This window comes from Pelagihabitans pacificus, from assembly GCF_009371985.2.
GTDB lineage: Bacteria > Bacteroidota > Bacteroidia > Flavobacteriales > Flavobacteriaceae > Pelagihabitans > Pelagihabitans pacificus.
Genome location: NZ_VIKU02000004.1, coordinates 346,029 through 403,699, shown reverse-complemented (window position 1 = coordinate 403,699; position 57,671 = coordinate 346,029). Strand labels below are relative to the sequence as shown.

The window sequence follows — 57,671 nt, the reverse complement described above, 5'->3', positions numbered from 1 at the left end:
CATCATCGAAGGTAACGTCGATATCCTGTAAATCACCACAGGAATTGGAGATCAATGCCACCGAGGTGCCCGACGGGGATATAAGGGTAATCACCAAGTCTTCGAGATAGGAATGGTCGAGTTCCAAGTTGATATCGAGGTCAGCCAAAGGCAGGTCTTCAAAAAAGGTTATTTTCGAGGTAACGGTCGGGGTGCCGGAAGACGAAATCTCCAAAGGAAGCCCTACTGCCTGCACCGTAGTACAGTTAAACTGAATCGTCGTAAAGCTAAAAGGAGTGCCGAAACTACCTTCACCACAGATGTTCTTAGGTCGTACCCTCCAAAAATAGGTAGTTTGATTCTCCAATGAAATCGGCACATAGCTATTCTCCAAAGTGGAGGCCGTTTCAACAATATTCGTAAAGGCAAGGTCGGTAGCGATTTCGATATCGTAGGAGGTAGCTTCGATACCAACTTCCCATTGTAACGATTCTGAAGTGTTGACATCGGCCGACCCGTCTTCAGGAGCTACCAGCACCACCTCCGAAAAAATACCATCGAACACGTTCAACGTTAAAGGCACCTGCTTGGTTTCACTGGCGGTGGTCGCAATTACTTGCAAAGTATATGAACCTACCGCAACATTTTCAGTATCTGAAACGGTCATCACCACCGCTGTATCATTATCCGTAGCAGTGGCCGGTGAAAAAGCAACGGCCAATCCCGGGGGAGCCGAGACACTGAATGTGGCTTCCTCGGTAAAACCGTCGAATGTTTGATAGTCAAAAGCAATCGAAAGTTCGTCCGGTTGACAAACATCATAATCCAATTCGGAAAAATTCAATACCACCGGAGCCGATTCTATGATAAAATTCGAGGCGTTCACGGCGAAAAAGATGTTTTCCTGTGCCTTGACCATAAGCCTGGCTTGCGTGGTCGGGGCTCCCGGCACTATGATGGAATGGGTGCCGTCATTCATTACACCCTCCGCCACCGGGGTATAGGTAAGTCCACCGTCGGTCGAAAGCAAGATATCAACACTTTGGGCATTTACCGGCGGCAAATTGGTATTGGCCACATCCCAGGTGACTTCCAGCACTTCGCCCGCCACAACGTTTGTGCTTGTTTCTTGTGAAGTGACCATAAAAGGACCTGCGGCGTTGACTACCTGAACTTTGGTGAGCTCCGAAACCACTTGTCCTCCACCGGACGCATTGTCCCGAACGGTCAGCGCGAAGTTCAGTTCCCGTTCTATCTCGGAAACGGTTTCCCATGCCGAGTTGACAGCAGGCTCGGTCTGGGTTAATTGCCCCGCCAGCACCCGTGCCAATCGAGGAAAGTAGCGACTTGGATCAGGACCTGGTTTTACCGACCTAAAATTAGCACCACTGGGGTTCGTGGGACCAAAAGAGACCTGGGTCACTACCCCCGCATCGATCTGCTCCCAGGTGTAACTCAACACATCATCCACATCCGAATCAGTAGCGCTTCCGGTAAGTACGAATGCAGTCGATTTTGGAATAATATAGTCGGGAACCGCTTCGACCACGGGGGGGTTATTGGCAAGCGCAATGAGCTCGCCACAACTTTTACTTTCCAAGTTCTCCGTAATCTGAACTATACTGTAATAATGGAAATAATCGTCACTATTCAGTGCAACGTCGTTAGGACCGGTAATTCCCGCATAGCCCATAATCGTAGTACCGCTCCCTGGCTCGGCCTGAACTTGCGTGCCCTCGGATTCAAAAGACCAAGTGTGGTTGGCGCCCAATTGATGACCCACCTCATGTGCTACGAAGTCGAGGTCGAAAGTATCGCCTTCAGGCATCTGGGCCGCCGAATAGGCACTTCCTTTGGAGCCATCGACACATATTCGACCAATAAATCCGGCATTACCGCCGTTTTGATCTCGATGGAACAGATGCCCGATATCATAATTGGCCTCACCGATTTCATTGGTCAACGCATTTTGTACCTCGGCATTTAGATTATCCTCATAGGGATCGGTATCACTATCTGTATAAATAACCTTATCGTTATCGGCAACCAACTCCAATCGAACTGCTAGGTCGGTCTCAAAAACCAAATTAATCCTCGTTAGGGTGGCATTGATGGCGGCCAACGCATCCGCTACGGTCCCCCCATGATAGTCGGTGTACTCGCCTGAGGCCGAGACAGCAAAACGATATTTTCGAAGCACCTGACCGTCGACCGGTCGTAAAACCGATACCCCCAAATCCTTTTCCATATCGGAGCGCGTCTTGCAGATGAAATCTACTTCCCGCTTTGTGTAGGTGTCCCTAGCATACACAATGTAACCGTTCGACCTGTTCTTTTGCATGAAGGTAGACTTCCTCTTATCGGAATGTACGATCATACTTTGTATACCCTTATGGGAAACACTGAAACGAATCTTCTTCTCTCCATCTTGAACCCCATACCCCTGGTAAGATTTTATCTCGGGATACCTAGCAGCTAATTCAGGGGCCAATACAGGAGATTCCGAGACGGCAAAAGCCAAAAATTTCCCTTTCTCGTCAGGGAAATAGACCACCTTGGAATTACCCTTGGCAACCGAAATACCTTTCAACGTATTTCGAAAGGCATTTTCGTCCAATAGAAACTCTTTTCCATCGGTATCTTCCAACTGCTTTGACAACTGTTTTGAAACCTCATCCTTGGAAGTATGCCGACGCCAATGATTCTGTTGTGTGAAGCCGTAAAAGGAAAGAAATAATATGGAAAATGAAAAAACTAAGCGTAATTTAGCGACCATCAAGGGGATTTTACCAAAATCGAATATACGTATTTTTCTCATTACCATCTAAGTGGAAACAGTCCAAAGCATTTCAAAATACGACGAACAGCATTCCACGGCGGTCACCATAGGCACCTTTGACGGGGTACACATTGGCCACAGGACAATCTTGGAAAGATTGATAGCCGAGGCAAGGAATCTTGGAATCAAATCAACGGTGCTCACCTTTTTTCCACATCCGAGAATGGTGTTACAAAAAGACAGCGATATCAAGCTTTTGAATACCATCGAGGAGAAATCAAGGATTTTGGACGAATTGGGCTTGGACTATTTGGTCGTGCATCCGTTTACAAAGGAATTTTCCCGCCTTACGGCGACGGAATTTGTACGGGACATTTTGGTAAATAAACTGAAAACAAAGAAGATTATCATCGGGTACGATCACCGGTTCGGCAGAAACCGAACAGCCAATATCGTAGACCTCAAAGCCTTTGGAAACGCCTTGGATTTTGAGGTGGAAGAAATTCCCGCACAAGAAGTGGATGCGGTATCGGTCAGCTCTACGAAAATACGCAAGGCCCTTGAAATAGGTGATATGGTAACTGCAAATAAGTTTTTGGGATATGCCTACATGCTCACAGGGGTTGTAAGAAAGGGCAGAGGCCTCGGCAGACAACTAAATTTCCCGACCGCTAATTTACAAATCGAAGCTTCCTATAAATTAATTCCAAAAAATGGCGTGTACGTAGTAAGCAGCGTTATAGAGGGGAAGACCATATTTGGCATGATGAACATTGGCCACAACCCTACTGTTTCCAATATAGGAAATGACACTATGGAGGGGCAACAGCGTATCGAGGTTCATTTTTTTGATTTCGACAAAGACCTTTATGGATTCCATATCCAAATCGATATTCTAGAGCGCATTCGGGACGAACACAAATTCGACTCCATCGAGGCGCTAAAAAAACAACTGGAAAAGGATAGGAACACCTCGCTGGCGATAATTTCAAAATGATGCTCGATCGACTGCTTTTTAGAAGAATCGACAATGCACCTCTCATCATTTTCAGGGTTCTCTTTGGTGTCCTTTGCGCCTTGGAAAGCTATGGCGCCATCATCACGGGGTGGGTACGTAGAACGTTGGTAGAGCCCCGGTTTACGTTTAGTTTTATCGGTTTTGAATGGCTGCAGCCACTCCCCGGAAATGGTATGTATGTTTACTTTTTTGTGATGGGTACCTTCGGAGTCCTCATTGCCCTAGGCTACAAATATCGATTCAGTATTATTGCCTTTACCTTGATGTGGACGGCGGTATACCTCATGCAAAAAACATCCTATAACAACCATTATTACTTATTGATTTTGGTTTCGGGCTTTATGGTATTCTTTCCGGCGAATAGGTATTTTTCCCTGGATGCGAAAAGGAATCCATCCATAAAAAAAATTAGTATGCCCAGCTGGGTCAAATGGGCAGTGGTATTGCAGCTGTTCATCGTGTATACATATGCTTCCATCGCCAAGATGTATGGGGATTGGTTGGATTTTGGAATCATCAAAATATTGATGCAGGATAAGGCGAATTATCCGATAATCGGTGATTTGTTGCAACAGCCTTGGGTTCATAAAGCTGTGGGTGTTTTTGGGATTCTCTTCGATTTATTGGTGGTTCCGGCGCTTTTATGGAAACCCACCAGAAAAATAGCCCTTATCGCTTCAATTTTCTTTCACCTTTTTAACTCCATTGTTTTCCAGATAGGTATTTTCCCGTACCTCTCCTTGGCGTTTATCGTTTTCTTTTTTGAACCCGAAACCATTAGGAATATCTTTTTCAAAAAGAAATCTTTTTACAATGAGGGTAACATCGAAGTACCCTCCTATAAAAATAGTCTTTTGGCAGCCCTGGGCTTGTACTTTTTGATACAACTGATGCTTCCTGTTAGACATCATTTTATTGCCGACGATGTTTTATGGACAGAGGAAGGTCATCGCCTAAGCTGGAGAATGATGCTTCGCAGTCGGTCGGGAAAAATACAGTTCAAGGTCAGAAATAACGAGACCGGCAAAACCGAATGGATCAACACCAAAGACTATCTCACCCCCAAACAAAACCGAAGAATCGGGGCCTATCCGGATTTTATCTGGCAGTTTGCCCAGTATTTAAAGAAGGAATATGCAAAAAAAGGCATCCCCGTATCCGTGTATGCGCTAAACGCAAAGGTGAGCGTCAACGGAAAACCGTATAGGGCTTTTATAGATCCCCAAATAGATCTTGCCAATACCGCTTGGGACCATCTTCGGCACAATGCATTTATACTACCTTCATCAGTCGACGACCCGGTTCAAAATTGATTTCCCACCTCATTGGGACATTACCCAATTAACCCTAAATTTGCAGCTTAAACAATGCATCATGTTACAGCTTCAAGCCATAAGGGAACAAAAAGAAGAGATTATAAATGCCTTGCAAAAGCGTTCGATAGATGCTGCCCCATTGGTAGAAAAGGTAGTAGCATTGGATGAGAGGCGACGTGCCCTTCAGACCCGACTCGATGCCACGTTGGCCGAATCGAACAAACTTTCGAAAGAAATCGGGACCCTTTACAAAAGTGGGAAAGCCCAGGAAGCGAACGTTATCAAAGAGAGAACAAGTGCTTTAAAAGAAGATTCCAAAACCATGGGTGAGGCCTTGAACCAAACTGCCGAAGAGCTACAGGAGGTGCTCTATCAAATTCCCAATGTACCCCACCCCTCGGTGCCGCTTGGAACTTCGGAAGAAGATAACGAAGAGGTTTTTAGGGAAGGCGAGATACCAACCTTGGAAACCGATGCCCTTCCCCATTGGGAGCTGGCCAAAAAGTACGATATCATTGATTTTGAGCTTGGTGTAAAAATTACCGGTGCTGGCTTTCCGGTCTACAAAGGAAAGGGCGCCCGACTGCAACGCGCCTTGATTTCCTATTTCCTGGATAAAAATACGGAAGCAGGCTATACCGAGATGCAGGTACCCCATTTAGTGAACGAAGCCTCAGGTTTTGGTACCGGTCAATTACCCGACAAAGAAGGGCAGATGTACCATGTTGTTGAGGAAGATCTCTACCTAATTCCGACGGCGGAAGTACCGGTAACCAATATATTTCGCAACGAATTACTCAACCCGAATGATTTTCCGATTTGCTATACCGCCTATACCCCTTGCTTTCGAAGGGAGGCCGGGAGTTATGGGGCCCACGTGCGCGGGTTGAACCGTTTGCACCAGTTCGACAAGGTCGAAATTGTACGTGTTGAGCATCCCGAGGAGTCATACAAGGCCCTGGATGGGATGGTCGAACATGTGAAGGCTATCTTGAGGGAATTGCAACTGCCGTTTCGTATCCTGCGTCTTTGTGGCGGCGATTTGGGCTTTACCTCGGCCCTCACCTATGATTTCGAAGTGTTTTCGACCGCCCAGGAACGTTGGTTGGAAATTAGTTCGGTCTCTAATTTTGAGACCTATCAAGCCAATCGATTAAAACTACGCTACAAGGACGAGAACGGTAAAAGCCGTTTGGCCCACACCCTCAATGGCAGCTCCTTGGCGTTGCCAAGAGTGCTGGCGGGAATCTTGGAAAACTTTCAGACCCCGGATGGGATTAAAATCCCGGAAGTCTTGGTCCCCTATTGTGGATTCACCCATATCGACTGATTCCTGTGGGCAGGCCTGACTTTGAAAACATCGATTCAGGTACCGCGTTCAATAGATGGTATTGGCTTAGGGAAGAATTGGTTGCTATTTGCAAACGGATGGACCTACCTACAGGTGGGCGTAAATTTGAACTTAGGGACCGTATCACATTCACTTTGGAACATCCCGGAGAACCCTTGCCAGAAAAGGAAAGGCCGGCACAACAATCCAAATTTGACTGGGCCAGATCTAAACGGGCCCTTCAAACCAAAAGACCGACAACATCCGTTTTGGACCCAATTTTGGAAATTTTATGAGATTACAAATCGGAACTAAATTTACCTGCCACAGTGATTTTATGGATTGGGCAAAATTGAATCCCGGAAGAACGCTCGAAGAAGCGATTCTTATGTGGCATGGGTTGGAGAATCGTAAAAAAAATCCCGATTCTAAACGTGTCATCGCAAAAAACAATATGTTGGCGCAATACGTACGGGACTTTCTGGAAGACAAACCAAAAAAGAGTTTGAAAGATGCACTTTACCATTGGAAATCAAACGAACGCCAACAGAATCGGGTTTTATCACGTATGAAGCCAATGATTTGACCCTTTTATAGGCCTAGAAAGGTAGTTTAAGGTTTTCTTGACACCTATTGTATTTCAACTTGACTAATTTTGCTATATTCAGGTATGCGCACTACTTTCTCTTTTCTATTGTTTCTCCTATTGACTGCGGTATCATCGCAGGAAGATTTTCTGGCCAAACAATATTTTAATGACGGCGCTTTTGAAAAAGCAGTGGTTTTCTACGAAAAATTGGTGCTAAAAAATCCCCGTCGCACCGATTATGGTGAAGGACTCATCGCTTGCTATCAGCAATTGGAACGGTATGGGGATGCGGAGAAGTACTTGCTGAAACAGTTGGAAAATCCCAGGGCCTACCCCACTTTCTATGTAGAACTGGGCTATAATCATACGCTACAGAATGAAGATGATAAGGCAAGGGAGTACTATGAAAAAGCACTGGCCCGTATCGAGGAGAATCCCAATTATGGGTATGGTATCGGCTTCCGTTTCCAGAAATATGCTTTGTTAGATTGGGCGCTCTCGGCATATTCGAAGGCCATGGAACTAAATCCCGAACTGGATTATAACTATCAAATGGCCAAGATTTACGGGGAGCAAGGAGATGTCGAAAAAATGTATCGCTCGTACCTAACCCTTATTAGTGAGGGTAAAACTTCGAAATCGAATGTTTTACGAAGTATCGATGATTTCATTTCTTCCGATCCCGAGAATGGGAACAACCTAACCCTTAAAAAAGTGTTGCTTGAAAATGCACAGCGAAATCCCGATATCCTTTGGAACGAGCTATTAAGTTGGCTCTTTGTGCAACAAAAACAGTTTCGTAGCGCCTTTCGACAGGAAAAAGCCATTTATAAAAGAATGGATGGTAGCTCGATGCAGCGTTTGGAAGGTCTCGGCGAGTTGACCCTTGAAGAGAACGATTACGAAATTGCCCAAGAAATTTTCGAATATATTGTAGAAAATACGGCCGATAAAAATACCAGGCTCAATGCCCAGCTGAATCTTATAGACCTTCAATTGTTGGATGCCAACGCAAAGACCATCAACGCGGTGCAGCAACAATATGAAGAATTAATGGAAATTTATGGGTACGATTCCCAGACCTTGCAACTTCAAGTGGCATTTGCCAATTTTCTCACCTTTAAAAAAGATACGCCGGCAGAAGCCATCGACATTCTGAAAAAGAGCTTGGAACTCCCTTTAAACCAACGGGGAAAAGCCTTTATCAAACTGGCCTTGGGCGATATATTGGTCTACGATCAGAAGTTCAACGAAGCCCTGATATATTTTTCACAGATTCAAAAAGGCTTGAAAAACGATGTACTTGGCCAGGATGCCCGTTTCAAGGTAGCTCAGACCAGTTTCTATAAGGGCGATTTCGACTGGGCCTTAACACAGCTGAAGGTTTTGCGGGGTTCTACTTCACAGTTGATCGCCAATGATGCCATGCAACTAAGTTTGTTGATTTCGGATAATTCATTGGAAGATTCTACCCAAACGGCCCTCAAGAAGTACGCCCGCGCCGATTTGTTAGGGTATCAAAACAAGACCCGGGAGGCAATCGACACCCTGGATGATATTTTACAAAACCATAAGGGTGAAAAAATTGAAGATGATGCCCTATTGAAACAGGGTGAATTGCTGGAGAACCTTAAGGAGTACGAAGCAGCCGAATTCAACTATCTAAAGATTACGGAGTTCTATGCCGATGGGATACTGGCCGATGATGCCCATTTTGCGCTGGGGGAATTATATCGAAAAATCCTGAAACAGCCCGAAAAAGCCAAGAGCCAGTACGAAAAAATAATTTACAACCATCAAGATAGCTACTATTTTCCGCAAGCAAGAAAAAACTTCAGGATGCTCCGAGGGGATAGTATCAACTGATAAGATGTACCATCCAATTGCAAACCGGTCAATCGATAGCAAATAAACCGAAACAGAGGAACAATAAGCTAGCTTCTACTGCATGATTCTTAAACACGACCTATAAAAATGTTCATTTACAACGTCACTACCAACATCGAGGAAAGCGTGCATGACGAATGGCTGCGATGGATGAAGGAAAGCCATATTCCCGATGTCTTGGCAACCGGCAAATTCCTCGATGCCAAAATGACCAAGGTATTGGTGGAGGAAGAGTTGGGGGGACAAACGTATTCGGTTCAGTTTACGGTCGCCGATCGGGAAACCCTCCAAAAGTATTACGACCAGGATGCCGCACGCCTGAGAGAAGATGCAAATCGCCTTTTCGCCGGCAAATTCGTATCGTTTAGAACAGAGTTGCAAGTCGTAAGTGAGCATAGCACAAAACATTTGGCCGCCACCCATTTTGTATTCGCCTATGGTACGTTGCTACAAAGGGAAGTGCAACAGGCTGTTTTTTCAAGAGTATTGCAAGGCGTACCGGATACTCTTACCCAGTATAGGATGAGCGACAAAAAAGTTGCCGATAGATATCCCAACATCGTTGCCTCCGCCCTCCAAACCGATTCGATTACCGGGGAGGTGTTTTTATTGTCACAGGAGGAATTACTAAAGGCAGATGCTTATGAGGGCCATGCGTACGAGCGTACCGAAGTGTCGCTGGTATCGGGTAAAAAAGCCTGGATCTATTTGAGCAGGTCCCATTAACTACAAGAAACTTACGATAGGCGATGTCCAGAAGAAATAAACAGAGAAAAACACCCTATTCCGAAAGAAGTCAAAAGTCTATCGGGACCGATAGTCCCGTGAAGGCTAAAAAATATCTTGGGCAGCACTTTTTGAAAGATGAGTCGATTGCCAAAAAAATTGCTGAAACACTTTCTTTAAATGGATACCGTAATGTCATCGAAATTGGTCCTGGAACCGGGGTATTGACCAAATACCTGTTGCTAAGGGAAGTGAACTTGGTAGCCATGGACCTTGACGCGGAATCGATTGTATATCTCAAGCACAGTTTTCCCTTGGAACATCCTAAGGTTATGGAAAGGAACAGCTCGTTAAAAGTGGTGGAGGCAGATTTTCTCAATTACGATTTGCAAACACTTTTTGGCGATGAACCCTTCGCCATAACGGGGAACTTTCCCTATAACATCTCTACGCAAATCGTTTTCAAACTATTGGAGCATCGAGAGCAGGTACCTGAATTTTCCGGGATGTTCCAAAAAGAGGTGGCGAAACGTATCTGTGAAAAGGAAGGAAACAAAACCTATGGAATCCTATCGGTATTGGTACAGGCTTTTTATGAGGCAGAATATCTGTTTACGGTACACCCGCAGGTTTTTGATCCACCTCCGAAGGTACAGTCCGGTGTGATTCGGCTTGTACGAAAGAAAGATGCAACGCTACAGTGTGATGGGAAGTTGTTCTTTAGGGTCGTTAAGGCTGCATTTAACCAACGGAGAAAAACAATCCGCAATAGTTTAAAAGTCCTCGGGCTTTCCGATAAGCTCAGGGCAGAAACTGTTTTTGATAAGCGTCCGGAACAACTGAGCGTTCAGGATTTTATCGAACTCACCGAAAAAATTGAAGTTGATTTAAAATACGGTAGCAAATAATTCTAGCCGAATCACCGGCGTGCGAACCAAATCAAAAAACAACTTTGACCCAAACCCAAAAAGCCGCCCTACCCTTACACCTTTTTTCTTTAGCTTTGCGCTGATTGCCATAAGGCGATAGCAGCATCATGACACCCTTTAAACTCACAGACGAGCTCTTAGCCGAAATAAAACAACTCATCGAGAACCAAAGTGACGCCAGTCTTCAGTCACTGTTGGAAGAAGTGCACTTTGCCGATGTGGCCGAAATCATCAATGAGCTTAATAAAGAGGAAGCCACCTATCTTATTAAGCTGTTGGATAGTGATAAGACTTCCGATATTCTTACGGAGCTCGATGAGGATGTACGGGAGGGAATCCTCGGAAATCTATCATCCAAAGAAATCGCCGAAGAACTCGAAGAACTCGATACCGATGATGCCGCCGATATCGTAGCCGAGCTTCCACAGGAAATTGTTCAGGAGGTTATTTCGGAAATAGAGGATAGGGAGCATGCCAAAGACATCGTAGACCTCCTACGGTATGACGAGAACTCAGCGGGAGGCCTTATGGCCAAGGAGCTTGTAAAGGTGCGCGAAGACTGGGATGTGCTCACCTGTGTTAAAGAAATGCGGGCCCAGGCCGAAAATGTAACCCGCGTGCACTCCATTTACGTGGTGGATAACGAGGACAAGCTAAAGGGAAGGCTTTCGTTGAAAGATCTTTTGACCACCTCGACGAAAACGCATATCAGTGAAGTGTATATCCCAAAGGTCGATTCGGTGAATGTTAACGAAAAACCTGAGGAAGTCGCCAAAATTATGAGCAAGTACGATTTGGAGGCAATCCCGGTTATAGACGAAATAGGTCGCTTGGTGGGTCGCATTACCATCGATGACATCGTAGACGTCATCAAGGAAGAGGCCGACAAGGATTACCAGTTGGCGGCAGGTATCTCACAAGATGTGGAGGCCGATGACAGTATCTGGGATTTAACCCGCGCCCGACTACCCTGGTTGATACTAGGTCTTTTTGGAGGGGCCGCAGCGGCGGTAATAATGGGGGGGTTCGAAGAAATGTTTCGCCGATACACCGTGCTTTTTCTGTTCACCCCATTAATTGCGGCCATGGCCGGAAATGTCGGGGTACAATCAAGCGCAATCATCGTCCAAGGTTTGGCAAACGATGATATCAAAGGTAGTATCGGTGACCGATTGATAAAGGAAATGCTATTGGCACTATTGAATGGCGTGATCCTGGCGGCCCTCTTATTATTGTTTACGTGGATTTGGAAAGGAGATTTCTTGACCGCCCTGGCCATTTCGATTTCCCTGATAGCGGTCATTATCGTAGCGGGCTTTATCGGTACTTTCGTACCCCTGTTCCTTGATAAGCGGGGAATAGATCCGGCTATCGCCACGGGGCCGTTTATCACCACCAGTAATGATATTTTTGGAATCCTTATCTACTTCCTGATCGCCAAGTTGGTTCTGGGGATATAAGGATACCGCCTTGCAATAAAAAGCTCTGGTTCAAAAACGTTTACACATGAAACCTATTAATCTCAAAGAAAAACACAACGCTTTCAGCAAGCAGTGGCATCCCCATCAAATTGCTATAGTGGACGATATGCAAGTGATCTTGGCCAAAATACGAGGGGAGTTTGTCTGGCATTCCCACGAGCACGAAGATGAACTTTTCCAAGTACTAAAAGGAACTTTGTACATGCAGTTTCGCGACCGGACGGAGGAAGTGAAGGAAGGCGAGATCATCGTAGTGCCCAAGGGGGTCGAGCACAATCCCATGACCAAAAACGGGGAGGAAGTACACCTTCTCCTGTTTGAAAAACAAAGTACTGCCCATACCGGCGATGTAAAACACGAATTGACGCAAAGCCATTATCCCAAAATATAATTTCCCCATGAAGGTGCTTCATCTAGATACCAACCACCCACTATTGTTGGAACAGCTTTCCAAACTGGGATTCGAGAACCACGAGGATTATACCAGTCCGAAGCCAGAAATAGAAAATAAAATTGGGCAGTATGACGGCCTCATCATCAGAAGTCGGTTCCGTATTGACGCCCCTTTTTTGGAAAAGGCCACCAACCTCAAGTTTATTGGTCGGGTGGGTGCAGGTTTGGAAAATATAGATACCGAATATGCCAAATCAAGAGGGATTTTCCTGGCTGCCGCTCCGGAAGGAAATCGCAACGCGGTGGGCGAGCATACGCTGGCAATGCTACTTTCGCTATTTAACAAACTCAACAAGGCCGATCGGGAAGTACGGTCGGGAAAATGGAACCGGGAAGGCAATCGGGGAGTCGAATTGGATGGTAAGACCGTAGGCATCGTCGGCTACGGGAATATGGGCAGGGCGTTTGCCAAAAAACTTCGTGGTTTTGAAGTGGAAGTGATTTGCTACGACATCAAAGGTGGGGTCGGCGACGATAATGCACGACAGGTCGGGATTATGGAACTACAACAAAAGACCGATGTGTTAAGCCTGCACGTACCTGAAACAGCTTTGACCATTGGGATGGTGAATGCCGAATTCATAAATAATTTTCAGAAACCTATTTGGTTGCTGAACACCGCACGGGGGAAATGTGTGGTTACTTCAGATTTGGTGGGTGCCCTAAAATCTGGAAAGATACTGGGTGCCGGATTGGATGTGCTGGAATATGAAAAAAGCTCGTTCGAAAACCTGTTTGCAGACCATGAACTGCCAGCCGCATTCCAGAAGCTCATAAAGGCTCAAAACGTACTCCTTTCACCTCATGTAGCAGGCTGGACCCTAGAAAGCAAAGAAAAATTGGCGCAGACGATTGTCGATAAGGTAAAAGCCAAATTTTGCTAAATTTAAGGGTGAAGAAAACTATTTTTGTCTTTTCGGCCTTGATACTTGCCTTACTGGCACTATTTCAAGTAAGCAAATATTCCTATGCCAGGGGCAATGCTTCCATTGAAGCAATTATCGCAGTGGTAGCGGTTGTTTTCTTATTCATCGGTCTCTATATCAATAAAAGCCGGTCGAAAAAAGTGGTTACCCCGACCAACAGGGCCGTAAATCATGGAAAAATCGAAGAACTTGGCCTTAGTAAAAGGGAATACGAGGTGCTACTAGAGATTTCAAAAGGACTATCCAATAAGGAAATCGGGGAAAAATTGTTCGTTACCGAAAGCACCATCAAGACCCATGTTTCCAATATATTGGTCAAATTGGATGTCAAAAGAAGAACGCAAGCCCTACAAAAGGCAAAAGAACTGCAAATTATCCCCGTATAATACCAAATGAATATGAAGGCTTGTTGTACTATTTATTTTGTGTAAATGTCTTTTCCGTCGAAAGTACCATTGGAATGGTACTTTCGTATGAGTGCCGTTCCGGGCTCAAAACATACTTTTGGGCCATAACATAAAAACTTGAGAAATCATGAAAAAAACAGTAGTACGTTACGGTCTATACGGTGCTATTACCATCTGTGTTTTATTTCTTTTGGGATGGTTTGCCGGTAAAAACCTCGATTATTCTACCCAAGAAATTATTGGTTATGCTTCAATGATCGTTTCACTGGGGTTCGTATATGTAGGAATAAAACATTTTCGGGACAAAGAGAACAATGGCTCTATAAGTTTCAAAAAGGCACTAACTATCGGAGTGCTTATAAGTCTCATCACCGCTATCGCATTCGGGATACTGGACGTATTCTATATCGCTATCAACCCTGAATTTACAACGGAATATTACGCCCATGTCACGGAAGACATGAAGGCCACCCTGCCTGCAGAGGAGTTCAAAATAAAACTTGCGGAATTGGAATCCCAAAAGGAATTATTCTCAAATCCGATATTTTCCTTTTTATTGATGGCGTTGACCGTTTTAATAATCGGCTTCATAATTTCCTTAATTTCCGCACTGCTATTACAACGTAAAAATTAAGGCCATGCAATACAAAGCAGCAACACCGGAAGAATACATTGAACAGCTACCACCGGAAAGGCAAAAAGTAATCAGGGAGTTACGCCATACGATTTTGGACAATATCCCGGAGGGTTTCCATGAGCGGATAAGTTATGGCATGCTAGGCTACGTGGTACCCCATTCCAAGTATCCCGACGGCTATCATTGCGACCCCAAACTGCCTCTGCCCTTTATGAATTTGGCATCACAGAAGAATTTTGTCGCAGTATACCATTCAGGCATCTATGCCGATCCCGAACTGTACGATTGGTTTGTGGCGGAATACCCCAAACACTGTAAACGCAAACTGGATATGGGAAAAAGCTGTATCCGTTTTAAGTATATGGAGGATATACCCTTCGAACTGATCGGGGAACTGGCGACCAAGATGACCGTAGAGCAATGGATAACGTTATATGAAAAAAATGTAAAGCGATAATTTAAAAACGAATACCCGCACCAATGAAAAATAGAGTAACAGGATTAGGCGGATTTTTCTTTAAGACCAAAAATCCAGACAAGATAAAAGAGTGGTACAAAAACCACCTGGGACTGAACACCGATGCCTATGGATGCACTTTCTGGTGGAAAGACAAGGAAGGGAACGATTGTTCCACCCAATGGAGCCCCATGAAAGACGATACCACCTATTTTGCCCCCAGCAAATCGTCTTTTATGATGAACTTTAGGGTCGAAAACCTAGTAGCACTTTTAGCTGAACTGCAGAAGGAAGGGGTAACTGTGGTGGGCGATATCGAGGAGTACGACTATGGCAAATTTGGATGGATTCTTGACCCCGATGGTAACAAACTCGAGCTTTGGGAACCCATAGACAAGGCGTTTCTATGATTTAAAAATAATCGTTACATTTAAACTTGTCTAACCACCAAAAAAACAATCATGTCAGAAGATAACAAAGATTTGGGCGACAAGGCAGAGGATGCCTTTGACAAAGCCAAAGGAAAGGCCAGCGAACTAGGCGAAAAGGCAAGTAAAAAGTTTGAGGATGCCAAGGAGGCTACCAAGGAATTTACCGAGGAGGCCAAGGAAAAAGCGAGTGACTTTGCCGACGAGGCCAAAAAAACGGCCGATGAATTCACCTCAAGTGCCAAAGAAACTTTCAGCGGCGCCGGAGGGGATAATAAGAAAATGCTCGCGGGACTACTGGCCATATTTTTGGGGTCGCTAGGAGTGCATAAATTTATCCTTGGCTATCAAAAAGAAGGATTTATTTTGTTGGGAGCATCGATAATAGGTTATATCACGCTTTGTTTCGTAGTCGGAAGCTTTATCTTGATGGCAACAGGAGTCATAGGGCTGATAGAAGGTATCATTTATTTGACCAAATCGGATGAAGAATTCTACAATACCTATCAGGTGGGTAGAAAACCTTGGTTCTAAGAAAAATAAAAGTCAGATTTTTTGCATCTGACTTTTCCATTACATTTTATTATCGTAATATTGCAATATTAAAATATGTAATGGGACTCACCAAAACACAAATATTCGATGAACGCCAAAACGAGTTGGCCATCATCTTCAAAGTGCTCGCCCATCCGGCAAGGATAGCGATATTACAGTATATCAGCAGCCAAAAAGCGTGTATTTGCAATGATATCGTGGAAGAAATCGGTTTGGCGCAACCTACCATTTCCCAACATTTGAAAGAATTGAAAAGCATCGATTTGATTATTGGGGAAATCGAAGGAAAAAAAGTATGCTATTGCATCAATCTCAATAAATGGAAGGAAATTCAAACACTTTTGAATTCCTTCTTCGATAAAACCAAGTTCAACTGTTGTTAATCCTACAAGCGATACTATGAAAACAAATGAATTCCTAGCCCTTTTAAAAGAGCATCCCAACAAGGACCTTATCTTTGAATATGCCCATGGAAAACAGGTGGGCGCCAATTATCATATCACCGAGGTCAAGAACGTTACCATCGACTCGGTTGATTGCGGTACAAAAACCGATTTTTGGAAAGAGACCATCATTCAACTCTGGGAAAGTCCGGACGAACATGAAAGCGATGAGTATATGAGCGCTTTCAAGGCCTTGGGAATCCTCAACAAAGTTGACCGGATCAAACCGATGGAAAAGGAAGTTGAAGTTAAATTTGAATACAGCAATCCTACATTTCACACCGCCCAACTGTTTGTCAACGACGTTTCGGTACACGACAATCGGATCATGATCACCCTCGGGGTAGAACAGACCAATTGTAAAGCGAGGGAGATTTGTGGCGTACCTGTTCAAGCAGCCGCCGAAGCATGCTGTTCCCCGGATGCGGGTTGCTGCTAAAAAATATGATCCCAGCCATGGAAATACGAGAAATGGAACCATCGGATTGGCATACGGTTTCGAAAATTTATCAAGAAGGAATCGATACCGGTTTTGCCACATTTGAAAAAAGCATTCCTTCCTACGAGGCTTGGGACCGAGCTCACATGAAATCCTGTCGCTTCGTGGCCAACGACAATGGGCAAATCCTGGGGTGGGCGGCCTTATCGCCGGTCTCCAGTCGTTGCGTATACGGTGGTGTCGCCGAAGTAAGTATTTATGTAGGCAAGAACCAGAGAGGACGTGGCGTAGGCAAAGTTTTGATGGAAAGGCTCATAAGCGAAAGCGAACGACAAGGCTTATGGACCTTACAATCCGGAATTTTTCCGGAAAATACGGCAAGCATCAAACTCCATGGGATGGTCGGTTTCCGATATATCGGCAAAAGGGAGCGCGTCGGGAGATTAGACGGGGTTTGGAAAGACAACTTGTTATTTGAACGCCGAAGCAAGGTGGTGGGTATTGATTAAAATCGATTCCGGTTTCAGCGGGATTGAACAAACAGTGTATGAATGAAAAACATTCTAGTTCTTTGCACCGGTAATTCGTGCAGAAGCCAAATGGCCCACGGATATCTAGACAAACTTCAAACGGGATTGGCGAACATTTACAGCGCCGGAATCGAAACCCACGGATTGAACCCCGGGGCCGTAGCGATCATGGCCGAAGACAATATCGATATCCGCCATCATACCAGCAACCATGTTGACGAATACCAAGGTATCGAGTGGGACTTTATTATCACCGTCTGCGACCACGCCAAGGAAAATTGTCCTTTTATACCCTCAAAAAAAGCAAAACGTATCCATCATAATTTCTTCGACCCTTCAAAGGTAAACGGTAGCGAATCGGAAAAACATGCCGCTTTTTTAAAAGCAAGAAACGAGATACGGGAATTCTGTAGAAACTTTATCGCTGAAGAATTGAACTAACGGTCGGTGTTTTGCCCGTTTTCGGCCAATTTGCGCTCCAGTTCGGCCTGAAATTCCTCCATTACCGGCTTTACGGTACTTTCGGGTAAATCGGAAATTTTGATATACATCAATCCGTCCACGGAATTGTTGAACAAGGGATCCACATTGAACGCCACCACCTTGGCGTTCTGTTTAATGTATTTTTTGATCAGTACGGGCAACCGAAGGTTTCCGGGTTCCACCTCATCGATCATCTTATCGAATTTGTTAAGGTCGGCCTGGGTCTCATCGAAGACAAATTCCTTGTCGGCATCTTTCAACTTTACCTTGAATTCCTTTTTGGGTCGTACATACTGCGCCACATACGGATCCCAATAGTTACTTTTCATAAATTCGATCATCAACGATTTTGAGAAGTTCGAAAACTGATTGCTAATACTCACCCCACCAATCAAATACTTGTGTTCCGGATGTCGAAGGGTGGTGTGTACAATACCTTTCCAGAGTAAGAACAAGGGCATGGGTTTTTGCTGGTATTCCTTAATAATATACGCCCTTCCCATTTCGATTGATTGTCGCATCATCCCAAAAAGTTCGGGTTCGAAACGGAAGAGATCTTGGAGGTAAAAACCATCGATGCCATACTTTGCAAAAATCTCCGATCCCAGACCCATACGATAGGCTCCTGCAATGACCTTCGCTTCACTGTCCCAAAGGAACATATGGTGATAATGCGAATCGAACTTGTCAATATCGATAGAGTTATTGGTGCCCTCGCCAATCGCCCGAAAAGTTATTTCGCGCTGCCTTCCTATTTCCTTTAAAGTAAAAGGCATCTCATTGGCAGGGGCCAAAAACACTTCGTAATTTTTACTCTGCAAAAGTCTCCTATCCTTTTCGGTAAGCTTTTCTATTTCACCCTCAATGACCTCGGTACGAATCGCTTTAACGATTTTTCTAGGCTGTTTGGGCAATTTCAGCGTCGTGGGAATCTGATTGATCAAACGTTCTTTCTGATAGGCATTGGAAAGGATATAGGTCTTCTTTCGCAGCAGCTCGGTATACTCTTCCAAGCTCTCCTGTTCTTCTTGGGTGCTTACCGATATCGGTTGGCCGATTCGTACCTTGATCGGCCTGTTTTTCTGCGTATACAATTCAGAGGGCAACTTTGCCGTTCGAAATACGCCACTGATCTTGGCAAGCCGATAGAATAACTTGCTGTTCCGGGCATGAAAGTAAATGGGCACCACGGGTACCTTTGCATTCCGAATCAACTTTATGGCCGCTTCCTCCCATGGTTTATCCACCACCATCTTGGCTTCCTTATGGGTAGACACCTCGCCAGCCGGAAAAATACCGATGGGGCGCCCCTCTTTTAGGTGCAACATGGCATGTTTAAAGCCTTGCAGACTACTTTTCGCATCTTTGTGATCCTCAAACGGATTCACCGGCAAGATATAGGGTGCAAGGGGTTCGAAACGTTGCAAGAGAAAATTGGCCATCACCTTATAGTCCGGCCGATGGTTGAGCATCAATTTTAGCAGTACCACCCCATCTATCCCCCCCAGGGGATGATTGCTGATCGTGATATACGGGCCTTCCTTGGGAAGACGCCTCAAATCATCGACGGGAATCTCATAATCGATCTCAAATCTGTCCAGAATCGCCTCTACGAACTCGATTCCCTCTAAATGTTTTATTTTATTATACGTGCGGTTCAGTTGGGAAATCTTGGTGACTCGAAGAATTGTCCACGCCAGGAAAGTACCTACAAAACCGAATTTATCGAGATTGGTCGCTTTGGCCACTTCCTTGGCGGTCACTAAACCCATAATATTTATTAGATTAGGCAGCCGCTAAGATAGGAAAAACGTTAAAGGTCGCCCCTATTTTAACATTCCGAAAAAAGTAATATATTGGCTATTTCACGACTAGTTGCAAGGTCTCATTACTACGCTGTTCCAGCAGTACTTTTCGACCATTCTGAAGCGATTCCACCGCTTCGTCGTTAAAATGACGAATGGTGTAAAGCGATACCCCTTCGTGACAGCTTACCTTGAAACGGCCCTTCAAAAGTCCCAACAAGTCTTGAAGACGACCAAAAGTATTATCGACACAAACGGAAAAGCTGATTGCGGAGTTTTGAATCAAGTCTACTTTCATTTTATGCTCGTGAAGTAACTTGAACAATTCGCCGATACTGTCCTCCACGATAAAGGAAAAATCAAGGGAGGAAAGCTTCATAAGCACCTGGTTTTTTTTGACAATGAAACAGGGCACATTGGGCTCGATCCCGATACCTTTGCCCACTGTAGTACCGGCATCCTTGGGATTCACGAACGATTTCACATGAAGCGGTATCTCTTTTCCCTGTAGGGGTTGCAGTGTTTTGGGGTGTATGACAGAAGCACCGTAGAACGCCAATTCGATCGCCTCTCGATACGAAATCTTGTTCAACAAGCGTGTTTCCTCAAAATATCGGGGATCGGCGTTGAGCACACCGGGCACATCCTTCCATATGGTTACCGAAGCCGCATTCAGACAATATGCCAAAATAGCCGCGGTGTAGTCAGATCCCTCTCTCCCCAAGGTGGTAGTAAAATTATTGTCGTCACTCCCCAAAAATCCTTGGGTAATGTTCAATCGTTCCCTATCGATACCCTGGGACACCCTTTCCTGGGTCTTTTCCCAATTGACGGTCACATCGCGATAACTGGAATCGGTCTTTATATAATCGCGAACGTCAAGCCAATTGTTTTGAATGCCTACTTCCTTTAAATAGGCACTGACAATCGTAGTGGAAATAAGTTCACCATACCCTACTACCTGATCGTAAACAAAATTGTATTTGGGCGATTTGTTCCAAGCCAGGAAACCGTTGACCTCGTCAATAAGTGATTTAACCCGTTGATAAACGGGATGCTGTTTATTGGGAAACAAATTCCCCAGGATATCGTTGTGATAGCTTATGACCGCTTCCATGGCCGATGGCAATGAGCTTTTGTCCTCAAAGTAGGCATTGACCACCGCTTCCATGGCATTGGTTGTCTTCCCCATGGCCGAAACCACTAAAAGCGTATTTTCATGTCCGGTTTCTCCCAGCACCTTTACTAGGTTTTTGACACCTTCCGCATCCTTCACGGAGGCTCCACCAAATTTAAATATCCGCATAAACAAAGTAGCTTATTTTCATTACCCCGAAGGCGACATTCTTTTCTTGTATCGCTTCTCTCGATGTACCCGGGAGATTATCGTATTACATCATATTGCCCAAAAATGCTGCCATTCCCTCCTCGTTCAACTGCACTACGTCCCAATCGCGCATTACCCGGGCCCCTTTTCTCTCGTAGAATTTAATGGCGGGCTCGTTCCAATCCAACACCTCCCAACTAATTCGCTTTACCCCCATCCGATAGCCGTATTTCACCACTTCGGTCAGCAGGGCGTTCCCAAGACCACTACCACGCATTTTTTCGGTAACGATCAAGTCTTCCAAATGAATTACCGGTCCTTTCCACGTAGAATATCTCGGATAGATCAATGCCATCCCTACAATGGTATCATCGACCTCCGCCACAAAACAGTGAAAAAGGGGCGAGCTACCAAAGCCATCCCTCACCAAATCCTCTACGGTTACCTCCACGGCATTTTCCTCCTTTTCGAAAGAGGCGAGTTCTTGGATCAAACGCAACACTTGGGGCATATCGCCCGCCCTGGCTTCACGAATAACGGCATCCATAATTGTTACAAATAAAACACAAAGTTATAAATTTAAAAAATCAACGCAGGACGAAAACGATGTAGTTTCACAAAATACCCGATATTTGTGCCAAACAACCATCCCATGATTGGAAATAGAAATAAAACGCTAGGCGAATTCATTATCGAACATCAAGCCGCGTTCCAGTATTCGTCGGGCGAACTTTCCAAACTGATCAACGCCATTCGCTTAGCGGCAAAGGTCGTCAATCATGAAGTAAACAAAGCTGGTCTTGTCGACATAATCGGCAAAGCAGGTGACACTAATATACAAGGTGAAGACCAACAGAAATTGGATGTACTTGCGAACGATAAGTTCATCCAGACCCTGAAAAATAGGGAAATCGTTTGTGGCATTGCCTCCGAGGAGGAAGATGATTTCATTTCAATCAACAGCAACGACGAGCAGCACCAAAACAAATATGTAGTCTTGATCGACCCTTTGGATGGTTCGTCCAATATAGACGTCAACGTCTCGGTCGGGACGATTTTCTCCGTTTACCGGAGAATTACCCCCGTGGGTACGCCTGTAACCCTCGAAGATTTTTTACAGCCCGGAAGAGATCAGGTCGCGGCCGGCTACATTGTTTACGGCACCTCCACCATGTTGGTCTATACAACGGGCGATGGGGTCAACGGCTTTACCCTCAACCCGGCTATCGGCACCTTTTATCTTTCGCATCCGAACATGCAATTCCCGGAAACAGGAAAAATATATTCGGTTAATGAGGGAAACTATGTGCACTTTTTACAAGGCGTTAAGGACTATATCAAATATTGTCAACAAGAAGAGGGGGATCGGCCCTACACCTCGCGCTATATCGGCTCACTGGTCTCCGACTTTCACCGGAACATGATCAAGGGCGGTATATACATGTACCCGAAAAGTAGCCAGACCGAAAGTGGGAAGCTGCGATTACTATATGAGTGCAATCCAATGGCATTCATCGCAGAGCAGGCAAACGGACTGGCCACTGGCGGCAGAACCCGAATATTGGACATTCAACCGACAGAGTTACATCAACGGGTGCCGTTCTTTTGCGGAAGCCAAAAAATGATGGAAAAACTTCACGAGTTTTTGGATAAGTACCGCGAATAATAACCAAGCATATGCAGAGGTTCGCAAAAGGAATCGGCCTTACCTACGGCAATTTGGGTTACAAAGAAAGGCTATTGTGCGAAGGGGGTACCGATCCTAAACTGCAATACCCCTACTCCCTAGCGTAAAAAACCGATGGCCTTCGTCCGCCGTCTACGTGTCGCCATCGCTTTAGCGGAGGCACAGACTGCTACGTGAAGGAGTGACAAGCCCACGAGGCATTAAAAGGAAATTCGACAGAGATTCCGACGCAGGCCTGCCCTGACACCTGTCGTAGGGGCGTCGGAGCATTAAAATCTCGATTATCGAGAAAAATGCAACCCAAAAAAAACGGGGCATGAGCCCCGCCTAATACTACTAAAAGTTGTTACCGACCTAGCGGTTCATGTGCTTTATTTCATCCATAAAATTTTCCTTGTCGACCCCGGCATGCACCAATTTCAGTGCCTTGTCGACCACGTAACTGATGTTTCCCGTCGAAAAACCGAGTCCTATGCCCAGCCTTTCCAAAATAGCTGTTTGTTTTTCCCCCAGTACGTCGTCCGCATAGACCATCCGAGCCAGATCGTACAAACGTTCCAAACGCAGGTCGTAACTGGTCGGCGGATTGATCGGATGCGACTTATAATCCTTCAGGATCTTCTTGTACTCTTCCTCCGTAATATCCAAACGGGCCGCCAAACGATGCAAAAATGCACGCTCGTCCTCCGTAATTACACCATCGCTCATCGCCACACGTACAATGGCCGCAAAATGATCCTGATTGCGTTTCTTAAAACCGGTATCGAACAAATTTAAAAATGACATATCGCTAATTTTATGCAACAAATATAAATTTTTATAAGGTTATTCGAGAGCTTCCTTTTGATTATTTTGGTGTTCCCCTTCCCCCGATTATCATCGGGAGCGGGGTCACGCTTTTCGCTTCAAATCCTCGCCGTTTCCAAGCGGCTGTGGGTTTTCCGCTGCAATCGTTTACACGGGTAAAAGTTAATCAGTAACTTTCGGTTGCCTTTAAAAATGGCTATGACAAGAGATCAATTGTACAACATAGCGGAAGACTGGTTCGAACAACAGGACTGGAAACCTTTTCCCTTCCAAAAAAATACCTGGAAAGCCTTCCTCCAAGGTAAAAACGGACTTCTAAACGCTCCTACGGGCAGCGGAAAGACCTATGCGCTCTGGTTTCCTATCGTACTGAGCTACATCAAAAAAAATCCGGACTATCGAACCAAGCACAAAAAGGGACTCAAGGCTATCTGGATCACGCCCTTGAGGGCACTATCGCAGGAAATCAAGCAATCCGCGGAACGGGTAACGGCCGATTTGGGCACCCAGATGACCGTGGGCATCCGCACGGGCGATACGACTACCAATGAGCGGGCACGCCAGAAAAGAAACATGCCCGACCTTTTGATCACCACCCCTGAGAGTTTACAGCTACTATTGGCTACCAAGGGCTACGATAAAATTTTCAAGGACTGTATGGCCGTCGTCGTCGACGAGTGGCACGAACTATTGGGCACCAAACGCGGGGTACAAATGGAATTGGGCCTATCCCGACTCAAAACCATTGCCAAAGAGCTTCGTATTTGGGGTATTTCGGCTACTATCGGTAATCTGGAACAAGCGAGGGAAGTATTGCTCGGCCCCTTCAGTCAGGCCCTGGAAAACTCTGTGTTGATCAAAGCCAAACTCAATAAAAAAATTACGGTCCGCAGTATCATACCAAGGGAAATGGAGACTTTTCCTTGGCGCGGCCATCTAGGTATCCGATTATTGGAAGATGTGGTCCCTATTATCAACAACAGCAAAACTACCTTGCTCTTTACCAATACCCGGAGCCAATGTGAAATCTGGTTCCAAAAAATCCTGGAAAAGCATCCTGAATTTGCAGGGGAACTGGCCATGCATCACGGCAGCATCAATAAGGAAACCAGACTCTGGGTCGAACAGGCCATTCGAAACGAAAGCCTTAGGGCGGTGGTCTGCACTTCGAGCTTGGACCTGGGCGTAGATTTTGCGCCGGTAGAGACCGTCGTACAAATCGGCGGACCAAAAGGCATCGCCCGTTTTCTACAAAGGGCAGGGCGAAGTGGCCACCGCCCCGGTAAGGAAAGTGTCATATACTTTCTGCCGACCCATGCTATCGAACTCATCGAAGCATCGGCCCTGCAAAAGGCGGTCAAAGAGAATGCCGTGGAAGATCGCATCCCCTACCTCAATAGTTTTGATGTGCTGTTGCAATATTTGACCACATTGGCCATTTCCGACGGCTTCTATCCCCACGAAATATTTCACGAAATTAGACAGACCTTCTGTTACCAGGCCATCACCGAAGACCAGTGGCAATGGTTGTTGAATTTTTTGGTCATGGGCAGTCAAAGCCTTCAGAGCTATGATGAGTACAAAAAGGTAGAAATCGAAGAAGGTGGCAAGTTCAAGGTCAATAATCGGGGGGTAGCGATGCGACATCGCTTTCAGATAGGGACCATTGTGGGCGATGCCAACTTAACGGTACGTTACCAGAAAGGGGGCTACATCGGAACCATCGAAGAATACTTCATCTCCAAATTAAACCCTGGCGATGTGTTCACCTTTGCAGGGCGTAACCTCGAGTTCATCCGAATCAAGGAAATGCAGGTACATGTGCGTAACTCCAACAAAAAAACGAACAAAGTCCCTAGTTGGATGGGAGGCCGCTTGACCCTCTCTGCCCAAATGTCCGAACTGTTGCGCAACGAGTTGTACACGGTTAGCCAGGAAGGGAAAAAACAATCGGTCGAAATTAAATCGCTCGCGCATATCTTTAAGCGGCAACGCCAGGAAAGCATCGTTCCCAAACCCGATGAGTTCTTAATCGAAAGTTTTAAAACCCGGGACGGCTACCACTATATTTTCTACCCGTTCGAGGGTCGATTTGTACATGAGGCCATGGGAAGCCTCTTAGGGTATCGCATCAGCCTCCTTTCTCCGATTACTTTTTCTTTGGCCTTTAACGATTACGGCTTCGAACTGCTGTCAGACAAAGCGTTCGATGTACAACAAGTGATCGACAACGATCTTTTCACCACGGATTATATGTTGGATGACCTTGAAAAAAGCCTGAATTCCACCGAAATGGCCCGCAGAAAATTTCGCGATATTGCCGTCATCAGTGGACTGGTTTTTACCGGCTATCCGAACAAAGGGGTCAAAATGAAGCACCTACAGAGCAGCTCACAACTCCTTTTCAATGTCTTCAGGGATTACGAGGATGACAATCTGCTTTTTCAACAAGCCTTCCGGGAGACCTTTGAGCATCAGTTGGAAGAAGGCCGCTTGCGCATATCATTGGAACGCATCGAAACACAACAGATCGTCTGGAAGCAATGCGAAAATCCCACCCCCTTCTCCTTTCCCTTGATTACCGACCGCATGAGCCGTGAAAAGCTCTCCAGCGAAAAACTGGCCGATCGCATCAAGCGTATGGCAGCCTTGTTGGCGAAGCGATAAACCTAAGAATCCCGCCCTTCGACCCCACTTTCATCGTATGCTAACGCGCCACGATGATCAGTCCCAACCCGATTACATACAACAGCAACATCAGGTTCAACATGCCCGACACCCCCTTGGGCGCCCCTTCGAATTCTTTCCAGACAAATATTCCCCAGAGTGCCGCCACGACCGTCGCTCCTTGCCCCAATCCATAGGAAATGGCCGGGCCTGCCTTGTCCGAAGCCAATATGCTGAAAGACATCCCTATGCACCAAATAACGCCGCCAAGGATTCCCATCCAGTGGGTCTTTCCCGACCCCGCAAAATAATCCTTAAAAGTTACCGGAGCACCCTCAAAGGGCTTCCGCATCAATAGGGTATTGAAAACAAAATTGCTGGCAAATATCCCGAACGAGAATAGGAATACGGCCGTATACGGACTCAATTTTCCCACAAGCGGATTTTTAAAATCGGGAAACATCGAATTCGCCACATATTTATAAAACAGCCCCATCAAAAGACCGGCTACCACGGCCAACAACAACCCTTTTGTCGGTACTTTTTGCTGTTGTGCGGTGAGCTTCCGATAAGCGTTTGCGTTCAGTAAAATGGCCAGCACGATGAAGCCGACACCACCAAAAAGCAATGTCGCGTTTCCCACGGGAGCATCGATATAATTGACGATCACCCCAACGACCAATGCAAGCCCGATACCAACCGGAAAAGCGACTGACATCCCGGCCAAGGTGATAGACGCCACCAGCAGTATATTAGCGGCGTTGAACAGGACACCTCCCAAGACCGCCGATCCGATATTACTGGAGTCGGCCTGTGTCAAGTCCTCCAAAAAAGGCCTTCCGCCATCGCCCAAACTTCCCGCGGTAAGAGCAAATAAAAGGGAGAACAAGAGTATACCGATTACATAATCCCAATAAAACAACTCGAACCGCCAAGAGTCCGGAGCCAGTTTTTGGGTATTGGCCCAAGACCCCCAAGCCAACATCGTGATGACACAAAATACGACGGCAATGCTATAGTTTTCTATAATGAACATATTAATAAAATTGGTTGATTTCCTCTCTGGTAGGTGCCGTATCCTGTGCGCCCATCTTGGTTACCGATAAGGCGGCCGCCTTTCCGGCATATTCCATGCTCTCACGCCAGCCCATCGCATCGGCCAAACAAACAGCCAGTACCCCATTGTATACATCCCCGGCAGCAGTGGTATCCATTGCTTCCACTTTCGGAGTGGACACTGTAAAGCTTTCATCGGTGTTTTTAAAAAAAGAACCCCTGCTTCCCAAGGTAATGATCACGTGTTGCACGCCTTTTTTCAATAGGGCATCGGCGGCGGCCATTTGGCTTCTTTCATCCGTCACTTCGATACCCGTCAATAGCTTTGCTTCGGTCTCGTTGGGGGTAATCAAAAACAGTCCGTCTAGGAGAACGTCCGAAAGCCCCTGAGCCGGAGCCGGATTGATAATTAATTTCCGACGGGACTTTTTACAGTAGTCAGCCAGAAAACCGACCGAATCCATCGGTGTTTCAAGCTGGGTCAAGAAGATATCCGCATCATTCCTGTCGTCCAGGGTCTTTTTTAGGTGTCCGGCGGAAAGCTGTGCATTGGTGCCGGAAGCGACCACGATTTCGTTTTCCCCCTCGGCATTGACCGTAATCAGGGCAACGCCCGACGCCCCATTTTTGATCACCAAGACATCCGATACATCAATACCTTCTTCTTGATACCCTTTCAACGCATTTTGTCCGAAGAGATCATCCCCTACCGCGCAAATAAAAGAGACTTCGCCCCCCGCCCGTGCAGCCGCAACGGCTTGATTGGCACCTTTTCCCCCTGGAAACATATAGAAATCACCCCCGATGATGGTCTCCCCCGGTTCGGGAAAACGGGTAGTCTTGACCACCATATCGGTATTCGAACTTCCGACAACAGTAATTTTTGGCATACTAAGAGTCCGTTGATTATTGTTACAAAGTAGCGAATACGGACCATAAAAACAAGGAGGCTTTTAGTACCTTTGAAGCCGTGGAAACGCAATCGATTCAAATTCGGCACCAGAACTTCGTCATGCACCCGTCGGGCATTCTTTTTTGGAAAGAAAAAAGCATGTTGCTCATCAGTGACGTGCACCTCGGTAAAGTATCACATTTTCGAAAATTCGGTGCAGCCGTGCCTCAGGCGGCCGTCCGCAAAAACTTTGACCTTTTGACGGAGGCATTGTTCCATTTCAATCCCCAAACCCTTTGTTTTATGGGAGATCTTTTTCACTCATCCCTGAACAAGGAATGGCGATTATTCGAGGAATGGGTCCATCAAGTTGATTTACAGATAATCCTGGTGGCCGGGAACCATGACATTATCTCTCCCATAAAATATGAGGAGCTGGGAATACGGGTAGTTTCCGAAATTCAACTGGAAGGGTTTTTGCTTACACACCATCCTGAGGAACGACAAGGGTTTTTCAATTTTTCAGGACACATTCATCCGGCGGTTTGCCTAAGGGGCGGTGGAAGGCAATCACTCCGATTACCGTGTTTTTTTAAGTCGGAAAATCAGCTGATACTCCCGGCTTTCGGTGCCTTTACAGGCACTTATGTTTTGGAGCCCAACTCCCGGGATGAAGTGTACGCCTTGACCAAGGATGCCGTTTTTCAAGTTCGGTTCCAAGAGTCGAAGCGCCGAAGACGGTTTTCAAAATAGTCCGTTTTTTTGTTATCGGATCAAATCTGCTGAAGTTCTTATTGTATTTTTAGCAAAACGATACGGCATGAAAAAAAGGCTGGCGCTTTTGAATCTGTTATCGGTAGTATTGGTCATCGCGGTGAACTACCTCTCCCAGGCCCTTCGGTTGAACAATACTACGATTGGCGAGATCAGTGTTCGATATGATAATTTATTTACGCCGGCCTCCTATGCCTTTGCCATTTGGGGCCTTATATTTTTGGGATTGCTCGCCTATGCTTTTTTTCAAATAAAACGTGCCTTCCTCAGTGATAGGAAAAGTGGGTTCATTGAACAAACCGGGTATTGGTTTGTTTTGGCGAATGTGTTGAACGCTGCTTGGGTATTTGCATTCGTCTACGAATACACAGGCCTCTCCGTATTGATCATGCTGGGCATCCTGTTTTCGCTCATAAAAATCATTTTGAACACCGATATGGAGCGTTTTGATGCACCCATTGAAATAATCGCCTTTGCTTGGTGGCCCATCTGTATCTACAGTGGATGGATTGCGGTAGCGACCATCGCCAACATTTCGGCCTACCTTGTGAAAGTTGGCTGGGACGGCACGCCGTTTTCCGAATCAACATGGACCATCGTTATGATTGTGATAGCAACACTACTAAATCTGGCGATCATCCAAAAAAGAAACATGCGCGAGTTCGCCGCAGTAGGTGTTTGGGCGTTGTTCGCAATTTTTTTCCGTCATAAAAGTTCTTTTGAAAACATTGCCTATACCGCTTTGGCAGGCAGTATCCTACTACTGATGGCCATAATGATACACGGCTACCGGAATCGACATACCAATCCGTTTTCAAAGCTACAGGAGCGTATTTCAAAACGGCAATAACGTTTTTGTCCCCTTTCCATTGGAACAAACCTACACCGCACCGTATATTTGCACAAAATAGTTCGGTTGACGCATACTACCATTCAACACCTATTCGCACAGTCTTCCAAAACCGGAAAACTGCGGGAGGCTATTTCCAAAAATGATGGTTCCATCCCCTTAAGGGTACATTTAAAGGGTCTCGCCGGCTCCTCCCTTTCTTTTGTGCTATCCGACATTTTTCGAAGTTCCGAGCTTCCTTTTTTATTGATTTTCAATGACAAGGAAGAGGCTGCGTACTACCTCAATGACCTAGAACGTCTAATAGGGGAAAACGATGTATTATTTTACCCCGGCAGCTATCGCAGACCCTACCAGATCGAGGAAACCGACAACGCCAACGTACTTCTGCGGGCGGAGGTACTCAACCGTATCAATTCCCGTAAAAAACCGGCGGTCATTGTCACCTATCCCGACGCGTTGTTTGAAAAGGTCGTCACACGAAAGGAGCTCGAGAGGAACACTTTGAAAATCAAGTTGGGAGATACCCTTTCTCTCGACTTTCTGAACGAAGTCTTATTTGAATACAAATTCAAAAGAGTCGATTTTGTGACCGAACCCGGTGAATTTTCGGTCCGTGGCGGTATCGTGGATGTGTTCTCGTTCTCGCATGACGAGCCGTATCGAATCGAATTCTTTGGAGACGAGGTCGACAGCATCCGAACTTTTGATGTGGAGACCCAATTGTCGACCGATAAAGTCAAGAAAATCACCGTTATCCCAAATGTGGCCGATAAGTTTTTACAGGAAAAACGGGAAAGCTTTCTGCGATACATTTCACCAAGTACCCTTGTTTTTACCAAAAACATCGACATGCTGTCTGACCGATTGGACGATTTTTTCGAAAAGGCGAAAGAGGCATTCGGCACGCTCTCGGAAGTCATCGAACGTGCCACGCCGGAAGAACTCTTTATGAACGGCCATAGTTTTCAAAAACAGCTGCAAGGATTCGGATTGATAAGCTTCGGAGCTTCAACCACATCTTTACCAATTAACGGTTCAACGGGTGCGACGGAAATGGGTACTACGGATATCATCTTCAACACCAAACCACAACCGGCTTTCAACAAAAAATTCGACCTGTTGATCGACAATCTGAATGATTACAAGGCGCGAGGGTATACGAACTACCTCTTTTGTGCCAGCGAGCAGCAGGCAAAACGCTTTCATGTAATTTTCGAGGAAGTCAATGAACATGTTCATTATGAAACGGTGGTCTTTCCACTCTATCAAGGTTTTATCGATGATGACCAAAAACTGGTTTGCTATTCGGATCATCAGATTTTTGAGCGGTACCATAAATTCCACCTTAAAAATGGCTATGCGAAAAAACAGGCGATTACGCTGAAGGAGCTCAACAAGCTTGAAATCGGGGACTATGTAACCCATATCGACCATGGAATCGGCAAGTTCGGAGGGCTTCAGAAAATCGATGTGGAGGGCAAGAAGCAAGAAGCCATCAAATTAATGTACGGGGAGCGCGATATCCTATATGTGAGTATTCATTCCCTTCACAAAATATCAAAGTTTAACGGGAAAGACGGAGCCGTCCCCAAAATTTATAAACTCGGTTCCGCGGCGTGGAAAAAACTCAAGCAAAAAACCAAGACCAGGGTAAAGAAAATAGCATTCGACCTCATCAAAGTCTATGCAAAACGGCGACTGGAAAAAGGGTTTCAATACGCACCAGACAGCTATTTGCAAAATGAACTTGAAGCTTCTTTTCTATATGAGGATACTCCGGATCAGAGCAAAGCCACCGAGGATATTAAAAGAGATATGGAGAGCGAAAGGCCGATGGACCGTCTTATCTGTGGGGATGTAGGATTCGGTAAGACCGAAGTCGCGATTCGGGCGGCTTTCAAAGCGGTCGACAACGGGAAACAAGTAGCCGTTTTGGTACCGACCACCATTCTCGCCTTTCAGCACCACCGCACCTTTTGCCAACGACTCAAGGAAATGCCCGTGACCGTGGAGTACCTCAATCGGTTCCGAACCGCAAAGGAAAAACGGGAAACCCTTGAAAGACTGGAGGCAGGAAAAGTAGATATCATCATCGGCACCCATCAACTCGTGAACAAAAATGTGAAGTTCAAGGACTTGGGACTATTGATTGTCGATGAGGAGCAAAAGTTCGGGGTTTCGGTCAAGGATAAACTGAAATCGATCAAGGAAAACGTAGATGTGCTCACTTTAACCGCCACTCCAATTCCAAGAACGCTACAATTTAGCCTGATGGCGGCCCGTGACCTGTCGGTAATCAACACCCCCCCACCCAACCGCTACCCTATAGAAAGTTCGGTGATTCGTTTGAACGAAGAAACCATCCGAGATGCCATCAGCTATGAAATTCAACGGGGCGGACAGGTATTTTTCATCCACAATCGAATTGAAAATATCAAAGAAGTTGCCGGTATGATTCAACGATTGGTACCCGACGCCAAAATTGGAATCGGCCATGGTCAAATGGAAGGAAAAAAATTGGAAACCTTGATGCTTTCCTTTATGAACGGGGAATTCGATGTACTGGTGTCGACGACCATCGTGGAAAGCGGACTCGATGTAACCAATGCCAATACCATATTTATTAACAACGCCAATAATTTTGGGCTGAGTGATCTGCACCAGATGCGGGGTCGTGTGGGGCGCAGCAACAAAAAGGCTTTCTGTTATTTTATTACCCCCCCATACGATGTAATGACCCCGGATGCCCGAAAACGAATTGAGGCCCTCGAACAATTCACGGCATTGGGAAGCGGATTCAATATCGCGATGAAAGATTTGGAGATTCGTGGGGCCGGTGATTTATTGGGAGGCGAGCAAAGTGGGTTTATCAATGACATCGGTTTCGAGACCTACCAAAAAATACTGGCGGAGGCCATCGATGAACTGAAGGAAAACGAGTTTAAGGAACTATACGAGGAAGTCGAGGGACATCACGAAAAGGTATTCGTGAAAGAAACCCAGATCGATTCGGATTTCGAATTACTTTTCCCCGATGATTACATCAATAATATCACCGAACGACTCACCTTGTACACCGAATTGAACCAAGTGAACGATGAGGTCGGCCTTAAGCAGTTCGAGGCCCAATTGGTCGATCGATTCGGGGAGCTGCCGACCCAAGCGGTGGATTTACTGAACTCCGTTCGCATCAAGTGGATAGGCAAAGGCATAGGGTTGGAACGGGTGGTTATGAAAAGAGGTAAACTCATTGGCTATTTCATTGCCGACCAGCAATCGGATTTTTACCAGAGTCCCTCCTTCACCAAGGTCTTACAATATGTTCAAAGCCATCCACAGGCTTGTAAAATAAAGGAAAAACAAACCCGAAACGGTCTACGCCTCTTACTGATTTTTGAAGGCATAACCTCGATCAAAAAAGCCTTAAAAGCACTGAGCCCTTTCGAAATAACCGAAAAACAACTAGTTTAACCAATGAAAAACAAATACATGAAGTTTGATCTTGCGGAAAAGTTGGCCATTGTCAAAGTCATCGATTCAATAATCATCGCCGATGAGGTCGTTCATAACGGGGAAATAAACGCCTTAAGCCGATTGATGCTTGAAATTGGTTTTGACAGTAACTTTATTGCAGATGCCAGGAACATCGACACGGCCCAAGGCATGCAGATCCTTATTGCAATGCCCGAGGCCAAGAAAAAAGCACTGGCGGCTATTTTGGAAGACGTAGCAAAATCGGATGGATTCGTTCACGAAAAAGAGCAAGCCTTGATGACCAGCATCTTGACCGATATGGGCATTGGCCAAAACCCAAATAATTAGCGAACTATTCGCCTGCTATATATGAAGTCCCGTTAGCAATTGACATTGCTTTATGATAGTTATTCAAACAAAGGCTGGTATAGAAGTCCAATAGATAGGTTTATCGCCTTATATTAGAATAAATGATAGCCGTTGCTGGCAAAAACGCGTCGTAAAAACAGATTGATATGAGAATTCTCCGTTCACTTCTTACCTTCACCATATTCCTGCTTCTAGCTTGTTGTAAGGAAACGCCCAAGTCCGATGCACGGCAAGATGATTCCAATTTAGTCATCAACGAAAGAGCAAAGGGTCGCATTGATTCCGTTTTAAAGGCTTTCGTCGATTCGGGAAATATTGCCGGGGTTTCCGCCTTGATTTTTGAAAAGGACAAAGAGGTCTATTTCAATGCTTTTGGCGATGCCGATCGGGAGGCCAAAAAACCGATGGACCGCCATACCATCGTACAGATATATTCGATGACCAAACCGATTACCGGTACGGCCCTAATGACCTTATACGAAGAAGGAAAATTTGATTTGGACGATCCTGTGGCGAAGTACGCACCGGAGTTCGCCAATATGAAGGTGTACGTAGGAGAGGATGCTGACGGAAATCCAATTTTGGAGGAAACGAACCGCCCAATCACGATTCGGGACTTAACACGACATACCGCTGGTTTTGGAAATGCGGACAACAGCAAACTAGGAAAGCTCATAGCCAAGGCCGATGCCCTTAATCGTAACAACACCCTGGAAAAAATGGCAGAGATCATGGGAAAAACACCACTGCTCTTTCACCCCGGCGAACAATGGCAATACGGTCCTAGTGTCGACGTGCAGGCATTTATGGTCGAACGTATTTCGGGCCAACCCTATGGCGACTATGTGCGCGAACACGTGCTAGACCCTTTAGGTATGCAGCAAACCCGATACCTTATTCCCGAAAATGACCGTCATCGTTTTGCGGCCCTGTACCGCCGAACGGGGGAAGGAATCCTGGAACGGGATACGGTTACCTATGGTAACTACACGAAGCCTTGGCCCCTGACACGCGGGGGCTCGGGACTTACTTCAACCATTGACGACTATATGCGCTTTGCCCAAATGCTGGTACATAGGGGCACCATCGATTCGGTACAGATACTACGGCCGGAAACGGTTGAATTGATGGCAACCAATCAGCTGGCCGACAGTGTTACGGAACGGCATTTTTTGCCCAGCAAAGGGCAAGTAGGATTTGGGATCGATTTTGCCGTTCGTGTAGCGCCTCCTTCGTCTTCGGAAGAAAACAATGGCGTGGTCGGGGAATTCTTTTGGGACGGAGCGGCCAGTACCTTGTTCTGGGTAGATCCCAAAAACGAGTTGACTGCCGTGTTATTCGTACAATTATTTCCGTACGACCCCATCGGACTTCATAAAAGTTTTCGGGATGCGGTTTATGGCCCAATCGAATCCAACCAGTAAATGAGCTACCTCGGAGCCTTCGTCTGCCGTAATGGTTACGTGAAGGCGTGACAAGCCCGCTTGGACACTTGTCGTGTAGGCCTCGCAGTGTTTACATCCCTATTATCGAGTAAAACCGTACTTTTGGTGTGGTTTTTGAACACTGGATTGCCATGAAAAATAAAATGGGATTGCTTTTACTTTTGATGGTGGCATCGTTGCAGTCGCAGCGTTCCATTTCAGGTACTTTTTCGCCCGCCGAAGACTTTAGCTGGTTGATCGCCTATAGATTGACTCCCTCCGGCCAATCGTATATCGCCGATACCGCCGTCAATAACGGGGAATTTACCATGGCCCTCCCGGAAAATGCCGAAAAGGGCATGTACCGAATGGTCTATGCCATACCCCAAGACGAATATTATTTTGATTTGATTTACAATGGGGCGCAAGACATAGGTCTTCGGTTCGATGAACAGCAAGGGGTCTCTTTTTCCAATTCCAAGGAAAATAGCCTGTTCAAAGACTATTTTACCGATATCAATGCCCTTGAACGACAACTCATCGATTATTATACCGAGGGGCAAAAGGATGCGGTTGCGTTTAATACGATCATCACTAAATTAAAAACGCTTCAAACATCCTATGAAGCACGGGCGAACGGATTATACGCCTATGATTTTATAGCTGCCAATAGCCCTTATATTCCTGAAAAGATCGAACCCGTGGCGGACTACGTAAAAAATAGAAAACAACATTATTTCGACGCCATCGATTTTGGGAATCCTGTGCTCCAAGCTTCGGGATTTCTCGAAGATAAGGCGGTAAACTACATACTGACCGCCCTTCCCTACAAAGCCTTATCGCCAGTGGAGGCAGCAACGGTGATGAAGAAAAACGTGGATACCCTCAAGCAAAAAATGAGAGGTCTGCCCATCGCCTACCAATTCGGGATGTTCCATACGGTCTGGAAACGAACTGCCACCAACCAATTCGACGAGGTATCGGACTATATCTTTAACAACTACTTGCAACGGATGGCCCATAGTATCGAGGAAATGAAAATCCTGGATGGGATAGCATTGCACAATCGACTGAGATTGGGCGCCGTCGCCCCGGAGATCGAATGGGTCGATGGTACGGAAGTCAAAAAACTAAGTACCCTCCAAGGGGCCAACCAATACCTATTGATATTTTGGAGCAGTACCTGTAGCCACTGTTTGCGAGAGCTGCCGGCCCTACATAAAGAACTGACAAACAGAAAAGGATTGAAGGTTATCGCCGTCGGCTTGGAAGATGAGGAAACCTCGTGGAAAGAGGAATCCACCAAACTGGACCAATTCGAACATGCGATTGCCCTGGGAAAATGGGAAAGCACCTATGCAAGACTATACGGGATTCAAGAGACCCCGACCTATTTTATATTGGATGATCAGAAACGTATCGTTGCCAAACCAACGAACGATCAAGAGGTTATTTCCCTTCTGGACGGAGAAAAGTAACTATAAGTTGGCAGCTTTTTGGGGCCGCTATTTTAGTCTGTTTACGAGCAGCAAGACAATCATTTCCGAGGAGGCTACCTGGTTTACAAGGTTTTTAAATCCTTGATAGTTTTAAAGGCCACATCTACCTGATCATCATTAACCAAAATCGTAAATTCATTGGTGGTGGAAATGACCTCGTACAGCACGATTCCTTCCCACGCCAAACGCTGAAAAATAAAATAATAAATACCGGGGACAGATACATTTTCCGCAGGTAGTTTTACGGTAATAGAGGATAGGTTTTCAGCCTTTTGGGTACATCGTTCCGCCTTAAAGAGTTCTTCAACTACAGCATCCATGCTACTACTGACCACGATGTTCATCTCGTTGACCCCTCTTGAGGAGGTATAAAACACATCCTGGTTGGTATTGACTTCCTCCAATAATTTAGCTTGGTGGGATAAAATTGTGTCAGAGACCAAAAACGTAAAATCAGTGAGTGAGGACCGCACCGTTATTTCACCGATATTCTTCAAAACCTTTACAATTTTGTGCGTAGCCCGAAATTCCAAATCATCGGATAATCGCTTTAATGCCATTACAATGGCACCGTTACGGACTTCCTTGCCCAATTCTTCCTGAATTTCAGGCTTTACGATTCTGGAAAGCGAGGTAAGGTTGATAATGCCCTGGGCCAAAGCACTCTGTAAAAATGGTTTTTTCTTGATGTACGCTTCAACTACGGAGGAAATGGTCTTCACTTTGATTGATTTTATTCAAAAATAACAATTTGTTATAAATAAAACAAATATTTAAAAATGATAAAATGCTCCCTCTAAATGATCTATTTTAAAAATGTTTTTGTTCTTTAAAATTGCGATGATGTCGAAACGCACTTCCATATCCAAATCACTTTCAGTAACATAGTGGTCCGCCGCCATTACCAATAGCTGAATCTTCTTTTTCGTGATGGTGTCGGCAATATTGATTATTTGGTCATTGCTGCGGGCCCTAACTTCCACAATGGCCAAGACGCCGTCTTTTTCGGCAATGATATCCAGCTCGGCTTTAAGGTATCGATAATTTTGGTGTCGTACGCGGTATCCTTTTTCAATCAAGAACTCTACCGCAATTTGTTCTCCTTCCTTTCCAAACTCATTGTGTTTCCCCATAAGTGACCTATAGATATGTTAAAAAAGTGCATTTCGTCGAAAAAACAATCATTTAATCGTCGTATTTCATCTCCTCACCGTAAATTCCCCAACCGTACATCGAAAATAATAGGATTAGCATACTATCCAAAAAGTTTAAGCGTTAAGAATTAGCCCCTACACACATGAACGTTCTTAAAGCCTACAAACTATGGAATACTTCGTTAATTGTAACACTGCTACATTGGCGCCGTACGGAACTCCCTTGGATAGAACCAAGGCGGCGCATTTGTACAGAAGACTGGGGTTTAGTGCCTCAGTACAAACAATCGACCAAGCGACCGGCCAAAATGCAGGTACGCTGGTGGATGCTTTAGTCAATCAAGCCATTGCCACAGCGCCTTTGGCAGCTCCTGCTTGGGCCAATTGGACCAATGCCAACTATCCTGCCGACGATGATCAGGCACGGCAGCTCAGGAGAGCCCAAATAAGCGACTGGCAACTTGCGTATACCAATGCGCTGTTGAATAATGGCCTGAAAGACAGGCTCAGCTTTTTTTGGAGCAATCATTTTGTTACGGAATTAGCGGTCTATGATTGCGCTGCCTTTCTTGCTGAATACACCGATTGCCTGCAAAGAAACGCCCTCGGCAACTTTAGGACCTTTGTGAGTGAAATTGGCCTTACCAGTGCCATGCTTTTCTATTTGGACGGTGCATACAACAATGGCAACAGGCCCAACGAAAATTACGCTCGTGAACTTTACGAGTTGTTCACCCTGGGCGAAGGAAACCGGTATGACCAAACCGACATCGAGGAAACTTCCAAAGCCCTTACGGGGTATACAGATCGTGGTGAAGTGGGATGTACAAAACCCGCTTTCAATCCGGAACGTTTTAATACGGATACCAAAACCATTTTTGGTAGAACCGGTAATTGGGGCTATGACGATGTTATCAACATTTTGTTCGAAGAGCGGGCCGATAGCATAGCCCGGTTTGTCTGTACCAAACTGTATGAATTCTTCGTGCATCCCGATAGTAAAAGGGAAGAGTACAATCCAGGCGGTACCTATCCAGTAGGGCATCCACAGGGAATCATTAATGCCCTTGCGGATACCTTCTTGGCAAACAATTTCGAAATCGCTCCAGTGTTGCGACAATTGTTCAAGAGTGAGCATTTTTTCGACGATACCACGATTGGCGTAATCATAAAGAGTCCGTTTGACCTCTATCTCAATTTAATCAAGGAAACAGGCTTTGCCTATAATGACGATATGCTAAGTCAGATTCTGAATAATTGTAATTTATTGGGTCAAACGCTGTTTTCTCCCGTTGATGTGGCAGGTTGGCAACGAGACCGAACTTGGATCAATACCAACTTCATTATAGGCCGGTGGCTTACCTGTGAGATGCTCATCGAAGATTTTTGGAACAGCAATACCGAACAATTTAGAACTTTTGGAATAGCGGCGGCCGGACCGAATGGGGCCATTACCAACGACCCTGATGAGGTTGCTAGGGCCATTATAGACACATTGACCCCAAAGGGTCTGTTAACACCTGTAGACTATAGCGCAGCTATCGACAAGTTCAGGGCAGCCTATGAACCTGATATGGTTTATCAAAACGGTTCTTGGAACATGAACTTACCCTTAGCACCCCAGCAAGTCAAAGACTTATTGATCCATATGGCAAGTGAGCCCGAATTCCAATTAAAATAAAACCTACGATTATGTGTGATATCCATGATAATAGTCCCTATATGGGCAAAGAACACGAAGGCCATGATGAAGAACACAAGGTCTGGAGTCGACGTTCATTCCTACAAGCATTGGGAATTGCGGGCAGCGGTTCCATGATGCTTGGCAGCAATTACCTTACGGCATCCGCTCCATCAAGATTCACCCAAGCCATTGCAGCGGCCGAAACCGATAATATTCTCATATTAATTCGCCTATCGGGCGGTAATGATGGTCTTAGTACGGTAATCCCCATCGAACAATATGATTCATATGCCAATGCAAGGCCCAACATATATATTCCTGAGAGTAAGGTATTGAAGTTAACCGATGAGTTCGGTATTCCTTCCTATATGCAATCCTTGCAACCAATGTGGGAGGAAGGCCAATTCAAAGCCGTACACGGAGTAGGTTATGAAGGACAGAGCTTGTCTCACTTTACGGGATCCGATATTTTTGCGAATACCGATTTGGAAACTACCGGCTTTTCAGGTTTGAATACGGGTTGGATGGGTAGGCACTTCGAAAACCTGTATCCAAATTATCTCATGCGAGGTGGAAGACCCGATGCCCCGGCAGCCGTACAAATAGGAAGTTTCGGGAACTTGGTATTCCAAGGCGAAGAGACAAACTATGCGTTTACCGCATCCAACGTTGACCAATTGGAGGAAATTGCCATGAGGGGGTTGCAATACGATGTGGAACAAGCCCTTTTTGATGAGTGTATGTACGGCGACCAATTGCGTTTTTTACGAGGTGTTGCCAATGTTACCTATGACTATGCGGGTAAAATAAACGAAGCTTACGAAGCCGGCAGAAACGATGTCGAATATCAAGACAATGGTTTTGCAAGACAACTTGCCCTTTTGGCCAGATTGATCAAAGGTAATTTGGGCACCAAAGTATATATGATTTCTATGGGTGGTTTTGATACCCATGGTAATCAGCCTTTGGCGCACGAACGTTTAATGACCAATTTGTCGGTAGCTGTTAATAATTTCTACGAAGACCTTGGTTTCACCCAACAAGACGAGAAAGTATTGAGTATGACTTTTTCGGAATTCGGAAGAAGAATTTTCGAAAACGGTTCTAATGGTACCGACCACGGTAAAGCGGCCCCTACCTTGTTTTTTGGAAATGGCTTAAACGGAAGTGCCTTCGTAGGTGAACATCCCGATGTGGAAAATGGTGATGGTCGTGGTAATCTGGATTACACCATGGATTTTAGGGATTTATACGCTACTGTAATGGCCGAATGGTTATGTATAGACGTTCCACTCGTAGAGGAGTTTGTCTTCTTCAATGAAAAGTCTTACACCCCGGTAAATCTTGGCTTTAGCTGTAGCGGTACGGATTTTCCGGATATTGCCTATAGCGACGGGCAACCCACAAGGCCTACCCAACCGGAGTCGACGGACCCTACCGATCCCAATCCGGAGTTATTGAACGCTATCGTTCATCGACCCTATTATCCTACCGATAGCACGCCCCATATTTATTTGGAGATGCCATTTAGCGCCCACGTGGATATTCAGCTATTCAACATTTTGGGTCAAAAAGTAGGCACGGTGTTCAATGAGATGATGATGGAAGGTTCTGCAGAAATCAACATACGTGAACGCGTTCAATCCCAGTTGGCAAGCGGCAAGTATATTTATAGAATTCAAGTCCAAGACCAAAAAATGAGTAAATCGGTCATGATGTCTTGATATATCGAATAACTAGGTATTTTTACACCATTTTCGTCCCTGAATCTACCCCCAATATGTTCAAAGCCTTTGATGGTATCGATTAGATACAACGGAGGCTTTGCTTTTTTAGGGTCTCCTCGTAGGAGGCTCATAAAAAACACTATTTTTGTGCCCTAATCACCGTGTTTATGGCCAAAAAGAATGACCATCCAAAAAGATATACCATCACGGCAGCCTTGCCCTATACCAATGGTCCCATCCATATTGGACATTTGGCAGGGGTCTATGTGCCTGCCGATATTTATGCCCGATATCTACGGCTGTTGGGTAACGACGTCGCCTTTGTGTGCGGCAGCGACGAACACGGGGTTGCCATTTCGATGAAGGCTAAAAAAGAAGGGGTCGCTCCCAGGGATATCATTGACAAATACCATGCGATCATCAAAAAGTCGTTCGAAGATTTTGGAATCACTTTTGACAACTATTCCAGGACCTCTGCCGCGGTGCACCATGAAACGGCCTCGGATTTTTTCAGGAAATTATACCAGCAGGGTGATTTTAAGGAGGAAACTACCGCCCAATTATACGATGAGGAAGCCCAACAATTCCTTGCGGACCGTTTTGTCATCGGCACCTGCCCAAGATGTGGTTATGAAGAAGCATACGGTGATCAGTGCGAAAACTGTGGATCCTCACTGAATGCAACCGATTTGATCAATCCTAAATCCACTATTACCGGGGGTATCCCAATACTTAAAGAAACCAAGCATTGGTTTTTACCCTTAGATCAGTATGAGGATTTTTTAAGGGAATGGATTCTCGTAGGACATAAACATGACTGGAAAACCAATGTGTACGGCCAGTGTAAATCGTGGATCGACGGGGGACTGGCGCCACGGGCGGTTACCCGCGACCTCGACTGGGGAATTCCGGTACCTGTGGAAGGGGGGAAAGGCAAGGTATTGTATGTGTGGTTCGATGCACCCATAGGCTATATCTCATCGACGAAGGAATGGGCCCAAAAAGAGGGAAAAGAGTGGGAGCCCTATTGGAAAGACAAGGATACCAAGTTGGTACATTTTATCGGGAAAGACAATATCGTCTTTCATTGTATCATCTTCCCGTCGATGTTGAAGGCTGAAGGCAGCTATATTTTACCGGAAAATGTACCCGCCAATGAATTCTTGAATCTAGAAGGCAACAAACTTTCCACCTCCAAAAATTGGGCGGTTTGGTTGCACGAATATTTGAAGGAATTCCCCGATATGCAAGATGTCTTGCGATATACCTTGACCGCCAATGCGCCCGAGACCAAGGACAACGACTTTACCTGGAAAGACTTTCAGGCCCGCAACAACAATGAACTGGTCGCCATTTTGGGTAATTTCATCAATCGGGTGGTAGTGCTCACGAACAAATATTATCAGGGAATTGTTCCGAATGCGACAACCCTGTTAAAAGTCGACGAGGAGACCCTCATCGAGCTTCAAAAATTTCCAGGGATAATCTCAAGCTCCATAGAACGATATCGCTTTAGGGAGGCCGGTCAGGAATTAATGAACCTTGCCCGGCTAGGCAACAAATACTTAGCGGATGAGGAACCTTGGAAAGTAATCAAGGAAGACACGGAACGTGTACAGACTATTTTATTCGTCTCCTTGCAAATCGCTACGGGACTGGCCGTTTTGAGCGAGCCTTTTTTACCGTTTACGTCCAACAAACTGAAAAACATCTTGAATGTGGCACCCAGTACTTTGAACACCAACGACACGGATACACTCAAGAGGTTGGGATGGGAAGATGTAGCTTCAAAAGAAACGCTTCTTGCTCCTGGCCATCAAATCGATAAAGGTGAGCTGCTTTTCCGTAAAATCGAAGACAGTGAGATTCAGGCACAGCTCGATAAATTGGAGGCTGCCAAAAAAGCCAACGAGGCTCCGTCCGGTATGGATGGTAAAACACTTATGCCACAAAAAGATACCATTACCTTTGATGACTTTTCAAAATTGGACATGCGGGTCGGTACCATCGTCGAAGCGGAAAAGATGGCCAAGGCCAACAAACTGCTGGTACTAAAAGTCGACACCGGCTTGGATACCCGTACCATCGTTTCCGGAATTGCGGAAAGCTTCGCACCAGAGGACATTATCGGCAAACAAGTGACCGTATTGGTGAATTTGGCCCCCCGGAAATTACGGGGTGTGGAAAGTGAAGGCATGATATTGATGACAGAGAATGCCGATGGGAAATTGGTTTTTGTCAACCCCGATCAGGATGATGTAGGCAATGGAGCGGGAATCAACTAAATGGGAAGCCTGACCCCTATAGGTTTTCAAAACCTTCAGGTTCTATATCCTGCATCATGAGGTTATGAGTGAAAAATCGCCATAGTGGCAAACTTGGCTCCATAAATCACGATAGCTACGACGCTCTCATGAAGCCCGAAATAGCCAAATCGAAGGCAAAGACCCCAAAGGTTTTGAAAACCTTTGGGGTCTAGTCCCGGTACATATCTTTAAAACATGCAATACGAACCACTAGAACCTGGGTATTACTATCATATTTACAATCAAGGAAATAACAAGGAAAATATCTTCTTTGAAAATCGAAATTACGCCTACTTCCTATCTTTGTTGAAAAAACACATTATCCCGCATATCCAAGTTTTTGCTTACTGCCTGTTGACCAATCATTTTCATTTACTTATTAGAATCAATGAGGATGCTGATACAAAAACAATATCACAAATCTTTTCAAACTTTTTTCAATGCGTATGCAAAAGCGATTAATAAAGCATATGGTCGAAGTGGTAGCTTATTCAAAAGAAAGTTCTCTAGAATTCGAGTAAAGAATGAAATTTATCTCAAAAATCTTCTAATTTATATCCATACCAACGCACAGCATCATGGATTGGTGGAATACTTTGATTTGTACCAGCACACATCTTATCATGCTTATTTGTCCGAACAGCAAACGCTAGTTTCAAAGGAGTTTATCCTGGACATGTTTGAAGACATAGCGAACTTTAAACATATACATCAACTAAAATCGGGTGAAATTTTTGAAAAGATGAACGAATATCTATTAGAATAGGCTCTTATTTCCATAGATCCCAAAGCTTTCGAAAAGCTGTGGGGTCTGCAACTTGCTCTTGGCCCTGAAAGACTATAAAATAAAAAAGCGAATTCCTTTGAACCTCCTCCAATACATCAAGGCACACACCCAACTTCCCCTTAAAGGGATCCAAAACACGATAACCCTTTTAAACCAAGATTGTACCATTCCCTTTATAGCGCGCTACCGCAAGGAAAAAACCGGCAATCTCGACGAAGTACAGATTGGGGACATTGTAAAATACAAGATGGAGTTCGAAATGTTGGAAAAACGAAAAAGTGCCATCCTTAAAGCTGTTGATGAGCAGCAACTCTTAACCCCGGAACTTCGAAAAAGGTTTGAGTCTGCAGCCGATATGAATCAGTTGGAAGATTTGTATCTGCCCTACAAGAAAAGGAAAAAGACTAAAGCCGAAGTAGCCAGAAAAAATGGGTTGGAGCCCTTAGCCAAAATCATCATGGCCCAACGCACAAATACTGTTGAGTCTATTGCCGTTAATTATCTGAATCAAAAGGTCATGAACATAGACGAGGCCATGGAAGGAGCAAGGCACATTATCGCGGAATGGATCAATGAACGCACCGATATCCGAGACTTGATCAGGCATCAATTGGAGCGGTACGCACAAATAACGACCCAGGTGATTGGCACGAAAAAAGAAGATGGGAAAGCACAGAAATACCGCGATTATTTTGATTGGAGCGAGTCACTGGTGCATTGCCCATCGCATCGTTTATTGGCCATCCTTCGTGCCGAAAGCGAAAAATACATTCGCATAAAAATCGAAATTGACACAGATCGCTTGTTGGCCCGCATCTCGGAGCGTCTGATTAAATCCAATAATTCCTGTACGCCACACATACAACAGGCTTTGGAAGATGCCTATAAGCGGCTGCTTTTTCCATCCCTTTCAAATGAGTGTTTAAAAAATGCCAAGGAAAAAGCCGATGACGACGCCATTCAGGTATTCTCCAAAAACCTGAAGCAATTGTTGCTGGGCGCTCCCCTGGGTGAAAAACGAATTTTGGCCATCGATCCCGGTTTCCGCAGCGGTTGCAAAGTTGTTTGCCTTAATGCCCGGGGTGAATTGATGCACAATGAGACGATTTATCCGCACCCTCCACAAAATGAACGATCCGGAGCGATGAAAAAAATCAGTTCCCTTTGTGACGCCTATAAAATCGAGGCTATCGCCATTGGGAACGGTACCGCTTCCAGGGAAACCGAACAGATGGTCAAACGAACCTCCTTTAAAAACCCGGTAGAGGTTTTCGTGGTGAGCGAAGCAGGGGCATCCATCTACTCCGCTTCCAAGATTGCTAGGGATGAATTCCCGAACTATGACGTAACGGTACGTGGTGCGATTTCGATTGGTCGCCGTTTGGCCGATCCGTTATCCGAGTTGGTCAAGATCGACCCCAAATCGATTGGCGTGGGCCAGTACCAACACGACGTGGATCAGACAAAACTAAAGTACTCCTTGGATAAGGTGGTGGAAAGCTGTGTGAATTCGGTTGGGGTAAACATCAACACGGCCAGCGTCTCCCTACTCAGCTATGTTTCGGGTATTGGGCCAAAACTCGCCGAGAATATTATCGCCTATCGCAATGAAAATGGCAGCTTCCCCAGTAGGACCGAAATCAAGAAAGTGCATCGATTGGGTGAAAAGGCCTTTGAGCAAGGTGCAGCGTTCCTTCGGGTCAAAGGGGGCAAAAATCCCCTGGACGATTCCGCGGTGCATCCCGAGAGCTATAGGATAGTAGAAAAGATGGCCAAAGACCAGGATTTGGGATTGACAGAACTGATTGGCAATACAGAGGTGCTGAAACGTATCGACTTGAACTCGTACTGTTCCGAGACCGTTGGTCTGCCCACCTTAACTGATATACTCGACGAACTTGAAAAACCGGGACTGGACACCCGCGAAAAGGCAAAAGTATTTACCTTTAATCAAAACATTCGATCGATCACTGACCTTAGGGAGGGTCAGTTGTTACCGGGCATTGTGAATAACATCACCAATTTTGGATGTTTTGTGGACATCGGTATCAAGGAAAGTGGACTCATCCACATTTCAAACCTATCGGATACATATATAAAGGACATAAACGACCATGTACATCTACACCAACAAATTATCGTGAAAGTCCTAAGTGTTGATATTCCAAGGAAGAGGATTCAGTTGGCGCTTCACAGGGAATAGGATTACCCGAAGTACTAATTCTGCGCACGACGCAAGCGGTCATTGATGCTGCGTCCCAAACCTTCCTCAGGAAAGCGCTCGGCAACAATTACATCGAGGCCTGCGCTATCCAATGCATGAAGACTTGCAAAAAGCGATTGGGCCGCCTCCTCGAGATTTCCCTTAGGTGACAGCGCCTTGACTACTGTCGCATCTGGGAAATCAATTTTCGAAAAGGAAAGCACCCCGATTTTTTTTGACCGATAGTCATTCAGGATTTCCGATACATTCTCGGTTACGATCAACGGCGTACGGGGCGAATAGTGTTTAGACAACATACCCGGTGCTTGGGGCGCCGTGTCGTCTTCGGTCATTAAGTCTACAGGACCAACCACAGCTTCTATGGCCTCTATCGATATACCGCCCTTTCGATAAACCATAGGTTTCCCATTGTCGAATCCGACAATGGTCGATTCCAATCCGATTCGGCAGTCACCACCGTCCAGAATAGCTGGAATTCGATTACCAAAATAATCGGCCACATGGGCCGCCGAAGTTGGACTGACCCTGGTAAAAGGATTGGCACTTGGTGCCGCCAGGGGAAACGGTAGTCCCTTTAAAAGCGCAAGCATCAAAGGATGATTCGGCATACGTACCCCAACCGTAGATTTCCCTGCGGTGATGATATCGGGGACCTTATCTCCTTTTGGCAATATCAAGGTCAACGGTCCGGGCCAAAATGCGTTGGCCAGCTTTAATGCATTGTCGGGGATGCATTCGGTTAAATCTTTCAATTGTTCCAGACTGTGAATATGAACGATGAGCGGATTGAAAAAGGGTCTACCCTTCATTTCAAATATCTTTTTCACGGCCTTTTTATCAAAGGCATTCGCTGCCAAACCATAGACCGTTTCAGTAGGTATGGCGACCAATTGCCCCTCTTTCAGTAGTTGCTGGCAAAAGGAAATATCCGTGGTAATCGCGCTGCTCATATCGGCAAAGGTACTGTAGCTTTTTCATTTGTCATTTGTTTAAAAAGAGAATCCGTCTTTGATGACTTTGTTAGTGGGCCAGTGGGTCCTATCTTTGTATTTCGATTTGATTGTACCGGTAATCTACTTATGCTCAAAATAGCCTTTCATCCAATTTACAAACACCCGCTTCCCGAGGGGCATCGCTTTCCAATGTTGAAGTACGAGTTGCTCCCCAAACAGCTACTGCATGAAGGAACCTGTGAGGCGGAGAATTTTTTCGAGCCGGCGGTGCCAAATGACAAGCACATCGTGGCGGTGCACGACCCAGAGTATTTTTACGACCTGCTCAATATTAAAATTCCCCCTAAAGAAGCTAGGAAAATTGGTTTTCCGCTCACGGAAGACTTGGTAGAAAGAGAACGCATTATCGCCGATGGGACCATGAAAGCAAGTGAATTCGCCCTTGAACACGGTATTGCCATGAATATTGCGGGCGGCACCCACCACGCCTATACAAATCGGGGAGAGGCATTTTGCATGTTAAACGACCAGGCCATCGGGGCCCGCTATCTACAAAACCGGAAACTGGCAAAGAAAATCTTAATCGTGGATTTGGATGTTCATCAAGGGAATGGAACGGCGGAAATTTTTCAGAACGATGCATCGGTCTTTACATTTTCCATGCACGGTGCCGGGAACTATCCTTTTAAAAAGGAGGAATCCGATTTGGATATTCCCTTAAAAAAGGGAGTTGGGGACAATGAATATTTATCCATCCTTAAGGAGATACTTCCGAAATTGATCGATCAGGTGAAGCCAGATTTTATCTTCTACCTCTGTGGGGTAGATATCATCGAAACCGACAAATTAGGAACCTTGGGCCTCTCGGTCAAAGGATGCAACCAAAGGGATGAATTGGTGCTCCAGACCTGCCACCGCCATCAAATACCGGTGCAGTGCAGCATGGGTGGTGGGTACTCCCCGGATATTAAAATTATCGTCGAGGCCCATGCCAACACCTTTCGGACCGCACAGGGGATTTTTTTTTAATTGCCGTTGCCCTTACCGATATAAAAGGCTGTTAATATGTAACTTTGTACAAAACGGACCTATCATGTTATCAAAAAAATTAGAAAAAGCGCTGAATAAGCAAATCCAAATCGAAGCGGAATCATCACAAACCTATCTTTCCATGGCCTCCTGGGCAGAAGTGAAAGGGCTCGAAGGGATCTCCCAATTCATGTACAAACATTCCGACGAGGAGCGAATGCATATGCTCAAATTGATTAAATATGTAAATGAACGGGGAGGACATGCCCAAATTTCCCAACTCAAGGCGCCGAAAACCGATTTTGGGACTTTCCAAAAAATGTTCGAAGAGCTGTTGGAACACGAAATTTACGTCTCCAAAAGCATCAATGACCTAGTGCACGTAAGTTTGGAAGAAAAAGATTATGCTACACATAACTTTTTACAATGGTACGTTGCCGAGCAAATCGAGGAAGAGGCTTTGGCGCGGACAATTTTAGACAAGATCAACCTGATCGGAAACGATAAAGGCGGCCTCTATCTCTTCGATAGGGATGTTAAGATGATTACCGTGGAAAGTGCCGCAGCGAGTGGGGAGGAATAATTTAACAATTGTCTTTATTTAGATTGAATTAAAATAATTATTTTTACGGCCTATCCGAGAATCGATGGGTAATAAAAAGAAAGCGGCTAAAAAGGAAAGGAAAAAGCTAAAAAAGGCTTTAAAGAAATTACAGGTCGCCAACGAACCTGTCAAAAAAAAGTCGAAACTCAAACCGAAATGTTGCTCGAAATACCAAAAAGGGGAACACAAACGTTGTAAACGGTGCCCCTGTTTCGACCTTCTTCAAAAAGTAGCCTGATTCCCAGTACCTCCACCCCATTTTTCAACTACCTGCTTGAGTCATCCGCTTCCTGTAGGACGGGAATATTTTGTACTTTGCCACTTCTAATCGAAAGCCCTTGTTACTATGAAAGTTTTCTCTATCCCAATGGCCGTAAGCCTGTTGTTTCTTTGTTCGATATCCTGTAAAAACCAATCCCAACGAATAGAAAAACACCTTGCGAACACAACCACCGATAACAAAATAAAACTCATTTTCGATACCGATGCCAACAATGAGCTAGATGACCAACATGCCCTGGCCTACATGCTATTGAACGGAAACACGTTCGATGTTGTGGGCATTACGGTGAACGCCACCATCAATGGAAAAGGAATCCAGGGACACTATGACGAGGCCGAACGCATTTTACAATTGTGCAATTTAAAGGATTCCGTACCACTCTTAAAAGGAGCAGAGGGTAACTTTAAAGAGATATCCGAAGATTTTGACCCTGGTAGCTATGACGGACAGGAAGGAGTAGACTTTATCCTGGAAGCCACCGAAGAGGATTCGATAATCGTCGTGGCAGTAGGGAAACTGACCAATATTGCCTTGGCATTGAAGAAAGAACCATCGTTGGCAGGCCGCACCAAAATTGTTTGGTTGGGCAGCAACTATCCCGAGCCCGGAGAGTATAATCAAGACAACGATACCGTGGCCATGAATTACGTGCTCAACAGCCGCATTCCGTTTGAAATGGTCACGGTGCGCTATGGAAAACCATCGGGGACCGATGCGGTTTCGGTGACCAAGACCGAAATAAATGAGAAAATGCCCGGCCTTGGCCCGAAAGCCACAGAGCCTATTACAGGAAGACATGGAGGTTCTTTTAGTACTTTTGGTGATTACTCTATTAGTCTTTTCGAGCACATTTTTGACCATATCGGTGATAATGGCCCTAAAAATTCCCGTCCCCTATTTGATATGGTAGCCTTGGCCATTCTCAAAAATAACTCCTGGGGCGAGACCACACGTATCCCCGCTCCTATACTTATCGACAACCAGTGGGTCGATAGACCCGAAAACCAAAGGGAAATCATTCTTTGGGAAAATTTCGACAAGACCGGGATTCTTGATGATTTTTATAGTAGCCTACAGAAGCCCGTTCTAGTTCAGACCCACCACTAATCTGCCGTTTCGAGTTCGTAAAAATTGGATGTAAGCTAACCTTATTACGAGCAAAAACTATCTTTATAACCAAAAGAAAGTATGAAATTTTTTATCTATGTCGTTTGCCTATCGACTATTTTTTCCCTTCAGAGCCAAGATTTCGAAATCGACTCCACCGGGACACGCTGGCAGATGGCCAAATATGATTTTGGAAACGTCTTTAAAGGAATTGGTTATGCCTACAGTAGGCCCTTCCATTGGAGAGGACCCCAATGGAAAGACGCCGGAATTACGGCACTTGCTTTTGGCGCCTCTTATCTGGTCGACAACCCCGTAAATGATTATATGGGCGGCATTCGCGACGATGTGCCACAATTTATCCGTGACTACGGTTTTGAGTACGGAAGTCCTTCGAACAATTATATTCTTACCGGTGCAATATACCTTACCGGACTGGCCATTAAGGATGAGAAACTAAGGCGCACGGGGGTATTGCTCATTTCCTCGGCTAGTGCCGCTGGCCTACTGCAACAATTCTTAAAGTCGGCTGTCGGAAGGGCAAGGCCGCTAAGTGGGTATTCTAAAGATACATTCGATCCACTCTGGGGCGGTGACAGGGATTTTCACTCCTTCCCTTCAGGTCATGCTATTCTGGCTATGACCAATGCGCATGCCATCGCCAAACAATTCAAGAACAAATGGGTAAAGGGCGGCATATATACCTTGGGAGCCATTCCCGCGATATCCAGATTGTGGGAAGGCAAACATTGGCTTTCCGACGTGACCCTAAGCGTGTTTATCAGTATTTTTACCGTCGAGGCCATTGACCGGTACCTAGACACCAAGTATGACAAAAAGTACAACGACAAAGCCAAAAAAATAAGCTATGACCTTAGTTTCGGACCAGGACAGGTGGGACTCGTCATGCGATTCTAATTCTTCTTGGACCGAATCACACTACTAAAAAATCAAATAGGTGCTTAAGACCATTGCGGTAATGATGCCACCCGCCAAAAGGGCGTACTTCCAAGGGGTCGTATCAATTTGGTCGGTTTGTAGTTCAGTCGGAACGTCGGTCTTCGGTTTTAGTCTACCGACCAGAAGCATGATTCCCACATTCACCACAAATAGAATTCCCATGATATGTAAAAAGTGTGGATAGGCCTTGGCCCCGATTACACGCAATTCCTTTGGATCCGTAATGCCACTGGCAGCAGCAGCTTCCAAAGCGCTTTCGACCAAAATTGGGCTTAGTACAAATTGGCTAATAAGATACATCACCACCCCGACGGTCAAAACAATCTTTGCTCCCAATGCAGGTACTCGTTTGGTATAGATTCCCACAAAAACGACCGCTAAGATCGGGACGCTTAAACTCCCCAACGACTCCTGGATATAAGCAAATAAGCCATCGGGGGCCGATGCGATAAACGGTGCGATGGTCATCGATACTACCGCTAAGATCAACCCGAATGTCTTTCCTGCCTTTACGGTCTGTAGTTCCGTAGCTTCCTGATTAAAATACTGTTTGAAAAGGTCAAAGCCGAACAAGGTAGCACTACTATTCAATAAACTATTAAAGGAACTGAGGACCGCACCGAATAAAACCGCCGCAAAAAAACCGACGAGGGACGGTGGTAATACTTTACGGACCAATTCCGGATAGGCCAGGTCGGCATTGGCCAAATCCCCGTCGAACACATGCCAAGCGATAACCCCTGGGAGCACCACAACAATAGGAATCAGAAATTTTACCAAAGCGGCAAGAATAACCCCTTTCTGCCCTTCCTTTAAGCTTTTGGCGCCAAATACCCGTTGTAAAATCGACTGGTTCGTACCCCAATAGTACACCTGTGCCAGAATCATACCTGTAAAAATGGTGCCGAACGGAATCGATGAATCGACCTCCCCTTTCAGATTGAATTTCTCAGGGTGGTTGTTCCAAAGAATGTCGAGTCCTTGACCAATATTCTCGTCACCAATCATTCTCAATCCAAAATAGGGAATAAGCAATCCCCCGACAATCAGACCAATGGCATTTATTAAGTCGGAGACCGCGACCGCTTTGAGTCCTCCAAAAATAGCGTAAATCGACCCGATAATGCCGATACTCCAAACACACAACCAGATAGTAGCGTTTTGACTCATTCCCAGCATCGAGGGTAAATCGAACATCGAGCTAAAGGCTAGGGAACCCGAATAAAGAATAGTAGGCAATAAGACCAAACTATAGGCAAAGAGAAACAAGACCGACAAAATGGCCTTGGTCTGTTTATCGAAACGATTTTCTATGAATTGGGGAATGGTGGTAATACCTCCTTTCATATACTTGGGCAACAGTATGATGGCCGTTAAAATCATCGCGATGGCCGCCAGGGTTTCCCAAGCCATCACCAAGATGCCCTCCGTAAAGGCTTGTCCGTTCAAACCCACTATTTGTTCGGCAGATAGGTTAGTCAGCAAAAGGGAACCTGCGATTGTAACGGCACCAAGACTTCTACCGCCTAGATAATAGCCGTCGGCTGTCTTTTCATTGGTGCTTCTGGTAGCGTACCACGCTATGAACGCTACTAATAAAGTAAAGCCGGCAAAAGAGAGAATGGGCAACATAGTTCTGATTTTTGGTTGGTCAATTTTGCAATTTGTCGATTGTTCTCAAAACCCGATTAAAAATGAACCTGTGGGTCTTCGACGAATTTTGATGGTGCAGCGTCTAAAATAGCACATCCAATTTTATTGGTGGCATTTTTTGCCCAAGAAAATAGTTAAATGATTTTGCACATCCACAGCGTCGGAATGAAACTAGGCGCTCAATTGCCATATCCGGCTAGGTGTTCTTTCTAAGTTGTACCATTCCACATGGGGGTACCCAGATTTGAACCAATCCTTTGGAAAGACTGTACAGCCCTTCCGAAACAACAGTACCTTGGCAATCATAAACAACCCCCAGATAGCTACCAAAATCGGTCACGCAATGTACCGTCAATCGGTCTGCAATCTGTGCGTTCAACAAATGCAAATGGATGTCGACATGCTCAAGGGTGACGACATATTCATCGTATACTCCAATGATAGTGTAAGCCCCTTTGGCAACTTTCTGGATAGGATAATTGGCCAGGGGTTTCCGCGGGACGAAATCACCCGATGTCAGTTCCTTGCCATGGGTATTCCAATAGCTGGTATAGAATCGAATCATAGTCCGATGCGATGCCGGGAGATCTTGTAGCATCACCGATAACTGCGGAACCCCGAACAAGGTGTTCACTAATTGAAGTGCGGCGACTTCTACCGATTCCCCGGGATGCCAGGTAATCATATCCCCATGAACAGCAGTATCCCCGGCAAGCATTCTAATATCCGCAATCCGTACCCGATTCATGGTAGCATCCCCCGGACAATCAAAAGCACGGAACATATTGCCATATTTTCGCATCGCCGGACCAATATATTTTTGTCGAAACTCGATGAATATTTCCGGATTGATGGCGCGAAGTGTACTCATGACATCGCTCATCAAACGGTTTACGGCCTCATTGATAGAAGCATAGTCACGACCATTATCGCGCCCAAGAGGAGTATCTTGATATAAACGGAAGTCATCGATGAAATCGAGCTTGAACCCATCCAGTTTCCATTCTTTCAAAGCATTTTTGTATACGGAAATGAGATAGTCCCGTACTTCGGGATAACGGGGATCGAATACCGGTGCCCAACGATGATCCTCTGTAAGGAACTTGCCCTTGAACCTTTGGTAAGCCTTCGATTTCTTTCCACAAAAAGGCACAGAATACCAGAGGGCGACCTTCATCCCCAATGAATGAAGGCGATCAATATAAGTAGCCATCCCTGGAATTCCTTCGGGATGCCAATCACCGGTAAAGTCATAGCCGCGATTGGTATCCTTCGTTTGCCACCCATCATCGATGATGACCGCTTTATAACCCAAATCATGTGCTAACCTACACTCCTCGTGCAGCACCTCTAAATCCAGGTTTTGATGAAACTGGTACCACGTGGAGTAGAGAGGCTTCTTTGCAATCGCTGGCACATAGGCCGGTTTTAATGGTTCAAAGCCTTCCCACCATTTTGAAACCGCGTCGAGTGCCTTTGAAAAATGTGAGTTACTATAATCCAAACGCAGCTGTATTTTAAAATCGGTTATAGGCTGTTCTGGCTCGGAAAAGAAAGTGATATGGTAATGAAAGTGCTTGTCCTCCTCTCGCAATCTGGCATTCAATTCCAAGGTGCTGATGGGGTCTGAACAGGCGAAGGTGAGCAAGTTGCTGTCATCGTTTCCAAAAAGTCCAATGACGGGGGCATCAACGGATATCCTGGATTGCATATGATCTAGCTCCCAATCGGCTTGGATGCGTTTTGAAAAGTCAGCGGTCGGTTTCCAAACCCCCTTCACATTAAAAGCGGGCACTTTCCAACCTAACGTAATAGGTTTCGGATAAAGGGGTGCCTCCGAAGAAACTTGAAAATCGTATAAGACTACATCATTGACTTCATATACCTTGGTCAAGATGGTTTCAACACCGGCTTGGACGCCAAGAATATCGATATCGGATACGGCGGTAGCCAATGTGCGGGTCATATACTTGTTTTTCGATGCAAACGTACTCATTGTATAGCTTATTGCGGAGACATCTTTCTGGCGACGGGGAAATTTTTCTTAATTTGACGAAAGCCAAGCAATCAACATCACTTGGCTTCGTCAAACTACATAACTAACTCAATTCAAAAAATCATTTATTGTTTCTCCACCCTTTTCCACTAATGGCATACCAACCAAAAAATAACGCCACCATTAATTTGAAAAACACTGTCGCCTAATTCTAAAAGGGTCTGGAAAACCAGATCCGATTTTCTTAGTGGACCGGTAACAGGTCTATGTAGTGTGTAATATACTATGATATACTATGCTATTTATCAAAACTGTCCGCAAATATAGAATAATGAATTAAATTTAGTTAAAAAAATGATATTTATACTAAACCTGGGTACAAGTTAAACAGTTCTCTATAGGCTAATCGTATGTTTTGTAACTTCAAGTGACCGGAAACTCCCCCAAAAGAGATAGGTTGCGACCAAAAGAATCAACTGCTACAATATCGAACCGCTACCGTTTGAAACGTATTCTGACGAAAAGATTTTTGAATAAGAAATGGCATAATTAAAACTATGGATTATTCAGGCTAAAGGTTACTTTATTACCATATTATAATTTTTCAAGTGAAAATTTTTAAAGGATTGATTTTTTTATAGTACATTTGATTAGTAGCATAGTGTATCATAGTCTATAAAATATGACATGTTGTTCTACAGACCCTAGCAGTAAGATTAACTAACTTAAACTATTTGATTATGGAACAAAGCTTCTCTAAGCAGGATAGATTGAAGGCTCTCTACCTCACATTTATCCTGGCTCTTTTATTTGGAGTACATTCAATGAATGCCCAAACCACGATTTCGGGTACGGTTTCCGATTCACAGGGGCCATTGCCCGGGGCGAGTATCGTAGTTAAAGGAACGAATACGGGGGCAGTTTCCGATTTTGACGGAAACTATTCGATCGCTGTCCCCGAGGACGCAAATACCCTGGTATTCTCTTATGTAGGATACGCCACACAGGAGGTAGCCATTAATGGACAATCGACCATCAATGTTACCCTGGTCGAGGATGCCGAGGCATTGCGCGAAGTAGTCGTTGTCGGGTATGGTACCCAGCGAAAAGCGGACCTGACGGGTGCTGTGGGGTCCATCGGAGCGGCGGAGATTGTAAAGCAACCCATTGTAAGCCCCGATCAAATTTTGGCAGGGACAATTTCTGGAGTCAACATTACAAACCGAAGCGGTGATCCCGGTGCTCCCGTAAGTGTGAATATTCGTGGTGTAGGAACCTTGAGTGCCGATGCGAATCCACTTTATGTTGTCGACGGTGTGCCGCTTGTAGGAACCAATAACATAACCGTAAATACCTCTTCTACAACGGATTCCAATCCGCTGGCCAGTATTAATCCAAGCGATATTGAATCGATCGATGTTTTAAAAGATGCCGCCTCGGCCGCTATCTACGGGGCAAGAGGAGCCAATGGTGTGATTATCATAACTACGAAAAAGGGCACTAGAGGAGATCCAAAAGTCACCTATGATGGTTATGCATCCATCGCCACGGTGAGGGAGCAATTAAGTGTCCTCGACGTTGAACAGTACATATCCATTCAAAGTGAGCTCGGTAGGGATTTTTCCGCGTTTAGTGGTCAACCTTTCGTAGATTGGCAGGATGCTATTTTCAGGGATGGATTTGTACAAAACCACAATGTCGGTGTTAGCGGTGGGGGCGAAAACGGAACATACTACATTTCCGGTTCGTTTTTGGATAATGAAGGTATTCAAAGAGCCCAGGCATTTGAAAGATACTCCCTAAGGGTCAATACCGAGTTCAAAATCGGAAAACGATTAAAATTCGGCGAATCGCTACAGATTAGTCAGTCCGATCGCCTCACCCAAAGCGAGGGAGCCCTCAACGCAGGTCTCAATGCAGCATTGAACGCACCGTTCTTTCAGATTTTCGGTGACGGTCCGTTGGGATATAATCTATCAAATCCCGATACCAGGGGAGCTGCCGGAGGTACTTCAAACCTGGTTCAATTAACCGATACCAGGATTAACAGTACTACTATTCAAAATCGCAAAGTGTTGGGCCATTTCTTTGGCGAGTGGGAAATCATAGATAATCTGAAGCTCCGCCCTTCTATCGGTATTGACTATAATGTAGGAACAGGGGATTTCTTTCAAGCCGAAACTACGCTAGACGGAAACTCGCCACGACAGTCCTTGTTGGTTCAATCCCGCCCCATAGAATTGACAATAACCACCGGGGCCACCCTGTCTTACGATAAAACCTTTGGCGACCATAATATCGGGGCACTCCTCGGCTTCGAACAAACAAAATTTAGGTTTGACAAGGTACGCCTACAGGGACGAAATCTTTTCAACGACAACTTCGCAGCCAGTGGGACCGCCGTCGCCGGTGCCAACGAAGCGGATCTCTGGACCCTTCAAGGTATCATCGGACGTTTAACCTATAATTACAAGGGTAAGTATTTGGCCACTGCCAACATTCGTCGTGACGCTACCTCAAAATTTGCAGAAGACAACCGGGATGGTGTATTCCCTTCCATATCGGTTGGTTGGAGAATTTCCCAGGAAGATTTCATGAGCGAACTAGATTTCTTGGACGATCTCAAATTAAGAGTGGGCTATGGCGAACTGGGCAACCAGAATTTAGGGGACGGTACGGCAAACACATTTCCCTTTCTCACCACTCTGAACAACAATATCTTCTATGTGCTCGGTGACGGTCAGGGAACCGTGGTAGGTCCGGCGCCCACCACCTTTG

The 57,671-nt window shown here is 45.4% G+C and carries 49 protein-coding genes (2 of these 49 cut by a window edge); 37 read left to right on the top strand and 12 right to left on the bottom strand.

Going from position 1 to position 57,671, the window contains the following annotated elements; translation table 11 throughout:
- Nucleotides 1–2,797: the 5' portion of a zinc-dependent metalloprotease gene (locus FK220_RS14875; protein ID WP_238719040.1), read on the bottom strand. 1,004 nt of this gene lie to the left of the window's left edge; the window shows 2,797 of its 3,801 coding nt (coding positions 1–2,797); it begins with the start codon at nucleotides 2,795–2,797; the stop codon falls past the left edge of the window.
- Nucleotides 2,798–2,807: 10 nt separating this feature from the next.
- On the opposite strand from FK220_RS14875, the gene FK220_RS14870 reads away from it, so the two are divergent.
- From FK220_RS14870 to FK220_RS14780, 20 genes are all read left to right on the top strand, one after another.
- Nucleotides 2,808–3,755, top strand: a complete 948-nt coding sequence (locus FK220_RS14870) for a bifunctional riboflavin kinase/FAD synthetase (RefSeq protein ID WP_152575129.1) — start codon at nucleotides 2,808–2,810, stop codon at nucleotides 3,753–3,755.
- Complete coding sequence (locus tag FK220_RS14865) at nucleotides 3,755–5,089, top strand: HTTM domain-containing protein (RefSeq protein WP_152575223.1); 1,335 nt, start codon at nucleotides 3,755–3,757, stop codon at nucleotides 5,087–5,089. The genes FK220_RS14870 and FK220_RS14865 overlap by 1 nt, the downstream gene beginning before the upstream one ends.
- 61 nt (nucleotides 5,090–5,150) lie before the next feature.
- The gene (gene serS / locus FK220_RS14860; protein WP_152575128.1) at nucleotides 5,151–6,422 is read left to right on the top strand and encodes a serine--tRNA ligase; all 1,272 of its coding nucleotides are present in this window, start codon (nucleotides 5,151–5,153) and stop codon (nucleotides 6,420–6,422) included.
- A gap of 5 nt (nucleotides 6,423–6,427) precedes the next feature.
- Nucleotides 6,428–6,718 carry an SAP domain-containing protein gene (locus FK220_RS20300; protein WP_394352431.1) on the top strand — a complete coding sequence of 97 codons (291 nt, stop codon included), beginning with the start codon at nucleotides 6,428–6,430 and terminating at the stop codon, nucleotides 6,716–6,718.
- Nucleotides 6,685–7,008, top strand: a complete 324-nt coding sequence (locus FK220_RS14855) for a DUF6434 domain-containing protein (RefSeq protein WP_317168341.1) — start codon at nucleotides 6,685–6,687, stop codon at nucleotides 7,006–7,008. The genes FK220_RS20300 and FK220_RS14855 overlap by 34 nt, the downstream gene beginning before the upstream one ends.
- Nucleotides 7,009–7,092: 84 nt before the next feature.
- A complete protein-coding gene (locus FK220_RS14850) occupies nucleotides 7,093–8,877 on the top strand; it encodes a tetratricopeptide repeat protein (RefSeq protein WP_152575126.1) in 1,785 nt (594 codons plus the stop codon).
- Between the two features lie 108 nt (nucleotides 8,878–8,985).
- Nucleotides 8,986–9,624 (top strand): DUF4286 family protein, encoded by a 639-nt coding sequence (locus FK220_RS20260; RefSeq protein ID WP_152575125.1) that lies wholly within the window; start codon nucleotides 8,986–8,988, stop codon nucleotides 9,622–9,624.
- A gap of 23 nt (nucleotides 9,625–9,647) precedes the next feature.
- Nucleotides 9,648–10,532: a 16S rRNA (adenine(1518)-N(6)/adenine(1519)-N(6))-dimethyltransferase RsmA gene (gene rsmA, locus FK220_RS14840; protein WP_152575124.1), complete on the top strand. Its 885-nt coding sequence runs from the start codon at nucleotides 9,648–9,650 to the stop codon at nucleotides 10,530–10,532.
- 128 nt (nucleotides 10,533–10,660) lie between these two features.
- On the top strand, nucleotides 10,661–12,013 hold the full coding sequence (gene mgtE, locus FK220_RS14835; RefSeq protein ID WP_152575123.1) for a magnesium transporter: 1,353 nt from the start codon (nucleotides 10,661–10,663) through the stop codon (nucleotides 12,011–12,013).
- A gap of 46 nt (nucleotides 12,014–12,059) precedes the next feature.
- The gene (locus FK220_RS14830) at nucleotides 12,060–12,425 is read left to right on the top strand and encodes a cupin domain-containing protein (protein WP_152575122.1); all 366 of its coding nucleotides are present in this window, start codon (nucleotides 12,060–12,062) and stop codon (nucleotides 12,423–12,425) included.
- Between the two features lie 7 nt (nucleotides 12,426–12,432).
- The gene (locus FK220_RS14825) at nucleotides 12,433–13,371 is read left to right on the top strand and encodes a 2-hydroxyacid dehydrogenase (protein WP_152575121.1); all 939 of its coding nucleotides are present in this window, start codon (nucleotides 12,433–12,435) and stop codon (nucleotides 13,369–13,371) included.
- A gap of 8 nt (nucleotides 13,372–13,379) precedes the next feature.
- The gene (locus FK220_RS20255; RefSeq protein WP_152575120.1) at nucleotides 13,380–13,799 is read left to right on the top strand and encodes a response regulator transcription factor; all 420 of its coding nucleotides are present in this window, start codon (nucleotides 13,380–13,382) and stop codon (nucleotides 13,797–13,799) included.
- A 148-nt stretch (nucleotides 13,800–13,947) separates the two neighbouring features.
- Complete coding sequence (locus tag FK220_RS14815) at nucleotides 13,948–14,454, top strand: DUF4199 domain-containing protein (protein WP_152575119.1); 507 nt, start codon at nucleotides 13,948–13,950, stop codon at nucleotides 14,452–14,454.
- A gap of 4 nt (nucleotides 14,455–14,458) precedes the next feature.
- Nucleotides 14,459–14,914, top strand: a complete 456-nt coding sequence (locus FK220_RS14810) for a DUF1801 domain-containing protein (RefSeq protein ID WP_152575118.1) — start codon at nucleotides 14,459–14,461, stop codon at nucleotides 14,912–14,914.
- A 23-nt stretch (nucleotides 14,915–14,937) separates the two neighbouring features.
- Complete coding sequence (locus FK220_RS14805) at nucleotides 14,938–15,324, top strand: VOC family protein (RefSeq protein ID WP_152575117.1); 387 nt, start codon at nucleotides 14,938–14,940, stop codon at nucleotides 15,322–15,324.
- 51 nt (nucleotides 15,325–15,375) lie between these two features.
- Nucleotides 15,376–15,876 (top strand): NINE protein, encoded by a 501-nt coding sequence (locus tag FK220_RS14800; protein WP_152575116.1) that lies wholly within the window; start codon nucleotides 15,376–15,378, stop codon nucleotides 15,874–15,876.
- Between the two features lie 80 nt (nucleotides 15,877–15,956).
- Complete coding sequence (locus FK220_RS14795; RefSeq protein ID WP_152575115.1) at nucleotides 15,957–16,280, top strand: ArsR/SmtB family transcription factor; 324 nt, start codon at nucleotides 15,957–15,959, stop codon at nucleotides 16,278–16,280.
- 16 nt (nucleotides 16,281–16,296) lie between these two features.
- Nucleotides 16,297–16,779 carry a DUF6428 family protein gene (locus FK220_RS14790; RefSeq protein ID WP_152575114.1) on the top strand — a complete coding sequence of 161 codons (483 nt, stop codon included), beginning with the start codon at nucleotides 16,297–16,299 and terminating at the stop codon, nucleotides 16,777–16,779.
- A gap of 17 nt (nucleotides 16,780–16,796) precedes the next feature.
- The gene (locus tag FK220_RS14785; RefSeq protein WP_238719039.1) at nucleotides 16,797–17,288 is read left to right on the top strand and encodes a GNAT family N-acetyltransferase; all 492 of its coding nucleotides are present in this window, start codon (nucleotides 16,797–16,799) and stop codon (nucleotides 17,286–17,288) included.
- A gap of 42 nt (nucleotides 17,289–17,330) precedes the next feature.
- A complete protein-coding gene (locus FK220_RS14780; RefSeq protein ID WP_152575113.1) occupies nucleotides 17,331–17,750 on the top strand; it encodes an arsenate reductase ArsC in 420 nt (139 codons plus the stop codon).
- On the opposite strand, the gene FK220_RS14775 is transcribed toward FK220_RS14780, so the two are convergent.
- From FK220_RS14775 to FK220_RS14765, 3 genes are all read right to left on the bottom strand, one after another.
- Nucleotides 17,747–19,564, bottom strand: coding sequence for a GNAT family N-acyltransferase (locus tag FK220_RS14775; protein WP_152575112.1), 1,818 nt, complete (start codon nucleotides 19,562–19,564; stop codon nucleotides 17,747–17,749). The two genes, FK220_RS14780 and FK220_RS14775, sit on opposite strands and share 4 nt — an antisense overlap.
- 88 nt (nucleotides 19,565–19,652) lie before the next feature.
- Nucleotides 19,653–20,903, bottom strand: coding sequence for an aspartate kinase (locus FK220_RS14770; RefSeq protein ID WP_152575111.1), 1,251 nt, complete (start codon nucleotides 20,901–20,903; stop codon nucleotides 19,653–19,655).
- A gap of 85 nt (nucleotides 20,904–20,988) precedes the next feature.
- Nucleotides 20,989–21,471 carry a GNAT family N-acetyltransferase gene (locus FK220_RS14765; RefSeq protein ID WP_152575110.1) on the bottom strand — a complete coding sequence of 161 codons (483 nt, stop codon included), beginning with the start codon at nucleotides 21,469–21,471 and terminating at the stop codon, nucleotides 20,989–20,991.
- Between the two features lie 105 nt (nucleotides 21,472–21,576).
- On the opposite strand from FK220_RS14765, the gene fbp reads away from it, so the two are divergent.
- A complete protein-coding gene (fbp, locus tag FK220_RS14760) occupies nucleotides 21,577–22,590 on the top strand; it encodes a class 1 fructose-bisphosphatase (RefSeq protein ID WP_238719038.1) in 1,014 nt (337 codons plus the stop codon).
- A gap of 375 nt (nucleotides 22,591–22,965) precedes the next feature.
- Here the strand turns inward: fbp and FK220_RS14755 are convergent, their stop codons facing one another.
- Nucleotides 22,966–23,397, bottom strand: coding sequence for a tellurite resistance TerB family protein (locus FK220_RS14755; protein WP_152575109.1), 432 nt, complete (start codon nucleotides 23,395–23,397; stop codon nucleotides 22,966–22,968).
- A 219-nt stretch (nucleotides 23,398–23,616) separates the two neighbouring features.
- On the opposite strand from FK220_RS14755, the gene FK220_RS14750 reads away from it, so the two are divergent.
- Entirely contained in the window at nucleotides 23,617–26,085 is a 2,469-nt protein-coding gene (locus FK220_RS14750) for a ligase-associated DNA damage response DEXH box helicase (protein ID WP_152575108.1), read from the top strand.
- A 40-nt stretch (nucleotides 26,086–26,125) separates the two neighbouring features.
- Here FK220_RS14750 and FK220_RS14745 read toward each other — a convergent pair whose 3' ends face one another.
- Both FK220_RS14745 and rbsK read right to left on the bottom strand, forming a co-directional pair.
- A complete protein-coding gene (locus tag FK220_RS14745) occupies nucleotides 26,126–27,121 on the bottom strand; it encodes a GRP family sugar transporter (RefSeq protein ID WP_152575107.1) in 996 nt (331 codons plus the stop codon).
- A gap of 1 nt (nucleotide 27,122) precedes the next feature.
- Nucleotides 27,123–28,031 carry a ribokinase gene (rbsK, locus tag FK220_RS14740; RefSeq protein ID WP_152575106.1) on the bottom strand — a complete coding sequence of 303 codons (909 nt, stop codon included), beginning with the start codon at nucleotides 28,029–28,031 and terminating at the stop codon, nucleotides 27,123–27,125.
- Between the two features lie 80 nt (nucleotides 28,032–28,111).
- Between rbsK and pdeM the strand changes: the two genes are divergently transcribed.
- The 6 genes from pdeM (at nucleotide 28,112) to FK220_RS14710 (ending at nucleotide 36,405) form a co-directional block, all read left to right on the top strand.
- Nucleotides 28,112–28,786, top strand: a complete 675-nt coding sequence (gene pdeM, locus FK220_RS14735; protein ID WP_317168338.1) for a ligase-associated DNA damage response endonuclease PdeM — start codon at nucleotides 28,112–28,114, stop codon at nucleotides 28,784–28,786.
- A gap of 67 nt (nucleotides 28,787–28,853) precedes the next feature.
- Complete coding sequence (locus FK220_RS14730; RefSeq protein WP_152575105.1) at nucleotides 28,854–29,657, top strand: tryptophan-rich sensory protein; 804 nt, start codon at nucleotides 28,854–28,856, stop codon at nucleotides 29,655–29,657.
- 66 nt (nucleotides 29,658–29,723) lie between these two features.
- Nucleotides 29,724–33,131: a transcription-repair coupling factor gene (gene mfd, locus FK220_RS14725; RefSeq protein ID WP_152575104.1), complete on the top strand. Its 3,408-nt coding sequence runs from the start codon at nucleotides 29,724–29,726 to the stop codon at nucleotides 33,129–33,131.
- 18 nt (nucleotides 33,132–33,149) lie between these two features.
- Nucleotides 33,150–33,482, top strand: coding sequence for a TerB family tellurite resistance protein (locus FK220_RS14720; RefSeq protein WP_152575103.1), 333 nt, complete (start codon nucleotides 33,150–33,152; stop codon nucleotides 33,480–33,482).
- Between the two features lie 167 nt (nucleotides 33,483–33,649).
- Complete coding sequence (locus FK220_RS14715; RefSeq protein WP_152575102.1) at nucleotides 33,650–34,927, top strand: serine hydrolase domain-containing protein; 1,278 nt, start codon at nucleotides 33,650–33,652, stop codon at nucleotides 34,925–34,927.
- A 152-nt stretch (nucleotides 34,928–35,079) separates the two neighbouring features.
- Nucleotides 35,080–36,405: a TlpA family protein disulfide reductase gene (locus FK220_RS14710; RefSeq protein ID WP_152575101.1), complete on the top strand. Its 1,326-nt coding sequence runs from the start codon at nucleotides 35,080–35,082 to the stop codon at nucleotides 36,403–36,405.
- An 83-nt stretch (nucleotides 36,406–36,488) separates the two neighbouring features.
- Here FK220_RS14710 and FK220_RS14705 read toward each other — a convergent pair whose 3' ends face one another.
- Nucleotides 36,489–37,148 carry an aspartate kinase gene (locus FK220_RS14705; protein ID WP_152575100.1) on the bottom strand — a complete coding sequence of 220 codons (660 nt, stop codon included), beginning with the start codon at nucleotides 37,146–37,148 and terminating at the stop codon, nucleotides 36,489–36,491.
- 51 nt (nucleotides 37,149–37,199) lie between these two features.
- Nucleotides 37,200–37,559: a YraN family protein gene (locus tag FK220_RS14700; RefSeq protein ID WP_152575099.1), complete on the bottom strand. Its 360-nt coding sequence runs from the start codon at nucleotides 37,557–37,559 to the stop codon at nucleotides 37,200–37,202.
- Between the two features lie 190 nt (nucleotides 37,560–37,749).
- On the opposite strand from FK220_RS14700, the gene FK220_RS14695 reads away from it, so the two are divergent.
- The 4 genes from FK220_RS14695 to FK220_RS14680 all read left to right on the top strand — a co-directional run bounded on the left by FK220_RS14695 (nucleotide 37,750) and on the right by FK220_RS14680 (nucleotide 46,287).
- Entirely contained in the window at nucleotides 37,750–39,261 is a 1,512-nt protein-coding gene (locus FK220_RS14695; protein WP_152575098.1) for a DUF1800 domain-containing protein, read from the top strand.
- 11 nt (nucleotides 39,262–39,272) lie between these two features.
- On the top strand, nucleotides 39,273–40,988 hold the full coding sequence (locus tag FK220_RS14690; protein WP_152575097.1) for a DUF1501 domain-containing protein: 1,716 nt from the start codon (nucleotides 39,273–39,275) through the stop codon (nucleotides 40,986–40,988).
- Nucleotides 40,989–41,158: 170 nt separating this feature from the next.
- A complete protein-coding gene (metG, locus tag FK220_RS14685; RefSeq protein ID WP_152575096.1) occupies nucleotides 41,159–43,276 on the top strand; it encodes a methionine--tRNA ligase in 2,118 nt (705 codons plus the stop codon).
- Between the two features lie 884 nt (nucleotides 43,277–44,160).
- The gene (locus FK220_RS14680) at nucleotides 44,161–46,287 is read left to right on the top strand and encodes a Tex family protein (RefSeq protein WP_152575095.1); all 2,127 of its coding nucleotides are present in this window, start codon (nucleotides 44,161–44,163) and stop codon (nucleotides 46,285–46,287) included.
- 14 nt (nucleotides 46,288–46,301) lie between these two features.
- On the opposite strand, the gene FK220_RS14675 is transcribed toward FK220_RS14680, so the two are convergent.
- Nucleotides 46,302–47,258, bottom strand: a complete 957-nt coding sequence (locus FK220_RS14675; protein ID WP_152575094.1) for an L-threonylcarbamoyladenylate synthase — start codon at nucleotides 47,256–47,258, stop codon at nucleotides 46,302–46,304.
- A gap of 129 nt (nucleotides 47,259–47,387) precedes the next feature.
- On the opposite strand from FK220_RS14675, the gene FK220_RS14670 reads away from it, so the two are divergent.
- From FK220_RS14670 to FK220_RS14655, 4 genes are all read left to right on the top strand, one after another.
- A complete protein-coding gene (locus FK220_RS14670; RefSeq protein WP_152575093.1) occupies nucleotides 47,388–48,290 on the top strand; it encodes a histone deacetylase family protein in 903 nt (300 codons plus the stop codon).
- Nucleotides 48,291–48,354: 64 nt separating this feature from the next.
- On the top strand, nucleotides 48,355–48,873 hold the full coding sequence (locus FK220_RS14665; protein ID WP_152575092.1) for a ferritin: 519 nt from the start codon (nucleotides 48,355–48,357) through the stop codon (nucleotides 48,871–48,873).
- A gap of 367 nt (nucleotides 48,874–49,240) precedes the next feature.
- On the top strand, nucleotides 49,241–50,284 hold the full coding sequence (locus FK220_RS14660; RefSeq protein ID WP_152575090.1) for a nucleoside hydrolase: 1,044 nt from the start codon (nucleotides 49,241–49,243) through the stop codon (nucleotides 50,282–50,284).
- An 81-nt stretch (nucleotides 50,285–50,365) separates the two neighbouring features.
- Nucleotides 50,366–51,202, top strand: a complete 837-nt coding sequence (locus tag FK220_RS14655; protein ID WP_152575089.1) for a phosphatase PAP2 family protein — start codon at nucleotides 50,366–50,368, stop codon at nucleotides 51,200–51,202.
- Nucleotides 51,203–51,226: 24 nt separating this feature from the next.
- Here FK220_RS14655 and FK220_RS14650 read toward each other — a convergent pair whose 3' ends face one another.
- The gene (locus FK220_RS14650) at nucleotides 51,227–52,876 is read right to left on the bottom strand and encodes a solute:sodium symporter family transporter (RefSeq protein WP_152575088.1); all 1,650 of its coding nucleotides are present in this window, start codon (nucleotides 52,874–52,876) and stop codon (nucleotides 51,227–51,229) included.
- 217 nt (nucleotides 52,877–53,093) lie between these two features.
- Complete coding sequence (locus FK220_RS14645; protein ID WP_152575087.1) at nucleotides 53,094–54,863, bottom strand: glycoside hydrolase family 36 protein; 1,770 nt, start codon at nucleotides 54,861–54,863, stop codon at nucleotides 53,094–53,096.
- A 770-nt stretch (nucleotides 54,864–55,633) separates the two neighbouring features.
- Between FK220_RS14645 and FK220_RS14640 the strand changes: the two genes are divergently transcribed.
- On the top strand, nucleotides 55,634–57,671 hold the 5' portion of the coding sequence (locus FK220_RS14640) for a SusC/RagA family TonB-linked outer membrane protein (RefSeq protein ID WP_152575086.1). The gene runs 1,076 nt beyond the window's last position; only the first 2,038 of its 3,114 coding nucleotides appear in the window; its start codon is at nucleotides 55,634–55,636; its stop codon lies beyond the right edge, outside the window.

What these genes read in the sequence shown, in the direction of transcription:
- FK220_RS14865 (WP_152575223.1), top strand. Translation starts at nt 3,755, where the DNA reads ATGCTCGATCGACTGCTTTTTAGAAGAATCGACAATGCACCTCTCATC.
- serS (WP_152575128.1), top strand. Translation starts at nt 5,151, where the DNA reads ATGTTACAGCTTCAAGCCATAAGGGAACAAAAAGAAGAGATTATAAAT.
- FK220_RS14850 (WP_152575126.1), top strand. Translation starts at nt 7,093, where the DNA reads ATGCGCACTACTTTCTCTTTTCTATTGTTTCTCCTATTGACTGCGGTA.
- FK220_RS20260 (WP_152575125.1), top strand. Translation starts at nt 8,986, where the DNA reads ATGTTCATTTACAACGTCACTACCAACATCGAGGAAAGCGTGCATGAC.
- rsmA (WP_152575124.1), top strand. Translation starts at nt 9,648, where the DNA reads ATGTCCAGAAGAAATAAACAGAGAAAAACACCCTATTCCGAAAGAAGT.
- mgtE (WP_152575123.1), top strand. Translation starts at nt 10,661, where the DNA reads ATGACACCCTTTAAACTCACAGACGAGCTCTTAGCCGAAATAAAACAA.
- FK220_RS14830 (WP_152575122.1), top strand. Translation starts at nt 12,060, where the DNA reads ATGAAACCTATTAATCTCAAAGAAAAACACAACGCTTTCAGCAAGCAG.
- FK220_RS14825 (WP_152575121.1), top strand. Translation starts at nt 12,433, where the DNA reads ATGAAGGTGCTTCATCTAGATACCAACCACCCACTATTGTTGGAACAG.
- FK220_RS14815 (WP_152575119.1), top strand. Translation starts at nt 13,948, where the DNA reads ATGAAAAAAACAGTAGTACGTTACGGTCTATACGGTGCTATTACCATC.
- FK220_RS14810 (WP_152575118.1), top strand. Translation starts at nt 14,459, where the DNA reads ATGCAATACAAAGCAGCAACACCGGAAGAATACATTGAACAGCTACCA.
- FK220_RS14805 (WP_152575117.1), top strand. Translation starts at nt 14,938, where the DNA reads ATGAAAAATAGAGTAACAGGATTAGGCGGATTTTTCTTTAAGACCAAA.
- FK220_RS14800 (WP_152575116.1), top strand. Translation starts at nt 15,376, where the DNA reads ATGTCAGAAGATAACAAAGATTTGGGCGACAAGGCAGAGGATGCCTTT.
- FK220_RS14795 (WP_152575115.1), top strand. Translation starts at nt 15,957, where the DNA reads ATGGGACTCACCAAAACACAAATATTCGATGAACGCCAAAACGAGTTG.
- FK220_RS14790 (WP_152575114.1), top strand. Translation starts at nt 16,297, where the DNA reads ATGAAAACAAATGAATTCCTAGCCCTTTTAAAAGAGCATCCCAACAAG.
- FK220_RS14785 (WP_238719039.1), top strand. Translation starts at nt 16,797, where the DNA reads ATGGAAATACGAGAAATGGAACCATCGGATTGGCATACGGTTTCGAAA.
- FK220_RS14780 (WP_152575113.1), top strand. Translation starts at nt 17,331, where the DNA reads ATGAAAAACATTCTAGTTCTTTGCACCGGTAATTCGTGCAGAAGCCAA.
- FK220_RS14775 (WP_152575112.1), bottom strand. Translation starts at nt 19,564, where the DNA reads ATGGGTTTAGTGACCGCCAAGGAAGTGGCCAAAGCGACCAATCTCGAT.
- FK220_RS14770 (WP_152575111.1), bottom strand. Translation starts at nt 20,903, where the DNA reads ATGCGGATATTTAAATTTGGTGGAGCCTCCGTGAAGGATGCGGAAGGT.
- FK220_RS14765 (WP_152575110.1), bottom strand. Translation starts at nt 21,471, where the DNA reads ATGGATGCCGTTATTCGTGAAGCCAGGGCGGGCGATATGCCCCAAGTG.
- fbp (WP_238719038.1), top strand. Translation starts at nt 21,577, where the DNA reads ATGATTGGAAATAGAAATAAAACGCTAGGCGAATTCATTATCGAACAT.
- FK220_RS14755 (WP_152575109.1), bottom strand. Translation starts at nt 23,397, where the DNA reads ATGTCATTTTTAAATTTGTTCGATACCGGTTTTAAGAAACGCAATCAG.
- FK220_RS14750 (WP_152575108.1), top strand. Translation starts at nt 23,617, where the DNA reads ATGACAAGAGATCAATTGTACAACATAGCGGAAGACTGGTTCGAACAA.
- FK220_RS14745 (WP_152575107.1), bottom strand. Translation starts at nt 27,121, where the DNA reads ATGTTCATTATAGAAAACTATAGCATTGCCGTCGTATTTTGTGTCATC.
- rbsK (WP_152575106.1), bottom strand. Translation starts at nt 28,031, where the DNA reads ATGCCAAAAATTACTGTTGTCGGAAGTTCGAATACCGATATGGTGGTC.
- FK220_RS14730 (WP_152575105.1), top strand. Translation starts at nt 28,854, where the DNA reads ATGAAAAAAAGGCTGGCGCTTTTGAATCTGTTATCGGTAGTATTGGTC.
- FK220_RS14720 (WP_152575103.1), top strand. Translation starts at nt 33,150, where the DNA reads ATGAAGTTTGATCTTGCGGAAAAGTTGGCCATTGTCAAAGTCATCGAT.
- FK220_RS14715 (WP_152575102.1), top strand. Translation starts at nt 33,650, where the DNA reads ATGAGAATTCTCCGTTCACTTCTTACCTTCACCATATTCCTGCTTCTA.
- FK220_RS14710 (WP_152575101.1), top strand. Translation starts at nt 35,080, where the DNA reads ATGAAAAATAAAATGGGATTGCTTTTACTTTTGATGGTGGCATCGTTG.
- FK220_RS14700 (WP_152575099.1), bottom strand. Translation starts at nt 37,559, where the DNA reads ATGGGGAAACACAATGAGTTTGGAAAGGAAGGAGAACAAATTGCGGTA.
- FK220_RS14695 (WP_152575098.1), top strand. Translation starts at nt 37,750, where the DNA reads ATGGAATACTTCGTTAATTGTAACACTGCTACATTGGCGCCGTACGGA.
- FK220_RS14690 (WP_152575097.1), top strand. Translation starts at nt 39,273, where the DNA reads ATGTGTGATATCCATGATAATAGTCCCTATATGGGCAAAGAACACGAA.
- metG (WP_152575096.1), top strand. Translation starts at nt 41,159, where the DNA reads ATGGCCAAAAAGAATGACCATCCAAAAAGATATACCATCACGGCAGCC.
- FK220_RS14675 (WP_152575094.1), bottom strand. Translation starts at nt 47,258, where the DNA reads ATGAGCAGCGCGATTACCACGGATATTTCCTTTTGCCAGCAACTACTG.
- FK220_RS14670 (WP_152575093.1), top strand. Translation starts at nt 47,388, where the DNA reads ATGCTCAAAATAGCCTTTCATCCAATTTACAAACACCCGCTTCCCGAG.
- FK220_RS14665 (WP_152575092.1), top strand. Translation starts at nt 48,355, where the DNA reads ATGTTATCAAAAAAATTAGAAAAAGCGCTGAATAAGCAAATCCAAATC.
- FK220_RS14660 (WP_152575090.1), top strand. Translation starts at nt 49,241, where the DNA reads ATGAAAGTTTTCTCTATCCCAATGGCCGTAAGCCTGTTGTTTCTTTGT.
- FK220_RS14655 (WP_152575089.1), top strand. Translation starts at nt 50,366, where the DNA reads ATGAAATTTTTTATCTATGTCGTTTGCCTATCGACTATTTTTTCCCTT.
- FK220_RS14650 (WP_152575088.1), bottom strand. Translation starts at nt 52,876, where the DNA reads ATGTTGCCCATTCTCTCTTTTGCCGGCTTTACTTTATTAGTAGCGTTC.
- FK220_RS14645 (WP_152575087.1), bottom strand. Translation starts at nt 54,863, where the DNA reads ATGACCCGCACATTGGCTACCGCCGTATCCGATATCGATATTCTTGGC.